General features: G+C 71.9%; 54 protein-coding genes (2 of these 54 running past the window's edge). 28 read left to right on the forward strand and 26 right to left on the reverse strand.

Going from position 1 to position 56182, the window contains the following annotated elements:
* The 6 genes from hflX to miaA all read right to left on the reverse strand — a co-directional run.
* Positions 1 to 1095 carry the 5' portion of a GTPase HflX gene (gene hflX / locus ACTWP8_RS03455; RefSeq protein ID WP_443320652.1) on the reverse strand. The gene continues 402 nt to the left of window position 1, outside the view, so only the first 1095 of its 1497 coding nucleotides appear in the window; the start codon lies at positions 1093 to 1095; its stop codon lies off the left edge, out of view.
* 280 nt (positions 1096 to 1375) lie between these two features.
* Positions 1376 to 2893 carry a M1 family metallopeptidase gene (locus ACTWP8_RS03460; RefSeq protein WP_443320653.1) on the reverse strand — a complete coding sequence of 506 codons (1518 nt, stop codon included), beginning with the start codon at positions 2891 to 2893 and terminating at the stop codon, positions 1376 to 1378.
* Between the two features lie 99 nt (positions 2894 to 2992).
* Positions 2993 to 5299, reverse strand: a complete 2307-nt coding sequence (locus ACTWP8_RS03465; protein WP_443320654.1) for a RelA/SpoT family protein — start codon at positions 5297 to 5299, stop codon at positions 2993 to 2995.
* A 147-nt stretch (positions 5300 to 5446) separates the two neighbouring features.
* Positions 5447 to 6328, reverse strand: a complete 882-nt coding sequence (gene dapF, locus ACTWP8_RS03470; RefSeq protein WP_443320655.1) for a diaminopimelate epimerase — start codon at positions 6326 to 6328, stop codon at positions 5447 to 5449.
* 353 nt (positions 6329 to 6681) lie between these two features.
* A complete protein-coding gene (locus ACTWP8_RS03475; protein WP_443320710.1) occupies positions 6682 to 7110 on the reverse strand; it encodes a hypothetical protein in 429 nt (142 codons plus the stop codon).
* A 107-nt stretch (positions 7111 to 7217) separates the two neighbouring features.
* On the reverse strand, positions 7218 to 8156 hold the full coding sequence (miaA, locus tag ACTWP8_RS03480; protein ID WP_443320656.1) for a tRNA (adenosine(37)-N6)-dimethylallyltransferase MiaA: 939 nt from the start codon (positions 8154 to 8156) through the stop codon (positions 7218 to 7220).
* Between the two features lie 235 nt (positions 8157 to 8391).
* On the opposite strand from miaA, the gene ACTWP8_RS03485 reads away from it, so the two are divergent.
* Together ACTWP8_RS03485 and ACTWP8_RS03490 are read left to right on the forward strand one after the other, a co-directional pair.
* On the forward strand, positions 8392 to 8553 hold the full coding sequence (locus tag ACTWP8_RS03485) for a gliding motility protein (RefSeq protein WP_443320657.1): 162 nt from the start codon (positions 8392 to 8394) through the stop codon (positions 8551 to 8553).
* A 27-nt stretch (positions 8554 to 8580) separates the two neighbouring features.
* Positions 8581 to 8802 (forward strand): antitoxin, encoded by a 222-nt coding sequence (locus tag ACTWP8_RS03490; protein WP_443320658.1) that lies wholly within the window; start codon positions 8581 to 8583, stop codon positions 8800 to 8802.
* 139 nt (positions 8803 to 8941) lie between these two features.
* Here the strand turns inward: ACTWP8_RS03490 and ACTWP8_RS03495 are convergent, their stop codons facing one another.
* Together ACTWP8_RS03495 and miaB are read right to left on the reverse strand one after the other, a co-directional pair.
* Positions 8942 to 9679: a class III extradiol dioxygenase subunit B-like domain-containing protein gene (locus ACTWP8_RS03495; RefSeq protein ID WP_443320659.1), complete on the reverse strand. Its 738-nt coding sequence runs from the start codon at positions 9677 to 9679 to the stop codon at positions 8942 to 8944.
* A 228-nt stretch (positions 9680 to 9907) separates the two neighbouring features.
* Positions 9908 to 11410, reverse strand: a complete 1503-nt coding sequence (miaB, locus tag ACTWP8_RS03500) for a tRNA (N6-isopentenyl adenosine(37)-C2)-methylthiotransferase MiaB (protein ID WP_443320660.1) — start codon at positions 11408 to 11410, stop codon at positions 9908 to 9910.
* 473 nt (positions 11411 to 11883) lie between these two features.
* Between miaB and ACTWP8_RS03505 the strand changes: the two genes are divergently transcribed.
* From ACTWP8_RS03505 to ACTWP8_RS03520, 4 genes are all read left to right on the forward strand, one after another.
* Positions 11884 to 12012 carry a hypothetical protein gene (locus tag ACTWP8_RS03505; RefSeq protein ID WP_443320715.1) on the forward strand — a complete coding sequence of 43 codons (129 nt, stop codon included), beginning with the start codon at positions 11884 to 11886 and terminating at the stop codon, positions 12010 to 12012.
* A gap of 76 nt (positions 12013 to 12088) precedes the next feature.
* Positions 12089 to 12379, forward strand: a complete 291-nt coding sequence (locus ACTWP8_RS03510; protein ID WP_443320711.1) for a DUF485 domain-containing protein — start codon at positions 12089 to 12091, stop codon at positions 12377 to 12379.
* Positions 12376 to 13989 (forward strand): sodium/solute symporter, encoded by a 1614-nt coding sequence (locus tag ACTWP8_RS03515; protein WP_443320661.1) that lies wholly within the window; start codon positions 12376 to 12378, stop codon positions 13987 to 13989. Before ACTWP8_RS03510 ends, ACTWP8_RS03515 begins: the two co-directional genes overlap by 4 nt.
* Positions 13990 to 14514: 525 nt before the next feature.
* Positions 14515 to 15078: a GNAT family N-acetyltransferase gene (locus ACTWP8_RS03520; RefSeq protein WP_443320662.1), complete on the forward strand. Its 564-nt coding sequence runs from the start codon at positions 14515 to 14517 to the stop codon at positions 15076 to 15078.
* 69 nt (positions 15079 to 15147) lie between these two features.
* Here ACTWP8_RS03520 and ACTWP8_RS03525 read toward each other — a convergent pair whose 3' ends face one another.
* Positions 15148 to 15774, reverse strand: a complete 627-nt coding sequence (locus tag ACTWP8_RS03525) for a TetR/AcrR family transcriptional regulator (RefSeq protein ID WP_443320663.1) — start codon at positions 15772 to 15774, stop codon at positions 15148 to 15150.
* Positions 15771 to 17054 carry a PucR family transcriptional regulator gene (locus tag ACTWP8_RS03530; RefSeq protein WP_443320664.1) on the reverse strand — a complete coding sequence of 428 codons (1284 nt, stop codon included), beginning with the start codon at positions 17052 to 17054 and terminating at the stop codon, positions 15771 to 15773. Before ACTWP8_RS03530 ends, ACTWP8_RS03525 begins: the two co-directional genes overlap by 4 nt.
* A 192-nt stretch (positions 17055 to 17246) precedes the next feature.
* Between ACTWP8_RS03530 and ACTWP8_RS03535 the strand changes: the two genes are divergently transcribed.
* From ACTWP8_RS03535 to ACTWP8_RS03570, 8 genes are all read left to right on the forward strand, one after another.
* Positions 17247 to 18005: an ABC transporter ATP-binding protein gene (locus ACTWP8_RS03535; protein WP_443320665.1), complete on the forward strand. Its 759-nt coding sequence runs from the start codon at positions 17247 to 17249 to the stop codon at positions 18003 to 18005.
* The gene (locus ACTWP8_RS03540) at positions 18002 to 18841 is read left to right on the forward strand and encodes an ABC transporter ATP-binding protein (protein ID WP_443320666.1); all 840 of its coding nucleotides are present in this window, start codon (positions 18002 to 18004) and stop codon (positions 18839 to 18841) included. The genes ACTWP8_RS03535 and ACTWP8_RS03540 overlap by 4 nt, the downstream gene beginning before the upstream one ends.
* Before the next feature lie 5 nt (positions 18842 to 18846).
* Positions 18847 to 19728 carry a branched-chain amino acid ABC transporter permease gene (locus tag ACTWP8_RS03545; RefSeq protein ID WP_443320667.1) on the forward strand — a complete coding sequence of 294 codons (882 nt, stop codon included), beginning with the start codon at positions 18847 to 18849 and terminating at the stop codon, positions 19726 to 19728.
* Positions 19725 to 20828, forward strand: coding sequence for a branched-chain amino acid ABC transporter permease (locus tag ACTWP8_RS03550; RefSeq protein ID WP_443320668.1), 1104 nt, complete (start codon positions 19725 to 19727; stop codon positions 20826 to 20828). The genes ACTWP8_RS03545 and ACTWP8_RS03550 overlap by 4 nt, the downstream gene beginning before the upstream one ends.
* A 6-nt stretch (positions 20829 to 20834) precedes the next feature.
* Positions 20835 to 22115 (forward strand): ABC transporter substrate-binding protein, encoded by a 1281-nt coding sequence (locus tag ACTWP8_RS03555; RefSeq protein WP_443320669.1) that lies wholly within the window; start codon positions 20835 to 20837, stop codon positions 22113 to 22115.
* Between the two features lie 111 nt (positions 22116 to 22226).
* Positions 22227 to 22640, forward strand: a complete 414-nt coding sequence (locus ACTWP8_RS03560) for a VOC family protein (protein ID WP_443320670.1) — start codon at positions 22227 to 22229, stop codon at positions 22638 to 22640.
* Between the two features lie 92 nt (positions 22641 to 22732).
* On the forward strand, positions 22733 to 23029 hold the full coding sequence (locus ACTWP8_RS03565) for a DUF1905 domain-containing protein (protein WP_443320671.1): 297 nt from the start codon (positions 22733 to 22735) through the stop codon (positions 23027 to 23029).
* 111 nt (positions 23030 to 23140) lie between these two features.
* Positions 23141 to 24139: a TAXI family TRAP transporter solute-binding subunit gene (locus tag ACTWP8_RS03570; RefSeq protein WP_443320672.1), complete on the forward strand. Its 999-nt coding sequence runs from the start codon at positions 23141 to 23143 to the stop codon at positions 24137 to 24139.
* A 133-nt stretch (positions 24140 to 24272) separates the two neighbouring features.
* Here the strand turns inward: ACTWP8_RS03570 and ACTWP8_RS03575 are convergent, their stop codons facing one another.
* Entirely contained in the window at positions 24273 to 27323 is a 3051-nt protein-coding gene (locus tag ACTWP8_RS03575) for an alpha-mannosidase (RefSeq protein WP_443320673.1), read from the reverse strand.
* Positions 27324 to 27436: 113 nt separating this feature from the next.
* A complete protein-coding gene (locus tag ACTWP8_RS03580) occupies positions 27437 to 27739 on the reverse strand; it encodes a hypothetical protein (RefSeq protein WP_443320674.1) in 303 nt (100 codons plus the stop codon).
* 337 nt (positions 27740 to 28076) lie between these two features.
* Here ACTWP8_RS03580 and ACTWP8_RS03585 point away from each other — a divergent pair, with 337 nt between their 5' ends.
* Both ACTWP8_RS03585 and ACTWP8_RS03590 read left to right on the forward strand, forming a co-directional pair.
* A complete protein-coding gene (locus tag ACTWP8_RS03585) occupies positions 28077 to 28886 on the forward strand; it encodes a neutral zinc metallopeptidase (protein ID WP_443320675.1) in 810 nt (269 codons plus the stop codon).
* Positions 28887 to 29060: 174 nt separating this feature from the next.
* The gene (locus ACTWP8_RS03590; RefSeq protein WP_443320676.1) at positions 29061 to 29741 is read left to right on the forward strand and encodes a hypothetical protein; all 681 of its coding nucleotides are present in this window, start codon (positions 29061 to 29063) and stop codon (positions 29739 to 29741) included.
* On the opposite strand, the gene ACTWP8_RS03595 is transcribed toward ACTWP8_RS03590, so the two are convergent.
* Together ACTWP8_RS03595 and ACTWP8_RS03600 are read right to left on the reverse strand one after the other, a co-directional pair.
* Positions 29710 to 31119 (reverse strand): ATP-binding protein, encoded by a 1410-nt coding sequence (locus ACTWP8_RS03595; protein WP_443320677.1) that lies wholly within the window; start codon positions 31117 to 31119, stop codon positions 29710 to 29712. The two genes, ACTWP8_RS03590 and ACTWP8_RS03595, sit on opposite strands and share 32 nt — an antisense overlap.
* Before the next feature lie 15 nt (positions 31120 to 31134).
* A complete protein-coding gene (locus ACTWP8_RS03600) occupies positions 31135 to 31851 on the reverse strand; it encodes a response regulator transcription factor (RefSeq protein ID WP_443315568.1) in 717 nt (238 codons plus the stop codon).
* Between the two features lie 311 nt (positions 31852 to 32162).
* Here ACTWP8_RS03600 and ACTWP8_RS03605 point away from each other — a divergent pair, with 311 nt between their 5' ends.
* From ACTWP8_RS03605 to ACTWP8_RS03640, 8 genes are all read left to right on the forward strand, one after another.
* Positions 32163 to 32939 (forward strand): amino acid ABC transporter ATP-binding protein, encoded by a 777-nt coding sequence (locus ACTWP8_RS03605; protein WP_443315569.1) that lies wholly within the window; start codon positions 32163 to 32165, stop codon positions 32937 to 32939.
* 47 nt (positions 32940 to 32986) lie between these two features.
* Positions 32987 to 33904 (forward strand): glutamate ABC transporter substrate-binding protein, encoded by a 918-nt coding sequence (locus ACTWP8_RS03610; protein ID WP_443320678.1) that lies wholly within the window; start codon positions 32987 to 32989, stop codon positions 33902 to 33904.
* A 120-nt stretch (positions 33905 to 34024) separates the two neighbouring features.
* Positions 34025 to 34672 carry an amino acid ABC transporter permease gene (locus tag ACTWP8_RS03615; RefSeq protein WP_443315571.1) on the forward strand — a complete coding sequence of 216 codons (648 nt, stop codon included), beginning with the start codon at positions 34025 to 34027 and terminating at the stop codon, positions 34670 to 34672.
* On the forward strand, positions 34669 to 35658 hold the full coding sequence (locus ACTWP8_RS03620; protein ID WP_443320679.1) for an amino acid ABC transporter permease: 990 nt from the start codon (positions 34669 to 34671) through the stop codon (positions 35656 to 35658). The genes ACTWP8_RS03615 and ACTWP8_RS03620 overlap by 4 nt, the downstream gene beginning before the upstream one ends.
* A gap of 252 nt (positions 35659 to 35910) precedes the next feature.
* Positions 35911 to 37797, forward strand: a complete 1887-nt coding sequence (locus ACTWP8_RS03625) for an FAD-dependent monooxygenase (RefSeq protein WP_443320680.1) — start codon at positions 35911 to 35913, stop codon at positions 37795 to 37797.
* 196 nt (positions 37798 to 37993) lie between these two features.
* Complete coding sequence (locus ACTWP8_RS03630; RefSeq protein ID WP_443320712.1) at positions 37994 to 38041, forward strand: hypothetical protein; 48 nt, start codon at positions 37994 to 37996, stop codon at positions 38039 to 38041.
* A 194-nt stretch (positions 38042 to 38235) separates the two neighbouring features.
* Complete coding sequence (locus ACTWP8_RS03635) at positions 38236 to 38709, forward strand: cysteine dioxygenase (RefSeq protein WP_443320713.1); 474 nt, start codon at positions 38236 to 38238, stop codon at positions 38707 to 38709.
* Positions 38706 to 39161 (forward strand): rhodanese-like domain-containing protein, encoded by a 456-nt coding sequence (locus ACTWP8_RS03640; protein WP_443320681.1) that lies wholly within the window; start codon positions 38706 to 38708, stop codon positions 39159 to 39161. Before ACTWP8_RS03635 ends, ACTWP8_RS03640 begins: the two co-directional genes overlap by 4 nt.
* Positions 39162 to 39353: 192 nt before the next feature.
* Here ACTWP8_RS03640 and recX read toward each other — a convergent pair whose 3' ends face one another.
* From recX to ACTWP8_RS03660, 4 genes are all read right to left on the reverse strand, one after another.
* A complete protein-coding gene (recX, locus tag ACTWP8_RS03645; RefSeq protein ID WP_443320682.1) occupies positions 39354 to 40010 on the reverse strand; it encodes a recombination regulator RecX in 657 nt (218 codons plus the stop codon).
* 3 nt (positions 40011 to 40013) lie between these two features.
* Entirely contained in the window at positions 40014 to 41141 is a 1128-nt protein-coding gene (gene recA, locus ACTWP8_RS03650) for a recombinase RecA (RefSeq protein WP_443320683.1), read from the reverse strand.
* Positions 41142 to 41279: 138 nt separating this feature from the next.
* Positions 41280 to 42488, reverse strand: coding sequence for an AI-2E family transporter (locus ACTWP8_RS03655; protein WP_443320684.1), 1209 nt, complete (start codon positions 42486 to 42488; stop codon positions 41280 to 41282).
* Positions 42489 to 42511: 23 nt separating this feature from the next.
* Positions 42512 to 42706, reverse strand: a complete 195-nt coding sequence (locus tag ACTWP8_RS03660) for a DUF3046 domain-containing protein (protein WP_443315579.1) — start codon at positions 42704 to 42706, stop codon at positions 42512 to 42514.
* A gap of 78 nt (positions 42707 to 42784) precedes the next feature.
* Between ACTWP8_RS03660 and ACTWP8_RS03665 the strand changes: the two genes are divergently transcribed.
* Entirely contained in the window at positions 42785 to 43732 is a 948-nt protein-coding gene (locus ACTWP8_RS03665) for a hypothetical protein (protein WP_443320685.1), read from the forward strand.
* A 136-nt stretch (positions 43733 to 43868) separates the two neighbouring features.
* Here the strand turns inward: ACTWP8_RS03665 and ACTWP8_RS03670 are convergent, their stop codons facing one another.
* The 3 genes from ACTWP8_RS03670 to ACTWP8_RS03680 are packed head-to-tail and all read right to left on the reverse strand — an operon-like array spanning position 43869 to position 45914.
* On the reverse strand, positions 43869 to 44180 hold the full coding sequence (locus ACTWP8_RS03670; protein ID WP_443320686.1) for an AzlD domain-containing protein: 312 nt from the start codon (positions 44178 to 44180) through the stop codon (positions 43869 to 43871).
* A complete protein-coding gene (locus ACTWP8_RS03675) occupies positions 44177 to 45004 on the reverse strand; it encodes an AzlC family ABC transporter permease (RefSeq protein ID WP_443320687.1) in 828 nt (275 codons plus the stop codon). The genes ACTWP8_RS03670 and ACTWP8_RS03675 overlap by 4 nt, the downstream gene beginning before the upstream one ends.
* 10 nt (positions 45005 to 45014) lie before the next feature.
* A complete protein-coding gene (locus ACTWP8_RS03680; RefSeq protein ID WP_443320688.1) occupies positions 45015 to 45914 on the reverse strand; it encodes an AraC family transcriptional regulator in 900 nt (299 codons plus the stop codon).
* Between the two features lie 73 nt (positions 45915 to 45987).
* On the opposite strand from ACTWP8_RS03680, the gene ACTWP8_RS03685 reads away from it, so the two are divergent.
* The 3 genes from ACTWP8_RS03685 (at position 45988) to ACTWP8_RS03695 (ending at position 52556) form a co-directional block, all read left to right on the forward strand.
* Positions 45988 to 50715 carry an ATP-dependent helicase gene (locus ACTWP8_RS03685; protein WP_443320689.1) on the forward strand — a complete coding sequence of 1576 codons (4728 nt, stop codon included), beginning with the start codon at positions 45988 to 45990 and terminating at the stop codon, positions 50713 to 50715.
* Between the two features lie 156 nt (positions 50716 to 50871).
* The gene (locus ACTWP8_RS03690; protein WP_443320690.1) at positions 50872 to 51741 is read left to right on the forward strand and encodes a DNA-formamidopyrimidine glycosylase family protein; all 870 of its coding nucleotides are present in this window, start codon (positions 50872 to 50874) and stop codon (positions 51739 to 51741) included.
* A 32-nt stretch (positions 51742 to 51773) separates the two neighbouring features.
* Positions 51774 to 52556, forward strand: a complete 783-nt coding sequence (locus ACTWP8_RS03695; RefSeq protein ID WP_443320691.1) for an SDR family NAD(P)-dependent oxidoreductase — start codon at positions 51774 to 51776, stop codon at positions 52554 to 52556.
* A gap of 715 nt (positions 52557 to 53271) precedes the next feature.
* Here the strand turns inward: ACTWP8_RS03695 and ACTWP8_RS03700 are convergent.
* The 5 genes from ACTWP8_RS03700 to rimO form a co-directional block, all read right to left on the reverse strand.
* Positions 53272 to 53742: a Dps family protein gene (locus tag ACTWP8_RS03700; RefSeq protein WP_443320692.1), complete on the reverse strand. Its 471-nt coding sequence runs from the start codon at positions 53740 to 53742 to the stop codon at positions 53272 to 53274.
* Between the two features lie 223 nt (positions 53743 to 53965).
* Positions 53966 to 54349 (reverse strand): helix-turn-helix domain-containing protein, encoded by a 384-nt coding sequence (locus ACTWP8_RS03705; protein ID WP_443320693.1) that lies wholly within the window; start codon positions 54347 to 54349, stop codon positions 53966 to 53968.
* A 109-nt stretch (positions 54350 to 54458) separates the two neighbouring features.
* The gene (locus tag ACTWP8_RS03710; protein ID WP_443320694.1) at positions 54459 to 54989 is read right to left on the reverse strand and encodes a CinA family protein; all 531 of its coding nucleotides are present in this window, start codon (positions 54987 to 54989) and stop codon (positions 54459 to 54461) included.
* The gene (gene pgsA, locus ACTWP8_RS03715; protein WP_443315590.1) at positions 54986 to 55630 is read right to left on the reverse strand and encodes a CDP-diacylglycerol--glycerol-3-phosphate 3-phosphatidyltransferase; all 645 of its coding nucleotides are present in this window, start codon (positions 55628 to 55630) and stop codon (positions 54986 to 54988) included. Before pgsA ends, ACTWP8_RS03710 begins: the two co-directional genes overlap by 4 nt.
* Positions 55627 to 56182 carry the 3' portion of a 30S ribosomal protein S12 methylthiotransferase RimO gene (gene rimO / locus ACTWP8_RS03720; RefSeq protein ID WP_443320695.1) on the reverse strand. Its footprint extends 971 nt past the window's final position, so 556 of the gene's 1527 nt are visible here — the last part of the coding sequence; its start codon lies off the right edge, out of view; the stop codon is at positions 55627 to 55629. The genes pgsA and rimO overlap by 4 nt, the downstream gene beginning before the upstream one ends.

The following is a 56182-nucleotide window of genomic DNA, read 5'->3' on the forward strand; positions in this document are numbered from 1 at the left end:
CGAGCCATCCACCACATGCAGAATCAGATCGGCGTCACCGACCTCCTCCATGGTGGAGCGGAACGCCTCGACCAGGTGGTGCGGCAGGTGCCGGACGAATCCGACCGTGTCGGCGAGGGTGTAGAGCCGCCCGCTGGGCGTCTCGGCCCGCCGCACCGTCGGGTCGAGGGTGGCGAACAGCGCGTTCTCCACCAGCACGCCCGCGCCCGTCAGGCGGTTGAGCAGCGAGGACTTTCCCGCGTTGGTGTATCCGGCGATGGCGACCGAGGGGACCTTGTTACGCCGGCGCTCCTGCCGCTTGACGTCGCGGCCGGTCTTCATCTCGGCGATCTCCCGGCGCATCTTCGCCATCTTCTCGCGGATCCGCCGCCGGTCCGTCTCGATCTTGGTCTCACCTGGACCACGGGTGGCCATGCCGCCGCCCGAGGAACCGGAGGAGCCACCGCCACCCATCTGCCGGGACAGCGACTGACCCCAGCCGCGCAGCCGCGGCAGCATGTACTGCATCTGCGCCAGCGAGACCTGCGCCTTGCCCTCTCGGGACTTGGCGTGCTGGGCGAAGATGTCGAGGATCAGGGCGGTCCGGTCGACCACCTTGACCTTGACGACATCCTCGAGGTGGATGAGCTGGCCGGGGGTGAGCTCACCGTCGCACACGACGGTGTCGGCCCCGGTCTCGAGCACGATGTCGCGCAGCTCCTGAGCCTTGCCCGAGCCGATGTACGTGGCCGAGTCGGGCTTGTCGCGGCGCTGGATCACGCCCTCCAGGACCAGCGCGCCCGCGGTCTCGGCGAGCGCGGCCAGCTCCGCGAGGGAGTTGTCCGCGTCCTGCGCCGTGCCGGACGTCCAGACGCCGACCAGCACCACGCGCTCCAGGCGCAGCTGCCGGTACTCGACCTCGGTGACGTCCTCGAGCTCGGTGGAAAGGCCGGCGACCCGGCGCAGCGCCGCGCGGTCCGAACGATCGAACTGATCGCCGTCGCGCTCCCCGTCGATCTCGTGGCTCCAGGCGACGTCCTCTTCCATCAGGGCGTCGGCCCGAAGGCTTGCCGAGAAGCGCTGGGCGTCCTGGGAAGGGGAAGAAGAGGAGGTCATTTGATCCTTACGTCGATGGGAACCCTCGTCGGGAACAACGCCGGGAAGGCCCGGACGATTCCCGGGACCGGCTCTGTAGCTGCCGACACGGGAAATGGTCGCACGGCGCGCCGGGGCCGTCACGCGGGTTTCCCCGGCGGACCCGCCGCTCCGGCCTTACGACCCGCCCGCCGCGGGCCTTACGACCCGCTCACCCCGGCTTCACGCCCCGGCCTCATCACACGGCCACCTCACGACCCGCCTCACCGCCCGCCCTGCCGCCCGGCCTCACGACCCCGCCTCACCGCCCGGCCTTGCGGCCCGCGCGGACCGCCCGGCCCGCCTGGTGCGGAGCGGGCGAGGCGTCCCGCGCGACCGCCCGGTCGGCCTTCCAGTCCGGGTGTCCCGGCATCGGCGGCGTTGTGGCCCCGTACAGCCATGACCGCAGGAAAGCCGACTGGTCCTGCCTCGTGACCTGGGAGGCCAGCGCGATGAAGTCCGCCGTCGAGCCGTTCCCGTGGCGGTGCCGCGCGACCCAGGCGCGCTCCAGCCGGTCGAAGGCCGCCGCGCCGATCCGCTGCCGGAGCGCATAGAGGACCAGGGCGCCTCCGTCGTAGACGACGGGACGGAAGATGCTGATCTTCTTGCCGGGGTCGGGCGGCTGTGGAGCGGCCGGCGGGCCGCCCGCGGTCCGCCAGCCGTCGGACTTGCCGTACGCCAGGCGCATCCGCTCGGTCAGCGACACACTGCCCGTCTCGTGCGCGTAGAGGGCCTCGTACCAGGTGGCGTGCCCTTCGCTGAGCCACAGATCGGACCACCGCGCGGGGCTCACGCTGTTGCCGAACCACTGGTGGGCCAGCTCGTGGACCATGACCGACTCGACGTACGGTGCGGGGAAACGCGGATCCGTGAACAGCCCGCGCTCGAAGAGCGAGAGCGTCTGGGTCTCCAGCTCGAAGCCGGTCTGGGCGTCGGCGATCAGCAGCCCGTACGTCTCGAAGGGATACGGTCCGACCTTCCGCTCCATCCAGGAGATCTGCCCGGGCGTCTTGGCCAGCCAGGGCTCCAGGCGCTCGCGGTGCACGGCGGGCACCACGTCCCGTACGGGCAGGCCGTGCGGTCCACTGCGCCGCAGCACCGCGGACCGGCCGATGGAGACCTGCGCCAGCTCGGTGGCCATGGGGTGCGCGGTCCGGTACACCCAGGTCGTGGTCCGCTCGCCTTGCTCCCGGGAGAGCGGCAGCCCGCCCGCGACGACGGTGAGGTCCTTCGGCGCGGCGACGCGGAAGGTGAAGCGGGCCTTGTCGGCGGGGTGGTCGTTGCACGGGAAGACGCGGTGCGCGGCATCCGGCTGGCTCGCCATCGCCAGGCCGTCCCGGGTGCGCACCCAGCCGCCGTCGGCTCCGGTCCCGGGATCGCTGGTGTGCGCGACGTTGACGCGGAGCGGGGCGCCGGCCGATACCGGATCGGCCGGGGTGACGGCCAGGTCCTCTCCGACGCTGCGGAAGCGGGCGGGCTTGCCGTTGACCTCCACGGACCGGACCCTGCCGCGCGCGAAGTCGAGATTGAAGCCGTCGAGCGGGGCCGTGGTGCGGGCGTCGATGGACGTGACGGCCTGCAGCGGCCTGCTGTTGCTGCCGGAGTAGTCGAAGGCGATGTCGTATTCCAGGACGTCGTAGCCGGGGTTCCCCAGGTGCGGGTACAGCCGGTCGCCGATCCCCAGCGGGGCCGGTGCCGGGATCCCGGCCGCGACGAGGGTGGCCATGGTTGCGGCGGCGAAGGCCGCCCTGCGTGCCCTGCGGCGCGGGGGTCGGATCATGCAATACGGCTATCAGCGCGGCGCGGAACTCCGGCGGAGCCGCGCGCCGTACGCACCCGAAAGGGCGCTTCCGGGTTTCCGGGCGGTCCTCGTGCTCAGTCAGGCGTTCGTCCGCGGCACGGCGGTGACGGGACGCTGACCGCGGGTCACGTCGTACACCCCCGGCACCTTCAGCATCGCGCGCATCAGGGCGGGCAGCCGCGCGGCGTCCGGGAGCTGAAGCGTGTACGTGTGGCGGACGCGCTGTTCGCGGGGCGGTTCCACCGCGGCGGCGAGGATCGCGGCCCCTTCGAGCGCGATGGCCTCGGTGAGGTCGGCGAGCAGGTGTGGCCGACCGAAGGCCTCCGCGAGGAGCGTCACGCGGCAGTCGCCGGTGGTGCCGTCACCCCGCCCGCGCCAGTGGACCCCCACTGGGTGGCGCCCGGCCACCTGCATCCGGGCGACCGCGGGGCACTGCGCGCGGTGCACGGTGACGGCGCCGCCGCGAACGGCGAATCCGGTGACCGCGTCGGGGGGTACGGGGGTGCAGCAGCGCGCGAGCCGCACGGTCGCGCCGGGCAGGTCGGCGACGGCGGCGAGCGCCGCCGCGTGGCCCGGCACCCGCCCGGCCGCCACCGCCTCGGTGTCCCCCTGCCCCCGCCCTTGCCCTTGTCGTTGCCCGCGCTCCTGCTCCTGCTGTGCGGGAGACCCGGTGTCGGCGGGGGCTTTGGAGGCCTCCGGGTGGGCGGTCAGCCAGCGCGTGATGGCGATACGGGCCGCGGGCGTACGCGCGTACTCCAGCCACTCGGGGGACGGCCCCGCGGCCGCGTCCTGGGCCATGAGGAGCTGCAGCGTGTCGCCGTCGGCGAGCACGGTGGCCAGAGTGGCGAGCCGGCCGTTGACGCGCGCGCCGATGCACATGTGCGCGGCCTCGCCGTGCAGCGCGTAGGCGGCGTCCACACAACTGGCGCCCGCCGGGAGCCCGAACGTGCCGCCGTCGGCCCGGAAGACCGTGATCTCCCGGTCCTGGGCGAGGTCGTCGCGCAGCGAGGTCCAGAAGGTGTCGGGGTCGGGGGCCGACTGCTGCCAGGCGAGCAGCCGGGACAGCCAGCCGGGGCGCGTGGGGTCGGCGCGCTCGCCCTCGGTGGATGTCTCGCGGCCCGCCCCGCCGCCTGCGGCGGGTTCAGACCCTGGGGCCCCCTCCGGCCCCTCGGTGCCCTCCGCGCCCTCCGCGCCCTCCGTGCCACCCGTGCCGCCTGTGCCCTCGCCGCCCTCCGTGCCGTCCGCAGCCGAGGCGTACGGATTGCCGAGCGCGATCACGCCCGCCTCCGCCACCCGGTGCATCTGGTGCGTACGGATGAGGACTTCGGCGACGTCGCCGCCCGGCCGGGAGGCGACCGCGGTGTGCAGGGACTGGTAGAGGTTGAACTTCGGGACGGCGATGAAGTCCTTGAACTCGGAGATGACCGGGGTGAAGCAGGTGTGCAGTTCGCCGAGCACCGCGTAGCAGTCGGCGTCCTCCGCGACCAGCACCAGGATCCGCCCGAAGTCGGCGCCGCCCAGCGCGCCGCGTTTCAGGCGCACCCGGTGGACGGATACCAAGTGCCGCGGTCTGACCTCGACTTCGGCGCCGATGCCCGCATCGCGCAGTACGGAGCGCACCTCCTCCGCGATCGCGGGCAGCGGATCCGGGCGGCCCGCCCGGTCGAGGACGAGATCGCGGGTGCGCTCGTACTCGTCGGGGTGGAGGACGGCGAAGACCAGGTCCTCGAGCTCGGTCTTGAGCGCCTGTACGCCGAGCCGCTCGGCCAGCGGAATCAGCACATCCAGCGTCACTCTGGCGATCCTGGCCTGCTTCTCCGGGCGCATCACGCCCAGAGTCCGCATGTTGTGCAGCCGGTCGGCCAGCTTGATGGACATCACGCGCACGTCGTTGCCCGTCGCGACGAGCATTTTGCGGAAGGTCTCGGGCTCGGCGGCGGCGCCGTAGTCGACCTTCTCCAGCTTGGTGACGCCGTCGACGAGGTAGCCGACCTCCTCGCCGAACTTCTCCCGTACCTGATCGAGCGTCACATCGGTGTCTTCGACGGTGTCGTGGAGCAGAGAGGCGGTCAGGGTGGTCGTCTCGGCGCCGAGTTCGGCGAGGATCAGCGTGACCGCCAGGGGATGGGTGATGTACGGCTCGCCGCTCTTGCGCAACTGGCCGCGGTGCGAGGACTCAGCGAGGACGTACGCCCGGCGCAGGGGATCGAGGTCGGCACCGGGGTGGTGCGCCCGGTGCACCTTCGCCACATGGTCGATCGCGTCCGGCAGGCGGTCCCGGGGTGCAGACCCGAGCAGCGCTGCGCGCCCGAGTCTGCGCAGTTCGATATGGGGGCGGCCGCGCCTGCGGGCGGGAGGACCTGGATTGGTGGCCTCTGCGCTCATGGGCACCTCCGGCGGCATCGGCCGGCGGGGCTCGGTCACCCGGGCCGGTGCCCGACACCCGGCCGGTGCTTGATGCTACCGACCCCATCACGCACGGCCGACCGGCTCTCGCTCAGAGTGAACCGGATCACCCATTCGAGCGAGGATTCAGGCAGAAGCGATTGCGATCCCGTCGAGGTCGATCAGGCCCTCGGCCACGATCACGGCGGGGCCTGTCATCTCGATGCGGCCGTCGGGGTGTTCGGAGATCACCAGGCGCCCGCCGGGGACGTCGACGGTGTACATGGCCGGGCGGCCGGTCACGGCCGGGTCGGCCCCGTCGCGGCGTGCGGCGGCGACCATGACGGCGCATGCTCCCGTTCCGCAGGAACGGGTCTCGCCCGAGCCGCGCTCGTGAACACGCATCGCCACGTGGGCCGGACCGCGGTCGACGACGAACTCGACGTTCGTGCCCTCCGGGTATGCGGAGGCGGGCTGTACGGGCGGCGGGCTCAGCAGGTCGCCCGCCTCGGCCAGGTCCTCGACGAAGGCGACGGCGTGCGGGTTGCCCATGTTGACGTTACGGGCGGGCCAGCTGCGGTCCCCCACGGAGACGGTGACCTGGCCCTCCGGGAGGAACGCCTTGCCCATGCCGACCGTGATGTCGCCGCCCGCGCTGTCCTTGGCGATGTGCACCTGCCGCACCCCGGCGCGGGTGGCGATCGCCAGGTCGCCCTCGCCGACCAGGCCCGCGCGCTGCAGATAGCGCGCGAAGACGCGGACCCCGTTGCCGCACATCTCGGCGATGCTGCCGTCGCTGTTGCGGTAGTCCATGAACCACTCGGCTTCCGCGGCCATCCCGGCGGCCTCGGAGTGCGCGGCGGACCGTACGACGTGCAGCAGCCCGTCCCCGCCGATCCCGGCCCGCCGGTCGCAGAGCCGCGCCACGGCGGCCGCCGGGAGGTCCAGGGCGTTGTCGGGGTCGGGAATGATCACGAAGTCGTTCTCGGTGCCGTGACCCTTGAGGAAGGGGATCTGCGCGGTGCTCACACCCCGATCCTACGGGTCCGCTCGCCACGGCGGCCGCTCCGCGTCGAGGGAGCCGGTGCCGCGAACGGCGGCGCACGCTCCCCATCGAGGCAGCGGGCACCGCTCAATGGCGAATGCGCCCGACGGCAACAAGCACGAGCCCGCCCGCCCCAACGGCCACCCGCGTCGAGCGAGCGGACGTCGCTGAACGGCGGCGGCGCCCCACCGCAAGAAGAACGGAGCCGCCCGCCACAACGGCCACCCGGCGTCCAGGCCGCAGGCATCCCTGGACGGCGAATGCGCTCGACGACAAGAAACACGGATGCGCTCGCCGCGACGGCCGCTCCCCGTCGAGAGAGTGGGGCGGTCCGCTGTCAGCGGAGGCGGGCCACTCGCCAGATGGCGAGGGCGGCGATCGTCAGGACCACCAGGACGTAGAGGGCGACGACTCGCCAGTCCGGGCGCGTACCGGAGCCGCGGGGCGGCAGGCCCGGCCAGGTGAGGCCGACGCGGCGGCCGGCCATCATGCCCCAGCCCGCGGCGCAGCTGCTGATCAGCAGGCCGAGCATCGCCACGACCGCGCCGCCGTCGCCGAATTCGAAGGCGAGCGGGAAGGCGAACATCAACGATCCCGCGGCCGCGAGGCCGACGATCGGAGCGATCTGCCAGATCCGCAGCCGCCGCGGCGGGCGCAGCTCCCGGAAGGACTCGCCGCCGGTCTCACTCTCCGGACCGTCCGGTGTCAACTCGTCCGAATCCTCCTCCTGCGGCGGATACGGCTTGTCACGAGGGCCGGCCTCCATCGCCACACGCCCTCCCAGCTCAGACATCACGGCTCGATCGAAGGTCGATGATGGCACGCCGTTCGAGGCCTGGACGGCGGCCGGAGCGTCCCGATGCCATCACGTGATCAGGCTGTGACCGCCCGTTCGACCAACGTCAACGCCCGTCCCAGAAGTTCCGGTCGCCGGTCCGTGGCGCCGCTGAGCCAGTGCACCCGGGGATCCCTGCGGAACCACGAGTCCTGGCGGCGCGCGAAGCGCTTGGTGGCGCGTACGGTCTCGGCTCGCGCTTCCTCCTCGCCGCACTCCCCGGCCAGGAAGGCGAGCACCTGCTGGTAGCCGAGCGCGCGCGAGGCCGTACGCCCCTCCCGCAGGCCGACGGTCTCCAGGGACCGCACCTCGTCGACGAGGCCCGCCTCCCACATGCGGTCCACCCGCAGCGCGATCCGCTCGTCGAGTTCGGGCCGTTCGACGTCCACGCCGATCTGCACGGTGTCGTAGACAGCGTGGTGCCCGGGGAGGTTGGCGGTGAAGGGGCGGCCGGTGATCTCGATGACCTCCAGCGCGCGTACGATGCGCCGCCCGTTGCTGGGCAGGATGGCGCGGCCCGCCTCCGGGTCCTCGGCCGCGAGCCGGGCGTGCAGGACCCCGGAGCCGTGCGACGCCAACTCGGCCTCCAGGCGCGCGCGTACGTCCGGGTCGGTACCCGGGAACTCCAGCGCGTCGATGGCCCCGCGCACGTAGAGACCCGAGCCGCCCACCAGGACCGGGGTGCGCCCCGCGGCCAGCAGGCGGTCGATCTCCGCCCGGGCGACCCGCTGGTACTCGGCGACGCTCGCGGTCTCCGTCACATCCCAGATGTCCAGGAGATGGTGCGGCACGCCCTGGCGTTCCGCGGGCGTGAGTTTGGCGGTGCCGATATCCATGCCCCGGTACAGCTGCATCGAGTCGGCGTTGACGACCTCTCCGTCCAGGTGCTGGGCGAGAGCCACACCGAGATCGGACTTTCCGGCTGCGGTGGGCCCGACGACGGCGATGACCCGGGACACGGGCGCGGTGCTTCTCACTGGCACAGTCTCGCAAACCTCGAGGCGTCTCCTCGAACGAGTGACGTGACGGCCCCGGCCGGGAGTCGTTGCCTGTTGCGAGGTCCTGCACGCCGGTTTACGAGCCGGTCCGCCGAGCGCCGCAACGGGACGCTCCGGGAGACGCGGGATTTCGCTCGCACGAGTAATCTATGGAGTGGATATGGGCGTGTTTGCAAGGTTTCGCCGTCGTTCGTCCGCCGGGTCAACGCAGGAGGTGGCACAGGCCACTCCGACGGCGGAAACCGCCGAGGCTGCGGTGGAGGAGCCGGCAGGGGACGCGAAGCCGCCCGAGGCTGCAGAGGCTGTCGAGATCCCCAAGCAGCAGTCCGCGGACAAGGCCGCCGACAGCGAGACCGGCGAGGGCGCCAGGAACTAGTCCTTCGACAGGGAAGGTGGCCGGCTCATGGGGATGATGGACAAGGTCAAGGCCAAGCTCAACCGGGGCAAGGCCGAAGAGGGCGCACGCAAGCACCGTGGCAAGATCGACAAGGGGGTGGACACGGCGGCGTCCACGAGCGACGAGAAGACCCAAGGCAAGTACAGCAGCCAGACCGACACCGGCAGGGACAAGGCCAAGGAGTCCCTTGACCGCCAGCAGCAGAAGGACGAGGGCACCGGCACCTGACCATCGAGAGGCTCGATACCGAGTACGGAGTACGGCCGCGAAGTGCATCGCTTCGCGGCCGTCCGCGCGTACGGGCCCAGGACGCGCGTCAGGGCGTCCGCGGCCGGTGCGGCAGCGGTCTCTATGACTCCTACGACTTCTACGACCAGGTCGCGACGAAGTAGCCGACCCCGTACGGGGCGTCGTCGTAGAGGAGCCTGCCCTCGAGACCGGCGCCCTGCCCCGCGCCCGCGAGCACCTGCCAGACGGCACGGCCCGCGGCCTGCACCTCGTACGCCAGCTCCTCGTCGAGCGCCAGCAGGGCCGCGGTGTCCGCCGCGCCCAGCGCTCGTGCGGCCTCGGCGTCGAAACCGGCGGCACGCTCGTCGAGGTAGCCGGGCGCCTTGAGGGTCCGGCAGGCGCTGCCGTCCCCCATCACCAGCAGGGCGAGCCGCTCGGCGCCGGCCGCCACTTCCCGGCCCGCTTCGGCGCAGCGGTCGGCGGTGAGCTGCTCGCCGACTCCAAGGCCCTCGACGGGGGCGGCGGCCCACTGCGTACGCTCCAGCAGCCAGGCGGCCACGGCGAGGGAGGGCGGCAGCTCGCGCTCGCCGTGGGGTGCGCCCGAGGGCGCGCCGGATGAATCCTCGCCTGCGCCGAGGCGGACCTCCAGGTCGACTCCGAAGCCACGGAACGAGCCGCTCGCGGCCTGGGGGTACGGGCCGCGCCCGGGCTCGTCGGCGGGACCGACGACGAGGAGGCGGTCGGGGCGGGCGGCTGCGAGCACAGCGAGGGCGCCCGAGCAGGCGGTGCGGAGGGCGTCGAGCTCGGGGGCGGCGCCTGCGGCCACCTCGGGGACGAGCAGGGGCGGCGAGGGACATACGGCGGCTGCGGCAAGCATGTCCCGCACCCTAACGCTCGCCGCTCGGGCCGCTCCGACGCGTCGGGCCGCTGACCGACGCCGCGGTGGCGGCCCGGCCTCCCACCGGGTACGAACGGCCACGCGCCCAGGCGGCCGTTGATTCCTCCTGAACCAACGGCTGCCTCTACGGGCGCCGCTCGCGCAGCACGCGCGCGTGAGGTGTCAGCAGAAGGCCCTGCCGCGCAGCCCGCCGCCCGGGGCGTGCCCTCAGTCGCAGCCGCAGGCCGAGGCGGGGGCCGGCTCGGGCGCCGGAGCGCCGATCGTGGGCAGGCCGAGCATGACGCCCCTCGGGGCAGGCGGGGCAGCGTTGCGGCGCTCCCAGGCGTCGCCCGCGCTCGTACGGCGCACGCCCTTCGCGGGGCCCTCCGCCAGAAGGTGGTGGGGCGCCGCGTAGGTGATCTCGACCTCGACCACATCGCCCGGGCGCACCGGCTCTTCGGGGCGGGTGAAGTGAACGAGGCGGTTGTCGGGAGCGCGGCCGGAGAGACGGTGGGTGGCGTCGTCCTTGCGGCCCTCGCCCTCGGCGACCAGGACCTCGACCGTGCGGCCGACCTGCTTCTTGTTCTCGGCCCAGGAGATCTCCTCCTGGAGGGCGACGAGACGCTCGTAGCGCGCCTGCACGACCTCCTTCGGGATCTGCCCGTCCATCTCCGCCGCGGGGGTCCCCGGGCGCTTGGAGTACTGGAAGGTGAAGGCCTGCGCGAAGCGCGCCGACCGAACCACGTGCATGGTCTCCTCGAAGTCCTCCTCGGTCTCGCCGGGGAAGCCCACGATGATGTCCGTCGAGATGGCGGCGTCCGGCATCGCGGCCCGTACCTTCTCGATGATGCCGAGGTAGCGGTCCTGGCGGTACGAGCGGCGCATGGCCTTCAGGACGGCGTTCGAGCCGGACTGCAGGGGCATGTGCAGCTGCGGCATGACGTTCGGCGTCTCGGCCATCGCCGCGATCACGTCGTCCGTGAAGTCGCGCGGATGCGGCGAGGTGAAGCGGACCCGCTCGAGCCCGTCGACGCGGCCGCAGGCGCGCAGCAGTTTCGAGAACGCCTCGCGGTCGCCGATGTCCGAGCCGTACGCGTTGACGTTCTGGCCGAGCAGCGTGATCTCGGTGACGCCCTCGCCGACCAGGGCCTCCACCTCGGCGAGGATGTCGCCGGGCCGCCGGTCCTTCTCCTTGCCGCGGAGCGCCGGGACGATGCAGAAGGTGCAGGTGTTGTTGCAGCCGACCGAGATGGAGACCCAGGCGGCGTACGCGGACTCGCGCCGGGTCGGCAGCGTGGACGGAAAGGCCTCGAGGGACTCGGCGATCTCGACCTGCGCCTCCTGCTGGACGCGGGCGCGCTCGAGCAGCACGGGCAGCTTGCCGATGTTGTGAGTGCCGAAGACGACGTCGACCCAGGGGGCCTTCTTGACGATGGTGTCGCGGTCCTTCTGCGCGAGGCAGCCGCCGACGGCGATCTGCATGCCGGGCCGCCTCGCCTTGATCGGGGCGAGCCGGCCGAGGTTGCCGTAGAGCCGGTTGTCCGCGTTCTCCCGCACCGCGCAGGTGTTGAAGACGACGATGTCGGCCTCGCCTTCGCCGGTGCCCTCGGGCGCCCGGACGTAACCGGCGTCCTCCAGCAGGCCGGAGAGCCGCTCGGAGTCGTGGACGTTCATCTGGCACCCGTAGGTGCGGATTTCGTAGCTTCGGGTGAGGGCGTCCTGCGCGGTCATGCAACCAGGGTAGGCGGTGCCGGAGGTACCTCCCGACCCCGGAGCCTCGCCACAGGGCCGGGCCCGGAGCCATCGCTCTCCGGATCTCGCTCCGGCCGGAGGCTCCGCCCCCTGTCCGCGCCGATCGGTCTGCCTCGTGAGCGACTCGTTGCGGAACTCTCTGCGGAACTTCCTGCAGCCCCTTTGCGGATCTTCCTGAGCGACTCGGCGAAAAAGCTATCTTACATTCCAACCAGTCGGTATTGTGCGCGGGCCGGGCCACTCCTGGAACGGGAGGGACCCGCAGCGCGACGTTCGCCGGCCGACCCCGGCCGGAACAACCCGACCGCGCACACGCGGCACTCCCGGACCACCGCCTCCGGCCCCCCCCACGCACCGCACTTTCACGCATGCACGCAGGAGCCGAGCCGTACGGAGGGCCGGGCGATGACGCACTACGGGGACAACTGGTACCCCCAGGAACCACCACGACGGTGGCCGACCGAACCACCACCACCCTGGCCGGGCGAAACACCACCCTGGCCGACCCAACCACCACCACACTGGCCGGCCGAACCACCACCACCCTGGCCGACCCAACCACCACCACCGTGGCCGGCTGAACCACCACCACCGTGGCAGGCCGAGCCGCCGCTGCAGGCCCGCTCGTACCCACCCCCACCGCCGCGCGGCGACGAACTGAGGTCTCTCCGCTCGGCCTACCGTCTGCTCCGCCGGGTCTCGACCCTCACCGCACTCGGCTACTTCGTCATCTACGTGATCCTTTCCTGCTACGCGGAGGACCTGATGAGCACCCGGGTCGCCGGAGAGCTGCCGGTGGGGATCGCCCTGGGGCTGCTCCAGCTCGGGGTGACGTTCGCGGCGGTCCGCTGGTACGAGCACAGCGCACGCCGCTCGGTGGATCCCCGGGCGCTGCGCGCCAGGCAGCTGCGCGGCAGGCAGGGCGGGAACGCGGGGGCGGGCAGATGAACAGCGACTTCGGCTCCGAGACGCAGACCACGGTCCTGCTCATCTTCACGGTGCTGGTCACCGTCACGCTGCTGCTCTGCGTGATGGCGGGACCCGACCGCGACGACCTGGCGAACTTCTACACCGGCTATCGCAGGCTCACTCCGTTCAAGAACGGGCTGGCCATCGCCGGCGACTACATCTCCGCGGCCACCGTGCTGAGCACCACCGGCATCATCGCGCTCGCCGGCTACGACGGCTTCGTCCTGGCGACGAGCACCGGGCTGTCGCTGGTGCTGCTGATGTTCCTGCTCGCCGAACCGCTGCGCAACGCGGGGCAGTACACCATGGGTGACGTCCTGGCCCGCAATATGCCGGGCCCGGCCGTACGCATCGCCGCCGCCGTCATCACTCTCGCCGCGTCCCTGCCGTTCCTGGTCGTCCAGTTGTCCGGGGCCGGGTCGCTGCTCATCTTCATCCTCGACATCCCGCTCGACGGCGCCAAAACGGCCTGCATCGTCATCGTCGGCACCCTGATGATCGTTTACGCGGGCCTCGGCGGCATGAGGGGAACCGCTCTCGTCCAGATCATCAAGATCGTGCTGCTGCTCGCCGTCAGTGTCTTCGTCGCCGTCCTGGTGCTGAACCGCTTCGACTGGAGCACGGACGCCCTGCTCCAGGCCGCACAGCGGGGCAGCGGGGCAGGCTCCGCATACCTCGAACAGGGCCTGCAACTGGGCCGGTCGACCAGTGCCCAGCTGGACTTCATCAGTCTGCAGTTCACCGTCGTGCTCGGCGTTGGCTGCCTGCCGCACGTCACGATGCGCCTGTACTCCGCGAAGGACGCGCCGGCCGTGCGCCGCTCGATGTCCTGGGCGGTCGGTGCGGTCACCACCTTCTGCCTGCTGGTGATCATCATGGGGGCCGGCGCGGCGGCGCTGGTCGGATCGCGCCTGATCACTCGTGCCGACCCCCATGGCAAGACATCCGTACTGATGCTCTCCCGGGCGCTCGGGCAGGAGACGTCGGTCAGCGAGACGCTGCTCTACTCGGCTGTGGCCGGGATGGTCTTCATCACCCTGCTGTCGTCCGTGGCGGGGATGACCCTGGCCGCCGCCTCGTCACTCGCCCATGACCTGTATGCCCACGCGATACGGCGCGGGCGGGCGCACCCGCGCACCGAGATGACGGTGGCGGGATGGACCGTCGCCGCCGTGGGCACGACCGCCATCGTGCTCGCCGTGCTGGTGCAGAACTGGAACGTCGCGGTGCTGACCACGCTGGCCGTCTGCATCGGAGCTTCGGCCGTGGCCCCCGCGCTGACGTACTCCCTGTTCTGGAGGGGATTCACGCGCACCGGGCTGCTCGCCACGCTCTACGGCGGGGCGGCGTGCGCACTGGTGCTGATGATCTTCTCCAAGGCTGTTTCGGGCACGCCGGACGCGGTCTTCCCCGACACCGACTTCCACTGGTTTCCTTTGCAGTCGACGGGGCTGATCTCCGTTCCCGTCGGCTACCTGGCGGGCTGGCTGGGCAGCCGTCTCGACCGCCGCCGCCGACCCGCCGTCGGCTGGGAGAGCCGGCAGCGCTACGAGGAGAGCGAAGCCCGGCTGCTCGCCGCCGCCGACTGAAAAGCCCGTCGGCGACATCATCCATATTCCCGAACGGTGATGGATGGTTGAATCTCGCGACGTAATCGAGGCTGCACGCGGCAGGTTATCGGTTACGCAATGGACTACTCCACTCCGACAATTGCATTGGCCAGTCAACACGCCCCTGTCCGGGGCCTGGAAGATTCCGGCCACATTATGTGGACCGGTCAGGGCAGGATCGGGTTGCCGAAACCCCCCAGCGACTGCAGATCGGATACATCAGCCCTGGTGAGCGACTGTCTGATACATCAACCATCATCAAGTACCCGGTTGCCACTCTGTCTTGAACATTCGGGGAGAGACCAGGCGGGCTTTGGCTTTTACCTCGGCGCGGTACTCTCTCAACTCCCGCACCGCTCACCGGATGACCGACCGTCCGACGGAGGGCAGCGGGTAGAAAGCGATTTCACGTGAGAAGTTTTCTCCACAAGGCCCACGAAATTCCTTGCGGTCACCGCTCAGTTCACCGGAGCAAGCTCCGATCCAGAGAAGGAGACCACCATCGTGCCGACTCCCCTATCCGCTACCGTCCCCCTGCACGCCTTGGTCGCCGGTCCCCGCGGCGCATGGCGACCGGGCCGCGTCCTCACCACACGGACCGGCCACGCCACAGTCACCCGTCCGGCGACCGTCGAGGATCACGCCGCCGTCAACCCCCTTCACGCCCGCTGCTCGTTGGCGTCCCTCTGCGCGCGCTACCAGAATCCGCGCCGCGTCCTGAGCGCGGCCGAGTGGCGTCACATGACGCACCCCGACCGCGGCCTGAGTTGGGTCACCCACCCCGAGGGTGACCCGCACACCGTCATCGCGGTGCTGAATCTGATGCGCACCCAGGAGGAGCGCACAGCCGAGCTGGGACTGCTGGTCGAGGACGGCTGGCAGAGCAGGGGCCTGGGCACCGCACTCGCCCGTCACGCCTTCGAGGCCGCTCCCATGCTGGGCTACCGCACAGTGACCGTGCTGACCGGAGCGGACAACGTCCGCATGCTGCGCATACTGAAGGGCGTCGGCGCCACGCTGCCCCCTCCCTCCGGAACGATCGTCAACGCGACGCTCCTCGTGGAGTAGGACGGCAGGGCGCCCTCCCCGGAGCGTGGCTGAGGGCCATGACGGAGCCGGCCCGCGCTGACCGGCGGGTCACCCGGGCGGTTCCGACAGATGCGCCAGGATGCCGCAGACCTCTTCCACGATCTCCCGCGCCTCCGCCGTGTCCGCGCAGTCGGCAAGCTCGCGGGCCGCACCGCCGATCACCGACGTCAGCAGGGTCACCCGGACCCGGCCCGCGCGGCGGGTCTCGTCCACCCTGAGGAGCTTGGCGTTGCGCCGTACCCAGCAGCGGTCCCACTGCCGCCGCACGGCGTCGAAGCCGGTGGGGCCGTCGTTCTCCAGCAGCAGTCTGCCGATGCGCCGCTGCTCCCAGGCGCCCTCGAGATACGCGCGGGCTCCCGCCACGAACAGGGCGATGGGGTCCTCGACGCCCTTGCCGCGCGCTTCGGCCACGACCGCCGCGGTCCGCCGCTCCTGCTCCTCCTGGAACTCCTCCCACAGCGCGAGGTACAGCCCTCTCTTGCCTCCGTAGTGGTGGAGGAGGTTCCCGACGGCGGTCCCGGAGCGCGCGGCGATCTCGGTCACGCTCGCGTTGCTGTAGCCGCGCTCGGCGAACACGTCGAGTACGACGTCCAGCAGCGCGCGCCGTGCCGGGAAGTCCGCCGCGGCCGCTGTGGAGGCCGGACTCGCGTCCCGGTCCGAATAGGTCTGGCTCACTGTCCGTCCTCGCCTTCCCCGGCCGCGTCGCGGATGGCGAGGGCGACCAGCAGCTCCAGCAGGTCCGCGATCCGGCGCGGGTTGCGCCCGGTGCGTTCCTCGATACGGCGCAACCGGTAGTGCGCCGTGTTGTGGTGCACCCGCAGCCGGTCCGCCGCGAGCCGCAGGTTCAAGTCCGCCTCGGCGAACGCCCGTACCGTCGACGCGAGTATGGCCCCGCGCTTGCGGTCCTCGTCCAGCAGGGCGGTCACCCGGGGGTCCACCAGCTGGCGGGCGATGTCGTCGGCGCGCAGCGCCAGGTACTCGAACGGGGACAGCCTCGGCAGCGCCGCCACCCCACCCCCGCTCGGTACGAAGTCCAGGGCGGCCCTCGCCTCCTGGTAGGCGCGTGGCAGCTCGGAAGCGCCCCTGGCCACCGTGCTGATGCCCATGGCCAGCACGGTCCCGTCCCGGGCGAGGCGCTGCTGCAGGGCCTCGAAGCGCGCGCACAGGTCCTCCGGCTCCATGCCCGTGCGCAGCACCGGCACGGCCACGATCTCGCCGTGGCGTACGACGACCAGGGTTCTGGCGGCCCGTATGCCGGCGGCGGAGAGTGCCGCACTGGTGGCGTAGCCGCTCTCGGCAGCCGCATCGGGCCCAGTGACACAGACCGCCACGACGGCCATCATCGACGCGTGCGGGCCGATGCCGTACGCCTGTGCCGCGGCCATGAGCGGGCCCCGGCTCGGCGAACTGCCCGCCAGCAGCTGTTCGAGCACGTCCCTGCGCTCGCGGTCCGCGTCCGCCACCACGTGCTGCTGGAACTCGACGTAGGCCTGGGCCGCGTGCGTACTGGCGTATTCCATGTACCGCATCAGCGGGTCGACCAGGGCCAGCGCGGCCTCCTGCGCGGCGGCCGACGTGCCCGCGCACGCGAGCACCGCATCCCAGAAGACCTGCCGGCCGACCCGGAAGGCGCTGATCCAGTCCTCGAGTGGGAATCCGGCGCGGGCCCTCCTCATCGCCGCGGTCCTGCTGAAGACCAGGTCCTCGGGGGCGATGCTCCGCTCGCCCGCCAGCAGCGCCAGCGTGATCCGGTAGTGCGAAAGCACCTGGTGGCGCACGTCCTCGAAGAACCGCCGGTCCTGCACCGCGTACGACGGGATCTCCGTACGCATCACCGCGACGGCGGTCTCCGCGACCTCCTCCACCCGCTCCTTCACGGCGCACAGGATCCGCAGCCGCTCATTGCGCAGCGGCTCGGAAAGGTGGGGCGTACCCAGGACCAGTGCGCGAGGCATGGGCGGATCCTCGCCGCCGAACCGTGAGCCGTCAACAAGGTGCGCACCGACTTTTTCCGCAGGACTGTTCGCGGCGCACAGGGCTCCGGCAGTGAAGTTGGGTGTTCGCACCCAATGCCCACGAAGAGGGCGCCCACTTACTGTGACGCTCGCCTACCCCCCAAGGCCCCGTACCTTTCGAAAGGGCGCACCATGCTCGCGGTCGACGGTATCACCGTGCGCTTCGGCGGGATCACGGCTCTGGACGGCGTCGGTTTCGCCGTCGAACAGGGCACCGCCGTGGGCCTTATCGGGCCCAATGGAGCCGGTAAGACCACTCTGTTCAACTGCCTCACCCGGCGCTTCACGCCCAACGCGGGCACGGTGCGCTACGACGGCGAGGACCTGCTCGCGCTGGCACCGCACGCCGTGGCGCGGCGCGGCATCGCCCGCACCTTCCAGAACCTGGGCCTGTTCCAGCGGCTCACGGTACGGGAGAACGTCATGGTGGGCGCCCACCACCGGGGCCGCGCGGGGTACGCCACCGCCGCGCTCCGGCTGCCCCTGGTCCGGCGCGAGGAGGCGGAGCTGCGCTCCCGGGCGGACGAACTGCTGCACCGGCTCGGCCTGGCCGACGTGGCCGACCACCCCGCCTCCGGGCTGCCCTTCGGCACCCTCAAGCGCGTGGAGCTGGCCAGGGCGCTGGCGGTGCAGCCCCGGCTCCTGCTCCTCGACGAACCGGTCAACGGGCTGAGCCACGGAGAGGTCGAGGAGTTCGCGGAACTGGTCGGTGCGGTGCGCCGGGACTTCGACCTCACCCTGGTCGTGGTGGAGCACCACATGGGCTTCGTGATGGGGCTGTGCGACCGGGTGGTGTGCCTGGACTTCGGGCGCAAGATCGCCGAGGGCCCGCCGGAGCAGGTGCAGCGCGACCCCGCCGTCATCGAGGCGTACCTGGGGGCGGCGGCATGAGCGATCCGACGAAGGACTCCCCGGCTGAGGGCACTCCGGCGGAGGGCACTCCTGCGGCGGAGTCCGCGGCCCCGGACTTTCTCCAGGTGTCGGACCTGCACGCCGGATACGGGCAGGCCCGGGTGCTCCACGGCATCGGCTTCTCGGTCGGGCAGGGCGAGGTGTGCGCGATCCTCGGGCCCAACGGCGCGGGGAAGACCACGACACTGCGGGCGCTCAGCGGCATGGTCAAGGGCAGCGGGTCGGTGACCCTGAACGGCACCGAGCTGCTGGGCCGCTCTCCCGAACAGGCCGCCAGGCTCGGCGTGGCGCACGTGCCCGAGGGCCGCGGCACGTTCAACGAGCTCACCGTCGAGGAGAACCTGCGCGTCGGCGCGTATCTGCGCACCGGGCGCGGCCCGGGCAGCCGGGGCAGGGGCGAGCGTGCCGCCGTCGCGGCGGACCTGGACCGGATCTACGGCTACTTCCCCAAGCTGCGCCAGCGCTCCCGGCAGGCCGCGGGCAGCCTCAGCGGCGGCGAACAGCAGATGCTCGCGATCGGCAGGGCGCTGATGCTCCGCCCCGCGCTGCTGCTCCTCGACGAGCCCTCACTGGGCCTCGCACCGCTGGTCACCCGCGAGCTGTTCCGGATCGTCCGTAATGTCAACGAGGAGGAGCGCACGACCGTGGTCGTCGTCGAGCAGAACGCCAGGCTGGCGCTGGACATCGCGCACCGGGCCCACGTATTGGAGTCGGGCCGCCTCATGCTGTCGGGCCCGGCCGAACAGATCCGCCAGGACGAGCAGGTCGCCGAGGTCTACCTCGGCGTCCCCGTCCGGGCCGGCGAGGGCGGGTGAACGACGTGGCCGAATTCCTCCAGCAGATCGTGGAAGGGCTCGGCTCGGGCTCGGTCTACGCGAGCCTCGCCCTGGCCCTCGTCCTGATCCACCGGTTCACGGGGATCGTCAACTTCGCCCAGGGCGAGCTCGCGATGATCTCCACCTATGTGGCGTGGCAGCTGATCGCGTCCGGGATGTCGTTCTGGCTGGCGCTGCCGGTCACGCTCGCGGTCTCGTTCGCGGGCGGCATGCTCATCGAACGGGTTCTCATCCGGCCCGTCGAGGGCGCACCGGAGCTCACCATCGTCATCGTCACCGTGGGCCTGTTCATCTTCGTCAACGCGGTCGCGGGCCTGATCTGGTCGTTCACCGTGAAGGACTTCCCGCAGCCGTTCCCCGACGGCGGCATCGACCTCGGCGGGGTGAGCGTCGGCTGGTCCACGCTCGGCGTCATCGGAGTCGTGGCCGTGGTGATGGGGCTGCTGTACCTGCTGTTCCAACACACCGGGATCGGCCTGGTGATGCGAGCGGTCGCCTGCAACCCCGCCTCGGCCAAGCTCTCGGGTATCCGGGTGGGCCGGGTGCTGATGCTGGGCTGGGGGCTCGCCGCGACGGTCGGCGCGCTGTCGGGCGTGCTGGTCGCCCCGCTGTTGTTCCTGGAGCCGAACATGATGGGCGGGGTTCTCATCTACGCCTTCGCCGCGGCCACCCTCGGCGGCTTCGACAGCCCGGTGGGCGCGGTGGCGGGCGGCCTGGTCGTGGGTATCGCCGAGACCCTGGCGGGGGCCTACGCGGAGTTCGTCGGCGCGGATCTCAAGATCGGCGTACCACTGCTGATCATCCTCGTGGTGCTGCTGGTGCGCCCGCAGGGTCTCTTCGGCCGGGCGGCGGTGGAGCGGGCATGAGCAACGGGAGACTCACCACCATGGATGCGCGTGCCGCACGCCTGCTGCGCCCACTCGCGGCGCTGGTCCTCGCCGCCGCCCTCCTCGGGGCTCCGTACTACTTCGCCCCGTTCCGGGTCTTCCAGCTGACCATGGTGCTGCTGTACGCGGTGGCGCTCGCGGGCCTCAACCTGCTGGTCGGGTTCGGCGGGCAGATCTCGCTCGGGCACGGCGCGTTCTTCGCCGTGGGGGCCTACACGGCGGCGGTCATGCTCGACCGGTTCGATACCGGCCACCCGGCCACGCTCCCGGCCGCCGCCGCAGCGTGCTTCCTGCTCGGGCTGGGCTTCGGGGTGCCGGCACTGCGCCTGCGCGGCCTCTATCTGGCCCTGGTCACCCTCTCGCTCGCGGTGTTCCTCCCGCCGCTGCTCAAGCGGTTCGAGTCGGTGACGGGCGGCTCGATGGGCCTGACCGTGGACAAGCCGCAGCCGCCCTCCTGGACGGGCCTGGCGGAGGACCAGTGGCTGTACTTCCTCGCCCTCGCCGTGGCCGCAGTCGCGCTGCTGGCCGCCCGCAACCTGCTGCGCTCGCGCGTCGGCCGGGCGCTGCTCGCCATCCGCGAGAACGAGGCCGCGGCGGAGGTCATGGGAGTGCGGCTCTCGTTCCACAAGACCCTCGCCTTCGCATGGAGTGCGATGTTCGCGGGTGTCGCCGGCTGCGTCTACACCTGGGTGATCGGGTTCGTCTCACCCGACTCGTTCAGCTTCGTCCTCTCCGTCACGCTGCTGGCCGGCCTCGTCGTCGGCGGCCTGGCCTCGCTGTACGGGCCGCTGCTCGGGGCCGCGTTCGTGATGTACGTGCCGAGCATCGCGCAGGACGTCAGCGAGGCCGCGCCGGGCGTCGTCTTCGGCCTGCTGATCATCGTGGCCATGTACGTGGCCCCGACCGGACTCGCCGGTCTGGTGGGGCGCGTCGCGCGCGCGGACCGGTGGCGCCGCCTCCCCTTCCTCCGTGCGCAGGCGAGTCGCGCGCCGGAGTCCGTTCCCCCCGCTACACCCTCAGGTTCCGAACCACTGGACGCCGTGCCACTCGGCACGCCGTCCACACCGGGAAAGGGATGATTCCGGATGCGTCAGAAAACAGCGATACGCGCAGCAGCGGCGGGAATCGCCGCCCTGCTCACCGCCACCGCCTGCTCCAGCCAGCGCGGAGAGGAGGACGCAGGCACCGCGGCGGACGGCGCCTGCAAGGGACAGCAGACCACCGGCATCACGGACAAGAGCATCAAGCTCGGCGGGGTCTACCCGCTGTCCGGGCCCGCCTCCGCGTACGGCACGATCAGCAAGGGGGTCAGCGCGTACTTCAAGTACATCAATGCCGAGAAGGGCGGCATCGACGGGCGCAAGGTCGAGTTCATCGTCCGTGACGACGGCTACCAGCCGCCGAAGGCCGTGGAGGAGACCAGAAGACTGGTCGAGAAGGAGAAGGTCTTCGCGGTGTTCCAGACCCTGGGCACCCCGTCCACGGCGACCGTGTGGGACTACCTCAACCGGCAGAAGGTGCCCCAGCCGTTCGTCGCCACGGGCGCCTCCATGTGGGGCACGGACACCAAGCACCCGTGGACCACGGGCTGGCAGCCCAACTACGTCGCGGAGTCCCGGATGTACGGCGACTACCTCAAGGACGAGAAGCCCAAGGCCAAGGTGGCGGTGCTCTACCAGAACGACGACTTCGGCAAGGACCTGCTCGGCGGCTTCAAGGAGGCCGTCAAGGGCAGCGGGATCAAGGTCGTCGCCACGGAGAGCTACGAGGTCACCGACCCGTCCGTCTCGGCGCAGATGGCGAACCTCGCCCGTTCCCGGGCGGATGTGCTGCTCAACATCACCACGCCCAAGTTCGGCAGCCAGGCACTCGCCGCCGACGCGAAGAACACCAAGTGGGACCCGCTGCACATCGTCAACAGCGTCTCCTCGTCGACGAGCGTGCTGCAGCCCGTCGGCTTCAAGAACGTGCAGGGCGTGGTCTCGGCCACCTACTTCAAGGACCCCGCCGACCCGCAGTGGGCGGACGACGCCGAGATGAAGGCGTACCGCAAGGCGCTGAAGAAGTACGAGCCGGAGGCCGAGCCCTCGATCCAGCTCAACGCCTACGGCTGGGCCGTGGCCTCCAGCCTGCACAAGGCGCTCGACGCGATGGAGTGCCCGACGAGGGAGGGGCTGCGGGACGCCGTGCGGAACCTCAAGGACGTCAAGGTGGACATGCTGCTGCCCGGCGTCACCCTGGCCACAGGGCCGGACGACGGCTTCCCGATCGAGACGATGCAGATGATGCGGTTCAAGGGCGAGCGCTGGAGGCTGTTCGGCGAACCGCTGGACACGCGCAAGGAGTTCGGCCCCGTCACGGACTGAGCGGCGGTTGACGGAGAAGGGCCTGACCGGCAGGGACCGGTCAGGCCCTTCGCTGTTGTCGGTGCCCCGGCCGTCTGCAAGGATTGACTTTTGTCACGAAAGGAGCATCTCGTGGTATCTCGCCTCAATCCGTACATCAGTTTCGACGGCAACGCGCGGCAGGCCATGGGTTTCTACAAGCTCGTCTTCGGCGGCACCTTGACGCTGAACACCTACGGTGAATTCGGCGCGCAGCACTCCGGCGACGCCGACAAGATCATGCACGGCATGCTCGAGACGGGCAGCGGATTCACGCTCATGGGCGCCGACACCCCGCCGGGGACGGAACACAAACCCGGGAACAACATCGCGGTGAGCCTGAGCGGGGACGACGCCGATGAGCTGCGCGGCTACTGGCGGAAGCTGTCCGAAGGCGGCACCGTGTCGGTCCCCATGGAGAAGCAGATGTGGGGCGATGTGTTCGGCGCGTGCGTGGACCAGTTCGGCATCTCCTGGATGGTCAACATCAGCGAGCCGCAGGCCTGACATGCCCTCGCTGGGTTTACCGCCGCCCCGCGATGAGTTTCGCCGCTTCCCTTCGTCCTATCGGGAGAACGCAGAGAAGTGCGAGGGCATCCATGTTGAACAAACAATTCACCGCGACCCTGCAAAAGAGCCTGGACAAGGGGGGCTGGACCTATGTCGTCTGGCCCGACTCGGTCGAGTTCTTCGGCACCCGGGGCCTGGTAAAGGTCCGCGGCACGATCGACGGTCACCCGTTCCGGAGTTCCTTCATGGCCCTGGGGGACGGTACGCACAAGCTGCCGGTGAAGGCCGACGTGCGCAGGGCGATCGGGAAGGAGGCCGGAGACACGGTGACGGTCCACCTGGATGAGCGGGTGGATGAGCGGGGGGAGAGTGGCAATCCTGGCTGACGATGAGACGCAGATCCGGGCGCTGATCGAGCGCTGGGCGAGGGCAGTGCACGATGGCGATCCGGACGGTAGGCCTGGTCGGCGCGGCGAGCGAGCTGGCAGGATCGCCGCATGGTTACGGCACACCTCCGCATCGGCAGGCGCCGCGCCGTGCAGGCCGCGGTCGCGGCCGCCGTCGCGCTCGCGCTGCTGCTGTGGTGGCTGCTGCCGTTCGGCAAGGCGCCCTCGCCGCAGGGCTCGGTGTCGTTCGCGACGGGCGTGCCCACCGGGGTGTATGCGCGCTACGGCGAGCTGCTGAAGAGATATCTGGCCAAGGACCTCCCCGATGTCGATGTGCGGCTGCAGTCGAGCGAGGGGTCGGTGCAGAACATCAGACGGGTGATCTCCGGCGAGGCCGGGTTCACCATCGCCACGGCCGACGCCGTCGCCACATACCTCGACCGGGGCGGCAGGGGGGCGGACCGGCTCCGGGCGTGCGCGCGGCTCTACGACGACTACATGCAGCTCGTGGTCCCTGCAGGGTCGCCCGTGGAGCGCACCGCCGACCTGCGCGGAAAGCGGGTCGCCATCGGGCAGAAGGGGTCCGGGGTGAGCCTGATAACCGGCCGGCTGCTCACGGCGGCGGGGCTCGATCCTGAGAAGGACATCGAGCCGGTCGAGGTGGGCATCGACAAGATGCCCGACCTGCTGCGCCAGGGGAAGATCGACGCCTTCTTCTGGTCCGGCGGGCTGCCGACCCAGGCGGTCTCCGATCTCGCCGACGACTTCGGCATACGGTTGGTGCAGCTCGGTGACCTCGTGGACGAGCTCCATACCCAGGGCGCCGCGACGCGCTACTACCGGGCCGCGGTGATGCCGGCCGACGCATATCCCGAGGTGCAGAACGGCAAAGCGGTGAGGACGATAGCTGTGGCGAATCTGTTGGTGACCACCGAGCGTGCGGACCCGGGGCTCACCGAGGGCATCACCCGTACCGTGATCGACAGCCGGGACCGAATAGGCAGCCGGGTGCACGCGGCGCAGCTGGTGGATCTGCGGACGGCGATCTTCACGGACCCGCTGGAGCTGCACGAGGGCGCTCGCCACTACTACGGCTCGGTCAAACCCTGACCGCGTACGACCCGTCGCCGGTGGGGCGGGCCGTACGGATCTCGGACGGGGTCGTGATGCTCGGTGTCGGGCCGTGGGTCGGGGCCATGGGCCGAGGGCCGGGGGGCGGGGCCCCGGGGATCGGGGGTCGAGGTCAGGCCGGGACGCGGGAGATCCGCAGCGTGACGATCTCGAACGGGCGCAGCGACAGCGCCACCGCGCCACCCTCGAGCCGCGGCTGTGTCTCGCCCACCGGGCCGTCGGCCAGCGGGCGCTCCAGGAGGTCGCAGGCCGCGACACCGGTTGCCTCGAACCCGGTGGTCAGGCGGGCGGATGCCCGGCCGCCGCGTGATTCGTAGGCGCGGATGACCACGTCGCCGCTCGCGTCGTCGGCGAGCTTGACCGCGGTGACCACGACGGCGTCGTTGTCGGCGGTCACGAGCGGGCTGACCTCGGCATCGCCGGGTACGCGGCGCTCGGGCAGGTTCACCCGGTAGCCCTCGCGGACCGCGTCGCCGATGCCGGCGCCCGGGACCAGGGCGTGGCGGAAGCGGTGCACGCCCTGGTCGGTCTCCGGGTCGGGGAAGCGCGGGGCTCGGAGCAGTGACAGCCGCACCGTGGTGGTCGTGCCCCGGTCTTCGCGGACCGTGCGCGTGACGTCGTGCCCGTACGTCGAGTCGTTGACGAGCGCGACGCCCCAGCCGGGCTCCTCCAGGTGTACGAAGCGGTGGTTGCAGGCCTCGAACTTGGCAGCTTCCCAGCTGGTGTTGGTGTGGGTCGGCCGGAAGAGGTGGCCGAACTGGGTCTCGGCCGCGTAGCGGTCTGCGTGGATGTCCACCGGGAAGGCCGCCTTGAGGAACTTCTCGGTCTCGTGCCAGTCGACCTCGGTGTCGATGTCCAGCCGACCGGTGCCCGCCGCGAGGGTCAGCACCTGGGTGGCCTTCGACTCGCCGAACGAGCGGACCACGCGCACGGACACCGAATCCGGGCTCTCGGCGGCGACCGCGACCTCGTCGGCGTCCACCAGGTCGGTGACGGTGTTGCGGTAGAAGGCGTCCACGTCCCAGGCGTCCCACATGTTGGGGAAGTCGGGGTGGAGCTGCAGCAGGTTGGCCGCCTGGCCGGGGGCGACGGTCTCCCGGCCGGACGCCAGGTCGTAGGCGGAGACGACCAGGCCGCGCTCGTCGACCTCGACCCGCAGCAGGCCGTTGTCCAGGACGTACCCGCCGCCCGGCCTGGGCTCGAGCGCGGCCCGTTCCTCGGCCGGCGCGGTGCGCCCCGCGCCACCCGCGGGGACCCCGCCGCGGGCGTGCGGCGCCGCGTTGAAGACGAGCTCACTGCCCGAGGCGGCGTCACCGGCGAGCGCCCGCTGGGTCCCGGCGATGATCCCGTTCAGCTCCTCGGCCACGGCGGCGTACGTCTTCTCCGCTTCGCGGTGCACCCAGGCGATCGACGACCCCGGGAGGATGTCGTGGAACTGATGGAGCAGGACGGTCTTCCAGATCCGGTCCAGCTGCTCGTACGGGTAGGCGTAGCCGGTCCGTACGGCGGCGGTGGCGGCCCACAGCTCGGCTTCGCGCAGCAGGTGCTCGCTGCGCCGGTTGCCCTGCTTGGTCCTGGCCTGGCTGGTGAGCGTGGCGCGGTGCAGCTCCAGGTACAGCTCCCCCACCCACACCGGCGGGTTGTCGTACTCGGCCTCGGCCTTGGTGAAGAACGCGGCGGGCGCCTCCCAGGCGACCTGCGCCGAGCCCTCGAGGTTCCGCAGGCGGGCGGCCTTGGCGATCATCTCGCGGGTGGTGCCGCCGCCTCCGTCGCCCCAGCCGGTCGGGGCCAGCGAGCGGCTCGCCACGCCCTTGTCCTTGAAGTTGCGGACGGCGTGGGCGATTTCGCGGCCGTGCATGGAGCAGTTGTACGTGTCCACGGGCGGGAAGTGGGTGAAGATCCGGGTGCCGTCGATGCCCTCCCACAGGAAGGTGTGGTGCGGGAACGTGTTGACCTGGCTCCAGGAGATCTTCTGGGTGAGCAGCCACTTCGCCCCGGCGGCCCTGATGATCTGCGGGAGGCCCGCGGCGAAGCCGAAGGTGTCGGGCAGCCACGCCTCGTCGTTCTCGACGCCGAACTCGTCGATGAAGAACCGTTTGCCGTGTACGAACTGCCGGGCCATCGCCTCGGAGCCCGGCATGTTGGTGTCGGACTCCACCCACATGCCGCCGGCCGGCACGAACCGGCCCTCGGCCACGGCCTTCTTCACCCTCGCGTAGACCTCGGGCCTGTGCTCCTTGATCCAGGCGAACTGCTGGGCCTGCGACATGGCGAAGACGAAGTCCGGTTCGTCCTCGATCAGCGCGGTCATGTTGGAGGCGGTGCGGGCGACCTTCCGTACGGTCTCGCGCAGCGGCCACAGCCAGGCGGAGTCGATGTGCGCGTGGCCCACCGCGCTGATCCGGTGCGCGGACGGCTGGGCGGGCGTGGCAAGCACGCCGGCGAGCTGCTTCCGGGCCGCCGCCGCCGTGCCGTTCACGTCCTGCGGGGCGATCGCGTCGAGCGCGCGGCCGATGGCGCGCAGCAGCTCCCAGCGCCGGGCCCCGTCCACCGGCAGTTCGTGCATCAGCTCGCCCAGTACTTCCAGGTCCTGGATCAGCGCCCAGACGGTCTCGTCGAAGACGGCGAGGTCCATCCGCTCGATCCGGTACAGCGGGTCGGTGCCGGCCGTCTCCTTCTCGCCGAGGTGGGTGGGGCGGAACGGGGTGTCGCCCAGGATCACGGGGTTGGACGCGGACTCCAGGTGCCACAGCACCTCCTCGCCGCCTGCCACGGGCGAGCCGACCCTGACCCACTGATTGCGCGGGTTGAGACCCTTCACCGGCGTGCCGTCCGCGGTGTAGACGAGCGCCTCGCACTGGAAGCCCGGCATACGCTCGTCGAAGCCCAGGTCGAGGACGGCCTCGACGGTCCTCCCTGCCCACTCCTCCGGCACCCTGCCGGACACCCGGAACCAGGTGGTGCCCCAGGGCGCGCCCCACAGCTCGCCCACGGAGACGGGCGTGTGCTCGGCGGCAAGCCCCTCGGCGACCGGCACCGGCTCGCCCGGTGCCACCCAGGCTGCCACCTCCAGCGGGACGGACTCGGGGTAGAGGGCGGGGCGGATGCGCTCCTCGAGTACGCGCCCCAGCCGGGCCTCGATCAGACTGCGGTCATCGTGCATGGGGGGATGCTCCGTAACTGCTCGTCGCTGTGCGGGTTCTGCTGAGGTTCGGTCCAGTGCTTCAGTCCAAGGCTTCGGTCCACAGGTTCATGCCACGGCTTCGGTCCACGGGTTCAGGCCACCTGGTCCGGGGTGATGACCTCCGTGGTCCCCCGGGCTGCGAGGTGTTCACTGTCCCGCGCGTGCCCGGCGAGCACAACGGCCGGGCGTACGCCCTGAGCCGCCGGCTTCATCCAGGCCTCGAAGAACTGCCCGCCCGGAGCGCAGGTGGAACGCAGCGGCGCGGAATCGCTCTCCCCCGCGTCCATCACCAGCGCGCTGGAGCGCACCTCCGCGACCACCTTCCCCGTGTATGCGCTCGGCGTCCGGCTCACCGCGACCGGCGGCTCCGCCCGCTGGCGGCCCCGCGCGCTCACGGCGGGCGGCGGACGGGGACCTCCCGGTCCGCCACTACGAGCTCCACCAGCTGCTGCCCGAGGGCAAGCGCCGCTTCCTCAGCGGGACAGCGGCACCGCGTACTACGTCCCGGCACTGCGCCGCACGGCCGGGGAGGCGGAGACGCGCCTCGAGGTGCGGGCGGTGGGCGTCGTTCGCCGCCTCCGCCGCGGCCGCGTACCGGTGGTGACGCACCGGAGGTGAGCGGGCCGGGACTCCGGACCGGGCTGCGGGAGGGGGCAGGGTTGCGGTCGACAGCTCCCGGGGGTTCCGTGGGAGACAGCCGCTCTGGATGCCCTGGAACGGACGGAGGCCCGCATGGACGCTCCGTGGCACGCCCGAGTCGCCCGACTCCCCCGAGTCCCGGCGACCCGCGTCGCTGCGCTGCTGTTCGCCCTGGTCCTCGCCGTCCTCGCCGTTCTCGCCACCGGATGCGGCAGTGGGGCAGGCACCGGGCCGGACGGGCGTACGACCACCACCTCCGCACCGCCGCACAGCGATCCGCCGCCTCCGTCCCCCTCCCCGGTCTTCTCCTCGCCTGCCGCGACCGCGCAGGACACCATCGAGGAGGACATCGAGTCGGCGGTCGAGGTCGTCAACCGGTACTGGTCCGATCACTGGAGCGAGCTGTTCACCGGCACGTACCGGCCGCCCACGGTCCTCGGCGGGTACGACGGGTCCGCCGCCCGCGTGCCCACGTGCGGCGGCGAGCCGCTGACCGACGACAACGCCGTCTACTGCTCCCCCGCCGACTACCTCGCCTGGGACGTCGACCTGATGAACGCCGGGCACCAGGCCGGGGACGCCTGGGTCTATCTGGTGATCGCCCACGAGTGGGGCCATGCCATCCAGAACCGGCTCGACACCGACCTGGTGGCCCTGCAGCTCGAGCTGCAGGCCGACTGCCTGGCGGGGGCCGTGCTGTTCGGGGCCGCCGAGGACGGCGCGCTCCGGTTCGAGGAGGGCGACACGGACGAGCTGACCCAGGCGCTGACGGTGCTCGCCGACGACACTCCCTGGACGAAGTCCTCGGACCACGGTGACGCCTCCGAACGCATCGGGGCGTTCAACAAGGGCGCGGACAGCGGCGTGAAGGGCTGCATCCCGGGTGAGGTCGTACCGGACTGACGCCGTACCGGACTGACGCCGCACGGCACCGGCCGCACAGCACGGCGCCCGGCCGCACAGCCGTAGGCCATGCGGACCCGGACCGGCGGGTCGGCCCGCGAAGGTCAGGATGATCCCCAACAATTCAGCTCATCAAATGACTTTTCGCTTGGACTCGACTCGCTGGGAGACCAGATGCGCTCTCGCCCCGCTCGTATCGCCGCCCTCGCCGCTCTCCTCGGCGGGTTCCTGATCGCCGCCCCGGCCGAGGCCGCCCCCACGGTCGACGCCCCGGCCGACCCCCCGGCCGAGGCCGCCCCCACGGCCGATGCCCAGACCGATGCGACCGATGCCCCGGCCGACGACCCGGCCGACGACCGGAACGACGCTCCCGACTGCACGGTGCGCAGCAAGCGCCTCGCGGTGACCGTCGACCGCGAGGCAGGGACCGCGACGGCCACCGGCCGCTGGCACATCTCCTGCCGCTCGGCCACCGTCACCACCGCCGAGCTGAAGGTGCTCGCCCCGCGCCGCGCCCAGAAGCCGCTGAAGGGCAGCTACGGCACCCGGTTCCAGGGCTACACGTCGGTCACGGGCCCGGTCGACCCCGAGAACCCCGAGCTGACCGCGGTTCTCACCCTCAAGGCGGGCGACGAGGTCCTCGGCAAGCCGATCCGCGAGTGCGCCACGCGGCCGGACGGCAGTCCGTCCTGCTATCCGGGCCGGGACGACTCCCCGGACATGGCAGCGGACGTCCTCCACTTCCTGGGCGTCATCGGCGAGCGGTCCGGCCCTGACGCCGCCGGCCGCGGCTTGATGAGCCTGATGGACGCGGGCGCGGCGGTCAGCTCCGCGGCGCCGTTCGCGGCACGGTGATCGTCACCCGGAGGCCCTTCGGCTCGTTCCGGTCGTACGCGATCGAGGCCCCGCCCGTGGCCAGCAGCGCGCGGGAGATCGACAGCCCGAGCCCCGAGCCGGAGACGTTCTGGTGGCGGCTGCTGCGCCAGAATCGGTCGCCGATCCGGGACAGCTCCTCCTCGGCGAGCCCGGGACCCCCGTCCGCGACCGTGATCCGTACAGTGTCGCCCTCGTGCTCCACGCCGACGCCGACCTCCTCGCCCTCCGGCGTGAACTTGAGGGCGTTGTCGACGACGGCATCCAGCGCGCTGGACAGGGCCACCGGGTCGGCCCACGCGGTGGCTCCCGCTGGGCCGTCGTAGGAGAGACCGACGCCCTTGCTGTCGGCCACGGGACGCCAGGCGCCGACCCGCTCCTCCGACAGTTCCGCGACGTCCGTCAGCTGCAGGTCGGCCGGGGCGTGCTCGGCGAGAGCCAGGTCGAGGAGGTCGTCGAGCACGCGCGCCAGCCGCTTGCCCTCCGTGCGGACCGAGCCGATCTCCTCGTTGCCTTCGGGGAGTTCGAGCGCGAGCAGCTCGATCCGCAGCAGCAGCGCGGAGAGCGGGTTGCGCAGTTGGTGGGAGGCGTCCGCGACGAATGCGCGCTGCTGCTCCAGCACGTCCTCGACGTTATCGGCCATCTCGTTGAAGGAGCGGGCGAGACGGCGCAGCTCGGGCGGCCCGCCCGAGGCCGCCACCCTGGACTTCATCCTGCCGGTCGCGATGTCGTGGGTGGCCGCGTCGAGGATCCGTACGGGCCGCAGCACCCAGCCCGTGAGGCGGAAGGCGGCCCCGACGGCGAGGAGCATCGCGGCGGCCTCGCCCGCGCCGATGAGCAGCCAGCCGCGCAGGATGCCGGAGCGCATCTGGCCGGTGGGCGAATCGGTGACGACGACCGCGACCACGTCCCCGTCCCTGACCACGGGCGAGGCGACGGCGAGCCGGCCCCGCTGCCAGGGCCAGACCTGCTCCGGGTCGTGGCTGCGGCGGCCGGCCAGGGCCTCGCGGAAGGCCTCGTCGCCCTCGCCCTCAGCGGGCACCGCCCAGCCGTCCGGGGCCTCGGCCATGGTCGTGCGGTCCCGGTAGAAGACACCGGCCCGTATCCCGTACACCTCGTGGTACTGGTCGAGCTCCGCGCGCAGCGTGACCAGCCGGCCGCCCTCGTCCTCGGGCACGCGGGCCTCGGGGCGGGCCGTGACGAACTGCGCAAGAGCGGCGAAACGGGCCATGTCGTCGATCCGGTCGACCACCACCCGCTGCTGCTGGGCGGCGGCCAGGCTCACCGCGAGGGGGAAGCCCAGGGCAAGCAGCACGCCCGCCATGAGGACGATGAGGAGCGGAAGGAGTCGGGTGCGCACCGGGCCTCGGGGTCCTCAGGCCACCGGGGCGACGAGGCGGTAGCCGACCCCGCGGACCGTCTCGATCAGGGCCGGCATCCGCAGCTTGGAGCGGAGCGAGGCGATGTGCACCTCGAGGGTACGGCCCGTCCCCTCCCAACTGGTCCGCCAGACCTCGCTGATGATCTGCTCCCGGCGGAAGACGACACCGGGGCGCTGCGCGAGCAGGGCCAGCAGGTCGAACTCCTTGCGGGTGAGCTGGACGGCGGCGCCGTCCACCGTGACCTGGCGGGTGGGCAGTTCGATGAGGACCACGCCGAGGCGGACGGGCTCGACCGGGCCGCCGCCGTCGCCACCGCCGGAGTCCTCGGCGGCGTTGTCGCCCGGTCCGGTGCGGCGGCTGACCGCGTGGATACGGGCCAGCAACTCGCCCGTGTCGTACGGCTTCACGACGTAGTCGTCCGCGCCGAGGTTCAGCCCGTGTATCCGGGAGCGCACATCGGCCCGGGCCGTCACCATGATCACGGGGGTGCTGGTGCGCTTGCGGATCCGTCCGCACACCTCGAAGCCGTCCTGGTCGGGCAGGCCGAGGTCGAGGAGCACCACGCCGTAGGGCGCGCCCTCGTCCGGCAGGAGGGCCTGGAGCGCCTCCTCGCCGCTGCGGGCGTGGGTGACGTCGAAGCCGTGCCGGGCGAGGACCGCGGACAGGGCGGCGGCGACGTGATCGTCGTCCTCGACGAGCAGCAGCCTCATGCGTCCCCCTCCCTGTCCTGGCTGTTCCGGCTGTCCGGGGTGTCCGGGCTTTTCGTGGCCACAGGGCATCCAGCCCGATGCGCGCGGGGCCCGTCAAGTGGTGTCGGCGGCCCGCGGCGATCCGTTATGGAGCCGGTAAGGAAACCGCAACCACCGGGGCCTCTGAGGACCGGAGGGAAAAGCGTTCGCCATAACCCAGCGTCGCCGCTGGTGGCCGTATCGTTATGCTCAATTTCCGCTCAGATGTAATGACGCTGGTCGGCCCTGCTCATTAAGGTCCTCCCAACCGAGGAGGACGGAGCAAGAAGCCGATGACCGAAGTATCGGTGACCAAGGACGCCGCGCCCGCGGCGGAACCCCTGGTCGTCCTGAACAACGTCAACAAGCACTTCGGCGCGCTGCATGTGCTCCAGGACATCGACCTGACCATCGCGCGCGGCGAGGTCGTCGTGGTCATCGGGCCTTCCGGGTCCGGCAAGTCGACGCTGTGCCGCACGATCAACCGGCTGGAGAGCATCGACTCCGGCTCCATAGCGATCGACGGCAAGCCGCTCCCGCAGGAGGGCCGCGAACTGGCCCGGCTGCGTGCGGACGTCGGCATGGTCTTCCAGAGCTTCAATCTCTTCGCGCACAAGACGGTGCTGGAGAACGTGATGCTGGGCCAGGTCAAGGTCCGGCGTACGGACAAGAAGGCGGCCGGGGAGAAGGCCCGCGCCCTGCTCGACCGGGTCGGCGTCGGCACCCAGGCCGACAAGTACCCGGCCCAGCTCTCCGGCGGCCAGCAGCAACGCGTGGCCATCGCCCGCGCGCTGGCCATGGATCCGAAGGTCATGCTCTTCGACGAGCCGACCTCGGCGCTCGACCCGGAGATGATCAACGAGGTGCTGGAGGTCATGCAGCAGCTCGCCCGGGACGGCATGACGATGGTCGTCGTCACCCATGAGATGGGCTTCGCGCGCTCGGCCGCGAACCGCGTCGTCTTCATGGCGGACGGCCGGATCGTCGAAGAGGCCCGGCCTGACCAGTTCTTCAGCAATCCGCGCAGCGACCGTGCCAAGGACTTCCTGTCGAAGATCCTTCACCACTGACGGCTCCCGCCGACGATCAACGTCTCACGACACAAAGGATGTTCACCATGAAGCTCCGCAAGACGGCCGCCGCCGCGGCGATCGCTGTGCTCGCACTGACCGCCACCGCGTGTGGCGGCGAGTCCGGTTCGGCCGGTGACCAGCCCAAGGGCGGGTCCGGCGGCAAGGACCAGCCGAAGCTGCCCACGTACACCGTGGCCAAGGACGTGAAGGTCGACTCGCCGACCCTGAAGAAGGCCCAGAAGGCCGGCAAGATCGTCTTCGGCGCCAAGAACGACCAGCCGTTCCTCGGCTTCGAGGACACCGACGGCAAGCGCTCCGGCTTCGACATCGAGATCGCCAAGATGGTCGCCGCCGACCTCGGTTTCTCCGCCGACCAGATCGAGTTCAAGACCGTCGACTCCGGCGTCCGCGAGACCACCATCTCCAAGGGCGACGTCGACCTGTACGTCGGCACGTACACGATCAACGACGAGCGCAAGAAGCAGGTCGGCTTCGCTGGCCCGTACTTCATGGCCGGTGCCGACCTCCTCGTGCGCAAGGACGACAAGAGCATCACGGGCCCGGACTCCCTGAAGGGCAAGAAGGTCTGCTCGATCGTCGGCTCCACCCCGCTCGCGGAGATCAAGAAGCCGAAGTACGGCGCGGAGACCGTCGAGCTGGCCAAGTACTCCGAGTGCGTCCAGCAACTGCTGAACAGCGAGGTCGACGCCGTCACCACCGACGACGCGATCCTCAAGGGGTACGCGGCGCAGCGCCCGGAGAAGCTCGAGGTCGTCGGCAAGCCGTTCACCAAGGAGCCGTACGGCGTCGGCATGAGCAAGGACGACAAGGCGCTGCGCGACGCGGTGAGCGACGCCCTCGAGGCGCACATCAAGAACGGCGACTACAAGAAGGCGTACGACGCGACGCTCGGCCTGTCGGGCTCCCCGTACTCCGAGCCGCCGGCCCTCGAGCGCTACTGAGGCTCGCTACGAGTCCGCTGATCAGCCGGCAGTGAGCTGCCCGCCCCCGTACGCACCCGCGCGGTGCGTACGGGGCGCGGCGCCCCCTGCCTGACCGCCGCCGCCCACGAGGACTTCCCCGTGAACGTATTGCTCGACCACCTGTCGCTGTTCCGCGAGGGGTTCATAGGCACGATCCTGCTGACCCTGTCCAGCGGGCTGCTCGCGATGGTGCTGGGTGTCGTCATCGCCGGCTTCCGGGTCTCGCCCGTCCCGCCGCTGCGGTTCTTCGGCACCGCCTGGGTCACGCTCTTCCGGAACACGCCGCTGACGCTGCTGTTCCTGGTCGCGTGGTTCGTCGTGCCGGTGATCTTCGCCCCCGGCCTCAATCCGTGGACCAAGGCGCTGCTGGCGCTCGGCTTCTACACCTCGGCCTTCGTCTGCGAAGCCGTCAGGTCCGGTATCAACACCGTGCCGCTCGGCCAGGCCGAGGCAGCGCGCAGCATCGGCATGACGTTCTTCCAGACGCTGCGGCTGATCGTCCTGCCGCAGGCCACGCGCACCGTCGTCCCGCCGCTCAGCAGCATCTTCATCGCGCTGACCAAGAACTCGGCCATCGCGGGCGCGTTCAGCGTCACCGAACTGTTCGGTGTGCAGAAGCGCCTGAGCGACCTGGGCTACGACATCGCCTGGATCTTCCTCTGGGTCGCCCTCGCGTACCTGGTCATCACCTTCTCCATCAGCGGTCTCTTCCGGCTGCTCGAGCGGCGCCTGGAGGTCGCACGATGAGTTCGAGCGTCCTGTTCGACACACCGGGCCCCAAGGCCCGGGTACGCAACCGCATCTACACGGTTGCCGGATCTCTGCTGGTGCTCGGGCTGATCGCCTTCTCGGTCTTCCGCCTCTCCGAGAAGGGCCAGCTCGAGCCCGAGGTCTGGAACATCTTCAACAACGCCGGCGTGCGGGCGAACATCCGCGACGGCGTGCTCACCACTCTCCAGGTCTTCGCGGTCGCCGGGCTGCTGTCGCTCGTGCTCGGAGTCCTGCTCGCCATCGCCCGGCTCTCCGACCACCGGATCGTGAGCTGGCTGGCCACCGGGTTCATCGAACTCTTCCGGGCCGTCCCGCTGCTGATCACCATCTACGCCCTGTGGGTGCTCTTCCTCTCCTACAAGGCGGACCTGGGCTTCATCGGCGACAGCACCGCGTTCTGGGCGCTGGTCCTCGGACTCACCATCTACAACGGGTCCGTGCAGGCGGAGGTGCTCAGGGCCGGGATCAACGCGGTGCCGCGCGGGCAGGTGGAGGCGGCGTACGCGCTGGGCCTGCGCAAGTCCCAGGTGATGACCACGCTGCTGCTGCCGCAGGCCGTCCGGTCGATGCTGCCGACGATCATCAGCCAGCTCGTCGTCACGCTCAAGGACACCTCGCTCGGCTACATCATCACGTACGCGGAGCTGCTGTACGCGGCGCGGACGATGGCCAACAACATCATCGTCAACGGGGAGAACCCGATCACGCCGGTCGTCATCGTCGTCGGCGCGATCTACGTCGCAATGTGTCTGGCCCTGTCGTCGCTCGCCACCTGGATCGAGAAGCGCGGGCGCCGCGCCAAGACCGGGATCGCGGTGGCCGCGGCGGCGGAACCGGCCGAGGCGCCGGACGTGCTCAGCGTGGACGCCGCGGCGGGACTGGCCGGCCGCGGGACGGGCGCCGGAGAGCCGGGGGCCACCGAGCCGGGGGCCACCGACGAACCACCGGGGCCCAAGGCCTGACCCGGGGTCTGACCCAAGGCTTGATCCTGTTTCCGGCCGGGGCCTGACCTGGTTCTGGCCCGAGGTCTGATCCGGGGCCGGCCCCGGGCCGGACTTCACGTCTGACGAACTGTCGGCAGCGGCGCGAGAGGCGCCGCTGCCGATGTCGTTTGATGCACGCACCCGCGAGTGGCTGCATACTTTTGCTGTGATCGCGCACCGGGCTCCCCTTGCCACGTTCTGTACGTCCCATACGGCCCAGGGAGCCGCGCCGTGGACCCGGTGATCGTCGTCGGGGCGGGTCCTGTCGGGCTCTGCACCGCCCTGGCGCTCACGCGACTCGGGGTGCCCGTCGTCGTACTCGACGAGGGCCCCGGGTACGACGAACCGCGGCCCGCGCGCACCGCCGTACTCCGCCAGGACACCGCCGCCTTCCTGCGGCGGCTCGGCTGCGCGCCCGCGCCCGATGAGGCGTGCGGCTGGAGCGCGTGGCGGACGATGCGGCGCCGACAGGTGGCGCGCCGACTGGAGTTGGGGGGCAGCGGCTCGGCCGCGGCCGACGCGGAGAAGGGCCACGCGGAGGCGGGCATCGGCGCCGGCATGGGCGCGGGCGCGGCTGGCGCGGGCGGGCCCGGTGTCGGCGGGCCGGGCGTCGGCGGACCAGGCGTCGGCCTGCCGAGCGTCGGCCTGCCGAGCGTCGGTCTGCCGGGCGTCGGTCTGCCGGACGAGGGCGGGTCCCCGGAGTCCCCACTGCATGTGCCGCAGCACGTGCTGACCCGCCGGCTGCGGGCCGCGCTCGCCGAGGAACGGCTCGCCCAGATCGCCACCCACAGCAAGCTCGACGCCCTCGAACAGGACGACCGGGGCGTCACCGCCCACGCCCGCCGCCCCCGCGTCTCCCATGAGTCATCCCCTCCAGAACCGGGGACGCAGGGCGCAGGGGCGACGCCGAGCACCGGGACGTGGTGGCGCGGCAGTTACCTGATCGGCTGCGACGGCCAGCGCTCCGCCGTCCGCAAGCTGCTGGACGTGCGCTTCCCGGGCCGTACGGCGGTCGAGCGGCACGCTGTCGCCGCGCTGCGCGCCGAGCTGCCCTGGCCCGGCGAAGCCGTGCTGCACCGGTTCCCGCCGAACGGCGCGGAAGTGACGGCCCGTCCGCTGCCCGGCGATGTCTGGCGGCTGGACTGGCTGCTGCCACCGCGCGGCGAACTGGTCACCCCCGAAGCGCTCGTGACCCGGATCCGCGACACGCTGGCCCTGTGGTGCGGCAGCACCCCGCCGTACGAACTGCTGGACACCGGCGTGCACACCGTCCACCACCGGCTCGCCAGGCGCTGGCGCGTGGGCCGGGCCTTCCTCGCCGGGGGCGCGGCCCATCTGCTCGGTGCGCTGGGCACGCAGGATCTCGACGAAGGGCTGCGGGACGCCGGCAACCTCGCCTGGAAGCTCGCCCTGGTCTGGCACCGCCACGCCTCCGACGCGCTCCTCGACAGCTACCAGGCCGAGCGCCGCGCCGCCGTCGCGGCGCGGCTGCGCGCCGCCGACCAGGCGCTGTCTCTGGTGCGCGGCAGCGGCAGCTGGCCCGCGGTACGCCGGACGCTGCTGCCCGGAGGGGCGCGCGGGCACGATGCGCTCCTCGCGGAGGGGCATTTGGGGCACGGGCCACTGGGCGCGCCCCCCGTGTACGCGCGCTCTCCCCTCACGCCTCAAGCGCCGGACGACTCGGCACAGGCCCAGGTCGCCACGCCGCCCGGTGCCCCGGTCGCGGACGTGCCGGTCACGGCGCCGGACGGCTCGGCGGCGCGACTGCGGGACCGGCTCGGCCGCGACCTGCTGGTGGTGCTGGTGGCGCCCGGCACGGCCGTGTGGGAGCGCCGTCACTGGGTGAGCGCGGGGCTGATGCCGCAGCTCGCGGCCGCCGTTGCTGCGCTCCCGGTAAGGGCCGAGCTCCTGGTCACCGAGGGTTACCCGGGTGCGCCTGCGCACACCGTGCTCCTCGTACGGCCCGACGGGCACCTGGTCGCCGCCATGGCGGGGGTACGGCCCGCCGACCTGTACGCGTGCGCCGAAGCGGCGCGCGGCGGCACCGCCGTACCGCCGCAGGCCACGGCGCGGGGTGCTGCTGCCGGGTCCGCGGGCAAGGCGTCGGCGCACCGCTGACCGAGGGGAGAGTCGCGGTGAACGCGCCAGGTGCCGGTTGCCGGTTGCCGGTTGCCGGTTGCCGGTTGCCGGTTGCACGATGCGGCCGCCCTGGTGTGTTTCGTCCCACGTGTCCCCCCTGTTGACCCCAGCACAGGTGCATGGTTGACTCCGGAACGTGACTGACACCCGGCTGCGCTTCTGGCGGAGGGTCCATGTGGACCTCGTCCGCTATGCGGGCTGCGTGTGTTGTCCGTCCTGTTGATCCGATTCCTTCCTTCGCGCGGGCTGATGCCGCGCTCCTCGACGATCACCCAGGACGGACTTGTGTCACCCACTTCTCCCGTCGCCTCCGGCGACCTCTCCGCGACCACGCGCGCTCCGGCCGCTGACGCGTCCACGCGCACACCCACGACGCCTACGACTCCCCCGACGGGCTCGGGCCCCACGGCGCAGGAACTGCTCGACTTCGCCCGCCGCACGGTCGCCGACCGGGAACTCGTCGACTCGCTCCCCCTCGACCCCGAGGGCCGCACCTGGATTCGGCTCGACGGGCCCGGCGGCAGCGAGGCCTGGCTCATCGGCTGGCCGCCCAGCACCGGCACCGGATGGCACGACCACGGCGGCTCGCGGGGCGCCTTCGCCACCGCGGGCGGCCGGCTGACCGAGCAGTCCCTCGCCGCCCAGCTGCCCACGGAGGGCCGACGCACGCTCGAACTGGCCGAGGGCGTCGACCGCGAGCGGCAACTGCCCGCCGGAAAGGGCCGGGCCTTCGGCCCGCACCATGTACACCAGGTACTGAACCTCTCCACCGAAGAGCACGCCGTATCGGTTCACGCGTACTACCCGCCGCTGCCGCTGATGCGGCGCTACAGCCGTACGGGTCCCGTGCTGCGGCTGGAGGCGGTCGAGCAACCGGAGGAGTGGGAGTGAGCGGCACCACGGCGGACGCGAGGCAGACGCGGCCGAAGAGCATCGACACACTGCTCGAGGAAACCCGCGCGGAGCTGGACCGGCTCGGCCCGGAGCAGGCCGCCGAGGCGGTGGCGGCCGGTGCACTGCTGGTCGACACCCGCTACGCGGCGCTGCGCGAGCGCGACGGCACCATCCCGGGCGCGCTCATCGTGGAGCGCAACGAGCTGGAGTGGCGGCTCGACCCGCTCGGCGACCACCGCGCCCCCGAGGCGACGAGCCACGACCTGCGGGTCATCGTGGTCTGCAACGAGGGGTACGCGTCGAGTCTCGCGGCAGCCTCCCTGCGGCAGTTGGGCCTGCACCGGGCCACGGACCTGGAAGGCGGCTTCCAGGCGTGGCGCACGGCCGGCCTGCCGGTGGACCCACCGAAGTCGGCGGCGGAGCAGGTGGATCGGGCCGGATCCGACTAGTCGGCCGGTCCTGCTGCGGTCGAGTGACGGGCGATCAGCCAGCTGGAGTCGGAAACGACCGACAACGCCGGGTACTCGGCGGGCAGTGTGGGCGGGCGGTGCGGTCGGCCTCGACGCGCGGCCGGGCCGTCGAGTCGCCGGTACGGACTGCCGGACGCTGACCCGCTGCCCCCGCCGGAAGGCGGCTACCGGCTACGCGTCCGGCAGGTGGTACTCCAGCAACTCCGGGTCCTCGCCCTCCTCCTCGAGCGCACGCCGCACCACCCTCAGAGCCACGCCCTCGGCGTAGCCCTTGCGCGCCAGCATTCCGGCGAGGCGGCGGATGCGCTTCTCCCGGTCGAGGCCGCGCGTCGCCCGGAGCTTGCGCTCGACCAGCTCCCGGGCGGTCTGCTCCTCCTGCTCGGAGTCGAGCTGCCCGACGGCGCCGTCGATGAGCGCCGATTCGATGCCCTTGGTGCGCAGTTCGCGCGCGAGTGCGCGGCGGGCGAGGCCGCGGCCGTGGTGCCGGGACTCCACCCATGCCTCGGCGAACGCCGCGTCGTCGATCAGCCCGACGTCCTCGAACCGGGAGAGCACCTCCTCGGCCGCGTCGTCCGGGATGCCGCGCCTGCGCAGCGCATCCGCGAGCTGCTTGCGGGTGCGCGGAGTCCCGGTGAGCAGACGCAGGCAGATGGCCCGCGCCTGCTCCTCCGGGCTGCGCGGCGCCCCCTGTTCGGCCCTCGACGAAGAGGGGACGCCGCTGTCCGTGCGTACTTCACCGCCGACATCGCCGACATCGTTGACGCTGCCACCACTGCTGTCGCCACTGCTGCCGCCCCCGACGTCCCCCCAGTCGGTCCGACGCGTCATGGATCAGCTCTTGGCCGCGGCGGCCTTGGTCGCCTTGGCGGCCTTGGCCGCGGGTGCGGTCGCGGCAGCCGGAGCGGCCACGGAACCCGCAACACCCGCCGCGTCCGTGCCCGGCTCCCCCGCCGGATCCTCCGGCTTCACACCGATGCCCAGCTTCTCCTTGATCTTCTTCTCGATCTCGTTGGCCAGGTCGGGGTTGTCCTTCAGGAAGTTGCGGGCGTTCTCCTTGCCCTGGCCGAGCTGGTCGCCCTCGTACGTGTACCAGGCGCCGGACTTGCGGATGAAGCCGTGATCGACGCCCATGTCGATCAGGCCGCCCTCACGGCTGATGCCCTGCCCGTAGAGGATGTCGAACTCGGCCTGCTTGAAGGGCGGTGCGACCTTGTTCTTGACGACCTTGACGCGGGTGCGGTTGCCGACCGCGTCGGTGCCGTCCTTGAGGGTCTCGATCCTGCGGATGTCGAGCCGCACCGAGGCGTAGAACTTCAGTGCCCGGCCACCGGTCGTGGTCTCCGGCGAGCCGAACATCACGCCGACCTTCTCGCGGAGCTGGTTGATGAAGATCGCGGTGGTCTTCGACTGGTTCAGCGCACCCGTGATCTTACGGAGGGCCTGGCTCATCAGCCGGGCCTGGAGGCCGACATGGGAGTCGCCCATCTCGCCCTCGATCTCCGCACGCGGCACCAGCGCGGCCACCGAGTCGATGACGATGAGGTCGAGAGCTCCGGAGCGGATCAGCATGTCCGTGATCTCCAGCGCCTGCTCGCCGTTGTCCGGCTGCGAGAGGATCAGCGAGTCGATGTCCACGCCGAGCTTCTTCGCGTACTCGGGGTCGAGGGCGTGCTCGGCGTCCACGAAGGCGACCGTGCCACCCAGCCGCTGGGCGTTCGCCACCGCGTGCAGGGTCAGGGTCGTCTTGCCGGAGGACTCCGGGCCGTACACCTCGACCACGCGGCCGCGCGGCAGACCGCCGACGCCCAGCGCGACATCGAGAGCGGTCGACCCGGTGGGGATGACCTCGATGGGCTCGTTCGGCCGCTCCCCCAGGCGCATCACGGCGCCCTTGCCGAATTGCCGTTCAATCTGCGCGAGCGCGGCGTCGAGCGCCTTCTCGCGGTCGGTTCCTGCCATGGGTTCCACCCGGTTTGCTTGAGTCGATCGCTTCACGTCCACGACGCTAACGCCTGCCACTGACAACGTGCCCGGGCGCCGTCCGGCCTGTGGAAAACCGGGCCGGAACACCATGAGAATGGATGTTCGATTTTGGTGTCAACTGCGCCACGCCCGGCGGATTCTCGCCACCGCCGAGGCGCCCGGGCGCCGCCGCGGACGGCCCTGCACCCGTGGGTCGTCGGTGACGTCGTACCGCTTCACGTACACACCCAGGAAGGCCTGCAGCGTCGCGGTCGCCGGGATGGCGATCAACGTACCGACCGCACCCAGCAGCGCCGTCCCCGCGATCACCGAACCGAATGCCACGGCCGGATGGATGTCCACGGTCCTGGCGGTGATGCGCGGCTGCAGCAGATAGTTCTCGAACTGCTGGTAGACCACGACGAAGAGCAGCACCCACAGCGCGTACCAGGGGTTGACCGTGAAGGCCAGCAGCATCGGCAGGGCACCGGCCAGATACGTGCCGATGGTCGGGATGAACTGGGAGACCACACCCACCCACAGCGCCAGCGCCGGCGCGTACGGCACGACGAGGAATTCGAGCAGCACGTAGTGCGCGACACCGGAGATCAGCGCCATCAGCCCGCGCGAGTACAGGTACCCGCCGGTCTTGGCCACCGCGATCTCCCAGGCGCGCAGCACCTCCGCCTGCCGGACGGGCGGCAGCACCGAGCACAGGGCCCGGCGCAGCCGCGGCCCGTCGGCCGCGAAGTAGAACGAGAACAGCACCACGGTCAGGACCTTGAAGAGCCCGCCGAGCACGGTCGCGGAGACGTCCAGCACGCCGGTGGCGCTGTTCTGCACGTACTTCTTCAGCCAGTCCGACCTGAGCAGGCTGTCCTGCATCTCGACCCGCGACAGGCTCGTGTGGAAGGACTCGTTGATCCACCGGATCACCGAGTCCAGGTACTGGGGGAAGTGCTCGACCATGGTCACGATCTGGCCGGCCAGCATCGAGCCGAGCAGGACGAAGAACCCGGCGAAGGCGCCGAGCACCCCGAGGAAGACCAGCATCGTGGCCAGCCCGCGCCGCATCCCGCGCGCCGCCATCCGGTCCACCGCCGGCTCCACCGCGAGCGCCAGGAAGAACGCGATCAGGATGTTGATCAGCAGCCCGATCAGCTGGTGGAAGGCCCAGTTCGCGAGCTGGAAACAGGCGAAGAGCGCGAGCGCGAGCACCATGGCGCGGGGCAGCCAGCGCGGCATGCGGTCGCGGCGCTCCGCCCCCGGTGCCCCGCCGGGTCGCGCGCCGTCCGGCGCACCGTCGCGTGCGCCGTCCTGAGCTGCTTCGTCTGTCGCTGCCATCCGGCCAGTGTGGCCTACGGCGGTCAGCGCCTGTCCGCGGGGATGTCCATGGCCGCGCACACCCCGCGCCAGACGTCCTTCGCGTCCCACCCGGCGGCCAGCGCCTCGTGCACGGTCCGGCCCCCCAGCTCCGCCATCACATGATCGCGCGCGAAGGAGTCCGCGTACGCATCGCCGAAGTAATCCGCCATCCGCTGCCAGAAGACCGTCAACCGCATGCGCCCAGTATCCCGCGCAGGGATTGCAGCCTCGCACTTGCCGCCAACCGGGCGCGCTTCCGGCCTACGGTCGGATGTATGGCCCGATCCGGAGCAACCCCGCTCGCCCGCGCGGAGCAGTTCATCTGGCTCACCGCGCGCGTGCTCGAGCAGCGCACCTTCGCGTACCACTTCCTGTCCGGCGCCCCCGGTGACCCCGGGCAGGCGGACCGGACCCGCGCCGCCGACGCCGTCGAGACGGCGCTGGACGCGTACCGCAACCACGACGACGGCTACGGCCACGCCCTCGAACCCGACCTGCGCGGCCCGGTCAGCCAGCCGCTGCACACCGCACACGCGCTGCGCGTGCTCGACTCCATCGGCCGCTGCGGCGGACGGCGGGTCGAGCGAGTGTGCCGCTATCTGACGGAGGTCTCCACCGAGGACGGGGCGCTGCCCGCGCTCCACCCCTCACTGCGCGGCTACCCGGCCGCGCCCTGGATCCCGATCGTGGACAACCCGCCGAGCGATCTGCTGGCCACCGGCCCCGTGGTGGGGCTGCTGCACCGCAACGAGGTGTGGCATGCCTGGCTGTTCCGGGCCACCGACTTCTGCTGGTCGGCGGTCGAATCCCTGGAGAAGACCCACCCGTACGAGGTGAAGGCCGCGGTCGCCTTCCTCGACGGGGCCCCGGACCGGGAACGCGCGGAGACCGCGGCGCAGCGGCTCGGGCGGCTCGTACGGGAGCAGGAGCTGGCGGTCCTGGACCCGGACCGGTCCGCGGACTACCCGCTGCCCGAGGGCTACGCGCCGGGCGAGTACCACTACGCGCACGACTTCGCGCGGACGCCGGAATCACTGGCCCGCCGCTGGTTCAGCGACGAGGAGGTCGAGCGGTCGCTGGACTTCCTGGCGGCCGAGCAGCAGGACGACGGCGGGTGGCCGATCCACTGGCGGTCCTGGGCGCCCGGCATCACCCTCGAGTGCCGGCCCATGGTGACCGTCGACGCCCTGCTGACTCTCCGCGCGTACGGCCGCCCGGTCTGAGCCGGGGCCGCCCCGGCCCGGTCCGACCCCGGTCTGAGCCGGGTCCGACCCCGGTCTGAACCGGGGCCACCCCCAAGTCTGGGCCCGGACTGAGCCCGGTCTGACCCTGGTCCCGTGGCAACGGACAGTCGCCCGGCTAGCCGCCGAGCGCCCGTACGCCCGCGGTGACCAGCACGGCGACCGCGACGACCACCAGGAATGGGGCGCGCAGCACCAGCGCGAGCGCTGCGCCCGCGAGCCCCGCCGCGCGGGCGTCCAGCGCCAGCGCGCGCCCCTCCTCGCCGAACGTCTGGATGGCGATCAGCGCGGCAAGCAGGGCGACGGGGAGAAGGGCCGCGAGCTGCTTGACGCGCGGCCGATCCAGAACGCCCGCGGGCACCGAGAGGCCCAGCAGCTTGACCAGGTAGCAGCCGGCAGCGGTGACGCCGATGGCGATCCAGGTGCTCATCGGCCCTCCTCGTCGCGAGTCGTCCTGTCCGTCTTGCCTGTCCTGTCCGTCCTGTCGCGAGTCGTCCTGTCGCGGGCCGTGCGGGCCGTGCGGCGGCCGCCCGTCCCGCGTAGCCCGGGGAGAGCGAGGACGGCTGGCGCGGCGAGCGCCGCCATCAGGACCGGCACTCCCGCGGGCAGCAGCGGGTGGCACACGAGCGCGAGCACGACGGAGAGGCCCGCCACCGCCCGCTCCAGCGTCGTCCGCAGCATGGGCGCAAGCAGCGCGAGGAAGACCGCGGGCCCCGCGGCGTCCAGTCCCCAGGCATCGGGGTCACCGAGGGCGGAGGCGCCGAGCGCGCCGAGCAGCGTGGTGAGGTTCCACAGCGCGTAGAGGCTCAGCCCGGTGACCGTGAAGCCGATCCGCGCGCTGCGCCGGTCCGGCTGGGCGAGAGCGACGACGGAGGTCTCGTCGATGACCCAGTGGGCGGCGAAGGGGCGTACCGCGCGCGGGAGGCGGAGCAGCTGGGAGAGGCGCAGCCCGTAGAAGGCGTTGCGCACGCCGAGGAAGAACGCTCCGGCGGCCGCGGTGAGCGGGTTGCCGCCCGCCGCGAGCGCGCCCACCAGCGCGAACTGGGACGCGCCGGTGAACACCAGCACGCTGAGCGCGCAGGTCTGGAGGAGCGTGAGCCCCGCCCCTGCCGAGGTCACGCCGAAGGCGAAGCCGGAGAGCCCGACGGCGACGCCGACGCCGAGCGCGTCCCGCACCACCGCGGCGTCGGAGCGCCCCTCCGCCTGCGCCCGCGCCGGTGTCTCCGTACGCGGGGGTGTCTGTTCCCCTGTCACGCCCGGAACGCTACGAGCCGGTGCCGGGCCCGGTCTTGTACGTTCTTGCGGCCCCGTACGTCGTGGCGGCCGCGCCAGCCGGCGTGGAGCCGCGGGCCCGTTCCCGCTGGTACGCCCCGGGTGGCACACCGACGATCCGGCTGAAGTGCCGGTTCAGGTGCGGCTGGTCGGTGAAACCGACGGCGACCGCGGCCTCCGCGGGCGCGGTCCCGGCGTCCAGCAGGCCGCGCGCCCGGCGCACGCGCGCGTCCGTGAGCCAGGTGTGCGGCGGCATGCCGTAGGTGTCGCGGAAGGCCCGCAGCAGCGCGAACGGGCTCGTGCCCAGCTCGGCCGCGAGCTTCTCCAGGGACGGCGGCCGCGCCATCCGCTGCTCCAGGATCGCCCGGGCGCGTGCGGCGTTGCGCGCCCCCGCGGTACGCGCCTCGCGTTCCGGCATCGGGGCGCCGTGCAGCCGCAGCAGCCGCGCGACGACGACCCGCAGCAGGGTGTCGGCCGCGAGCGCGTTGCCCTCCTCGGCGGCCCGGTGCACCTCGGTGACCAGCCGGGAGGAGTACGGGTCGTGGACCACGGCCGACGCGAACCCGGGCGTTCCGCGGATGGCGGTGGTCTCGGCGGCTATCCCGGCGACCGTGTCCGGGCTCGGGTAGAGCACGGAGTACGTCCAGCCCTCGGGGACCCCGGCCTCGCCGGTGTGCGAGGTGTCGGGGTTGACGAGCGCGAGCCCGCCGACCCCGGCGCGCTCCACGGTGCCGCGGTGCAGGAACGCCTCGACGCCCTCGGTGATCGCGGCGATGACGAAAGCCTCGTGGGTGTGCCGGACGAACGTCTTGTGCACGTACCGCGCCCTCAGCAGATCCACGCCCGGCAGCTCCGGGTACTGCCAGTACCGCGCGCTCTCCTGCCTCCCCATACCGCCATTGTGCAGCCGCCCGCGAACGCCGCTGACCTGCGGGTCCGGCCGGTTGTCAGTGGCCGGGTGCACGATGGGGAGCATGTCGGAAGAACCGGCCCAGGCCCTCGGCTCCTTCTCCCCCGCGACCCGCGCGTGGTTCACGGGGGCCTTCACCGCGCCCACCGCCGCCCAGGCCGGCGCCTGGCGGGCCATCGACGAGGGCTCGGACGTGCTGGTCGTCGCCCCGACCGGCTCCGGCAAGACCCTGGCGGCGTTCCTCGCCGCCCTGGACCGGCTGGCGAGCACGCCCCCGCCCGCGGAGGCGAAGAAGCGCTGCCGGGTGCTGTACGTGTCGCCGCTCAAAGCCCTCGCTGTGGACGTGGAGCGCAATCTGCGCAGCCCGCTGACCGGGATCAAGCACGAGGCCGTGCGGCTCGGGCTGCCGGAGCCGGAGGTGCGCGTCGGCATCCGCTCCGGCGACACCCCGGCCGCCGAGCGCCGCGCCCTGTCCAACCGGCCGCCGGACATCCTGATCACGACCCCCGAGTCGCTGTTCCTGATGCTCACCTCCGCCACCCGTGACGCGCTGGCGGGCGTGGAGACGGTGATCGTGGACGAAGTGCACGCCGTGGCGGGCACGAAGCGGGGAGCTCACCTGGCGCTGTCCCTGGAGCGCCTCGACGAGCTCCTGGAGCGCCCGGCCCGGCGGATCGGCCTGTCGGCGACCGTTCGGCCCGTCGACGAGGTGGCCCGCTATCTTTCGCCCCAGCGCCCGGCCACGGTCGTACAACCCCCCTCCGGCAAGGAGTTCGACCTCTCCGTCGTGGTGCCGGTCGAGGATCTGGGCGAGTTGGGGGGCTCCCCCGCCACTGATCCCGAGAGCGGCGCGGCCGGCGACAAGCCCTCGATCTGGCCGCATGTGGAGGAGCGGATCGCGGACCTGGTGCAGGCCCACCGTTCCACCATCGTCTTCGCCAACTCCCGCCGCCTGGCAGAGCGCCTGTGCAACAGGCTCAACGAGATCGCGTACGAGCGCGCCACCGGCGAGCCCGCCCCGGAGCACCACTCCCCCGCCGAGCTGATGGGCGGCTCGGGCGCCGCCAGGGGCGCCCCGGGCGTCATGGCCCGGGCGCACCACGGCTCGGTGTCCAAGGAGCAGCGGGCCCTGGTCGAGGAGGACCTCAAGGCCGGCCGGCTGCCGGCCGTCGTCGCCACGTCCAGCCTGGAGCTGGGCATCGACATGGGCGCTGTCGACCTGGTCGTCCAGGTCGAGTCGCCCCCGTCCGTCGCCTCCGGGCTGCAGCGCGTCGGCCGGGCGGGGCACCAGGTGGGCGCGGTCTCCACCGGCGTCGTCTTCCCCAAGTACCGCGGGGACCTGGTGCAGTCGGCCGTGGTCACCGAGCGGATGCGAAGCGGCGCCATCGAGGCGCTGCGCGTTCCGGCCAACCCGCTGGACGTGCTGGCCCAGCAGATCGTCGCGATGACGGCGATGGACACCTGGGACGTGGACGAGCTGCTGGCCGTGATCCGCCGGGCCGCCCCCTTCGCCTCGCTGCCCGAGTCCGCGTACACCGCCGTGCTGGACATGCTCGCGGGCCGCTACCCGTCGGACGCCTTCGCCGAGCTGCGCCCCCGCCTCGTATGGGACCGGGTGGCCGGGGCGCTCACCGGACGGCCGGGCGCCCAGCGGCTCGCGGTGACCTCGGGCGGCACGATCCCGGACCGTGGTCTGTTCGGGGTCTTCCTGGCCGGGGCCGACCCCAAGAAAGGCGGAGGCCGGGTCGGGGAGCTCGATGAGGAGATGGTCTACGAGTCCCGGGTCGGCGACGTGTTCACGCTGGGCACGACGTCGTGGCGGATCGAGGACATCACCCGCGACCGGGTTCTGGTCTCGCCCGCGCCCGGGGTGCCGGGGCGGCTGCCGTTCTGGAAGGGCGACCAGCTGGGCCGGCCCCTGGAACTGGGCCGCGCCCTGGGGGCGTTCCTGCGCGAGGTCGGCGGTCTCACCGCCGAGGACGCCCGGCTGCGGCTGGTCGCGGCGGGCCTGGACGCCTGGGCCGCCGACAACGTCCTGGCGTATCTGAAGGAGCAGCGCGAGGCCTGCGGGCACGTGCCGGACGACCGGACCATCGTCGTCGAGCGGTTCCGGGACGAGATGGGCGACTGGCGGGTCGTCGTCCACTCCCCCTTCGGGGCACAGGTGCACGCTCCGTGGGCGCTGGCGCTCGGCGCCCGCCTCGCCGAGCGCTATGGCATGGACGCCCAGGTGATGCACGCCGACGACGGCATCGTGCTGCGGCTGCCCGACGCCGATCTGATGGGCCTCGACCTGCTCGACCTGGAGACGGACCCGGCCCAGCGGGGGCGGGAGTACGAGTCGGAGCAGTCCCCGGTCGGTGCCGCGGACGTCGCCTTCGACAAGGGCGAGGTCGACCAGATCGTCACCGACCAGGTCGGCGGCTCCGCGCTGTTCGCCTCCCGGTTCCGCGAGTGCGCGGCCCGCGCCTTGCTGCTGCCGCGCCGCAATCCCGGCAAGCGCACCCCGCTCTGGCAGCAGCGCCAGCGCGCCGCCCAGCTCCTCCAAGTCGCCTCGGAGTTCGGCTCGTTCCCGATCGTCCTGGAGGCGGTGCGCGAGTGCCTGCAGGACGTCTTCGACGTCCCGGGCCTCACCGAGCTGATGGGCGACATCGAAGCCCGCAGGGTCCGCCTGGTCGAGGTCACCACCCCCGAGCCCTCGCCGTTCGCCCGCTCGCTGCTCTTCGGATACGTCGCCCAGTACCTGTACGAGGGCGACTCCCCGCTCGCCGAGCGGCGGGCTGCCGCGCTCTCCCTCGACTCCCGGCTGCTCGCCGAGCTGCTGGGCCAGGCCGAGCTGCGCGAACTGCTCGACGCCGAGGTGCTGACCGAGCTGGAGGGCGAGCTGCAGTGGCTGACCGAGGAACGCCGGGTCAAGGACGTGGAGAGCCTGGCCGACGTGCTGCGCCTGCTCGGCCCGCTCACCGACGCCGAGTTGGCCGAGCGCGGCGCCGAGCAGGAGTGGGTGCGGGAGCTGGCCGCCGCCCGCCGCTCCATCAGAGTGCGGGTCGCGGGCGCGGACCACTGGGCGGCCGTCGAGGACGCCGGGCGGCTCCGGGACGCGCTGGGCACGGCGCTTCCGGTGGGCGTGCCCGAGGCGTTCACCGAGCCGGTCAAGGACCCGCTGGGCGACCTCCTCGCCCGCTACGCCCGCACCCACGGCCCCTTCACTTCCGCCGAAGCGGCTGCCCGCTTCGGCATCGGCACCGCCGTCACGGACGGCGCGCTGCACCGGCTGGCCGCCGCGGGCCGCATCGTCCAGGGCGAGTTCCACCCCGCCGGGATCGGGCAGGAGTGGTGCGACAGCGCGGTGCTGCGCCGGCTGCGCCGCCGCTCCCTGGCCGCCCTCCGGCAGGAGATGGAGCCCGTACCGCCCCCGGCGCTCGCCACCTTCCTCCCCCAGTGGCAGCACGTCGGCACCCACGGCCTCCGCGGCATCGACGGCCTGGTGCGCGCGATCGAGCAGCTCCAGGGCGCCCCCGTGCCCGCCTCCGCCCTCGAGAAGCTGGTCCTGCCGTCCCGCGTCTCCGGCTACGCCCCGGCGATGCTCGACGAGTTGACCGCTTCCGGCGAAGTCGTCTGGGCCGGGGCCGGAGCGCTGCCCGGCAAGGACGGCTGGGTGTCCCTGTATCTCGCCGAGTCCGGTCCGCTGCTGCTCCCGCCGCCCCATCCGCTCGAGATCGGACCGCTGCACCAGTCGGTGCTCGACGCGCTGTCCGGCGGCTACGGACTGTTCTTCCGGCAGATCGCCGACCAGGTGCGGGCCGAGCACCCCGAGTGCACCGACCCGCAGCTGGCGGACACCGTCTGGGACCTGGCCTGGTCCGGCAGGCTCACCAACGACACCCTGGCGCCGCTTCGGTCCCTGCTCGGCTCCGGCCGCACCGCGGGCGCCACCGCTCACCGGGCGAAACGCTCGGTGCCCCGCGGGCGGTACGGCACGTTCACGGCCGGCCTCAGTCCCCGTACGGTCCGCGGCACCGCATCGCGCAGCGGGCCTCCGACCGTCGCGGGCCGCTGGTCGCTGCTGCCCGGGCGGGAAACGGATCCGACCCGGCGCGCCCACGCCCTGGCCCACACGCTGCTGGACCGGCACGGCGTGGTCACCCGCGGCGCGGTCCAGGCCGAGGGTGTGGAGGGCGGCTTCTCGGCCGCGTACCGCGTGCTGTCCGCCTTCGAGGAGACCGGGCAGGCCCGGCGTGGCTACGTGGTCGAGGGGCTCGGCGCGGCGCAGTTCGCGATGGACGGCGCCGTCGACCGCCTCCGTGCGGTGGCGACGGCCCGCGACCGCGAGGCGGCGGAGGGGCCGCACCCCAGGTTCCTCGACAGTGGCGGCCGGGACGCGCGCGAGGGCAGGCCGGTGGTCCTCGCGGCGGCCGACCCGGCCAACGCGTACGGCGCCGCGCTTCCCTGGCCCGACCCGCCCTCGGGCGCCGGCCACAAGCCGGGCCGCAAGGCGGGCGCCCTGGTGGTGCTCGTCGGCGGCGAACTCGTCCTGTACGTCGAGCGCGGCGGCAAGACCCTGCTCGCCTGGCCAGGGCAGGACGCGGACGGCCCGGAGGCCGACGCCCGGCTGCACGCGGCCGCCGAGGCGCTGGCGCAGGCCGCCCGCGGGGGCGCGCTCGGCACGGTCACGGTCGAGCGCGCCAACGGCACACCGGCTCTCTCCTCCCCCATAGGCCGCGCCCTGGAAGCCGCAGGCTTCCACCCCACCCCCCGCGGCCTCCGCCTCCGCCCGTCCTGACCCCCCGCCCCGGCGCCAACCCGCGCGAGAATCCGCGCACCTCAGACCGCCGGCGGGCCCTACGCGCCCGCCCCCGCGTACCGCACCTGCGGCGCAGCCCGGCGGTGTCGCCGGTCAGCATCCCGGCCAGTCCCCACCCGGCGGCATCATGGCTGCATGCCCGAAGGAGACACCGTCTGGCAGACGGCCCGCAGGCTGCACGATGCGCTCGCGGGCGAGCGCATCGTGCGGTCCGACCTGCGCGTGCCCAGACTCGCCACCGTCGACCTGTCCGGGCGGGACGTCACCGAGGTGGTCGCCCGCGGCAAGCACCTGCTGACCCGCATCGAGGGCGGACTGACCCTCCACTCCCATCTGCGGATGGACGGCGCGTGGCACCTCTACACCCCCGACGAGCGCTGGCGCGGCGGACCCGAGCACCAGATCCGCGCCATCCTGGTCACCGCCGAAAGGACCGCCGTCGGCTACCGCCTCCCCGTCCTCGGCCTCCTCCGCACCGCGGACGAGGACAGCGTCGTCGGCCACCTCGGCCCCGACCTGCTCGGCCCCGACTGGGACCCGTACGAGGCCCTGCGCAGACTGCTCGCCGACCCCGCCCGCCCCCTCGGCGAGGCCCTGCTCGACCAGCGCAACCTCGCCGGTATCGGCAATGTCTACAAATCCGAGCTGTGCTTCATGGCCGGCTGCACCCCCTGGCTCCCCGTCTCCGAGGTCCCTGCCCCCGACCGCCTGGTAGCCCTGGCCAAACGGCTCCTCGAGGCCAACAAGACCCGGCTCGCCCGCGCCACCACCGCCGACCACCGCCGCGACCACCGGCTGTGGGTCTACGGCAGAGCGGGCCGCCCCTGCCGCCGCTGCGGAACGTCCGTGCTCGCCGCCGACCAGGGCGCCGCGGGCCAGGAGCGCAGCACCTACTGGTGCCCGTCGTGCCAGTCCGGCCCCTCGCCATCCAGCCCCTCCCGACCCGGGTCCGCCTCCCCCACCCCCCATCAATCCCCTCGGAGGTCGTCGGCAGCAAGCAATTGACGGACCGTCAGGTTCACTCGTACCGTCACGCCATGACCGTCCTCCAGGCCTACGACCTCACCGGGCGCACAGTCTTCGTCACCGGCGCCGCGAGCGGCATAGGCCGGGCTACCGCCGCCCTCCTCGCCCGTGCCGGAGCGGCCGTTCACTGCGCCGATGTCGACGAGAAGGGCCTGCGGGGAACCGCGGAGCGGATCGCGGCCGCCGGTGGCACGGCCAGGACCCACCCCCTCGACGTGACCGACCGCGCCCAAGTCGCGGCCGCCGTGGCCGAGGCCGCACGAACCGGGAGCGGCCGACTGCACGTCATGGCCGCGATCGCGGGCATCATGCACCGCAGCCCCGTCCTGGAGACGACAGACGCCGACATCGACCGCGTCCTGGCGGTCAACTTCAAAGGTGTGCTCCACGTCTGCCAGGAAGCGGCCCGCTCCATGATCGCCACGCAGACCCCCGGCTCCATCGTGACGATGGCCTCCGGAGCCGTCGACACCGGCGCCCCAGGACTCCTCTGCTACGGCGCCGCGAAGGCCGCCGTCGTCCAGCTCACGAAGACCCTGGCCACGGAGGTGGGGCAGCATGGCATCCGGGTCAACGCGGTGGCCCCCGGCTGGATCCGCACCCCCATGACCGACAGACACGACGCCCGGGCCCAGAACCAGGCCGAGCAGACCATGGCCCGAGCCTCTCCCCTGAGCCGGGTCGGCGAACCGGAGGACGTCGCCCACGCCGTGCTCCATCTCGCCTCGGACGCCTCGTCGTTCACGACGGGTCAGATCCTGCGCCCGAACGGCGGCGTCGCCATGCCCTGGTAGCTCGGGACCTCCAGGGAGCTCCGGACTCCCCGGCGGCTCGGGATGCTCTCGCCGCTCTGGCCGATGCCCTGGCCTCCTTCGCCGAGCGCGCCTCGGACGCCGGGACGCAGTGGACGGGCAGCAGGCTGAGCCCCCAGCCCCCCGCAATCACGGCCGCCTCCAGAGGCCCGGACTCGCCGGGCGCCACGGTCAGACGCACCACGGCCCAGCACCACGCCCCCGTAAGGACCGGCGCGGCCACCCATCGCACGGCAGTGGCACCGACCGGCAACACGACCGCCACCCGGTCCGCCCGCACGGCCCCCACGGTCCGGACCGGGCCCGTCCGCACGACCTCGGCAATACGCGCCGGTCCCACTCGCACCGCCCCCGCGATACGTGCCGGTCCCACTCGCACGACCCCCGCAATACGCGCCGGGCCCGCCCGCACAGCCACCGCCGCACGGACCAGGCCCGCCCGTATTCGTACCGGCGGCTCTCCGTCCCCGAGCTCCAACCCTGCCATGGCTGCCTCCTACGGACCCTCCTCCGGCCGGACGCTAGTCGGCCGGGTCCCTCCGCACGAGGGCGCACGACCGCCGGGACGGCGCGCCCAGCAGCTGCCCGCCGACACCCGCGCCCCGGGCGCCCCCAACACCCCCAGCGACACCCCCGGCGACAGCGCCAGCGCCCCTGGCACCCTGACCCGCGGCTCCCGGCCCGCCTGCCCGCCGCCTCAGGCGCTCTCCGCCTGGAACATCCACCGGTGCTTCTCGAGATCGGCCGTCAGCCCGATGAGCAAGTCCTGGCTCACCCGGTCCGACTGGTCGGTGGCCTCGATCCGCTCCCGCATCCGGACGATCACGGAGCCCAGTGCGCCGGTGAGCATCCGCACCGCGTCGTCGTCCTTGATCCAGCCGTCGTTGACATGGTCGATGCCACTGCTCTTGGCGACCGTTTCGGCCCGCCCGTCCGGGGACACCCCGAGGGCCGCGGCCCGCTCGGCCACGGTGTCGGCGTGCTTGCGGGCGCTGGCGACGACCTCGTCGAGCTGCAGGTGCACGGAGCGGAACCGCAGCCCCGTGACGTTCCAGTGGACCTGCTTGGCCACCAGGGCGAGGTCCACGAGGTCGACCAGCGCTCCCTGGAGGGCATCACCGACGATCTTGAGATCTTCGTCACGCAACGGGCTTTTGACGACAGACATCAGGTTCCTCCTGATTTCTTCCCATTTGCCGCAATGTTCCTCTCAACGATCGCACACCTGTCCCGGGCGAGACATTCCGAAGGGAGGACCGGCAAGAGAGAACAACGCGTCGAGCCCCGGGCGCCACATACGGCCCGGGGCTCGACGAAGCTTGTGGCAGAGACGTCTCTGCAGGAGAAACGCGCTGCAGGCGCAGCGACGGAACGAGAAAGCTGCCGGGCCGTCAGGCCGCCACGACGTCCACCGCCTCCGCAGGCGGCTTGATCGTCACGCGCTCCTCCGGTACGCCCGTCACGGACGTCACGGAGACCGAGTTGAGCATCGGACGCATCGGCGCAGGCACCGGCTCGCTCGCAGCCGCGGACTCCGCCAGCTCGGCGAGCGACAGCTCGTCACTCACCTCGCGCATGACTTCGGACATCCGCAAGTCCAGCGCGTCGCAGATCGCGGAGAGCAGCTCGGAGGAAGCCTCCTTCTGCCCCCGCTCGACCTCCGAGAGGTAGCCGAGGGAGACCCGCGCCGACGAGGACACCTCGCGCAGGGTTCGGCCCTGGCGCTGGCGCTGCCGACGCAGCACGTCACCCAGCAGGCGACGGAGCAAAATCATCGGTGGCTCCCTCCTCGGACCTCGGATTCGGATCCTTCTCGCCCCACCGTACCGCCTCGGGCCGCGGCCGTGCGGGGAGCGATGACGTGTTCACTCAGGGCTGCAAACATCAATTCCCCCCGCTCTGTTCCGTATCCTGTGCCCGCACATTTTCGATCAGTTCCCCCAGAAGCAGTCCGAGCGCCGCCTGGACGCTCTCGGAGCGGATACCCGCTCGGTCGCCGCTCAGTCTCAGTTCCCGCCCGCGAGCAGCGCCTCCGGGGCCCGCCACGGCGACGTACACCGTGCCGACCGGCTGCCCGTCCTGCACGTCGGGACCGGCGACCCCCGTGGCCCCCACTCCCCAGTCCGCGCCCAGCAGCCGCCGCACGCCCGCCGCCATCTGCCCGGCGACTCCGGGATCGACGGCCCCGCGCTCGGCCAGCAGCGCACCGTCCACGCCGAGCAGCCCCTGCTTCACCTCCGTCGCGTACGCGGTGACCGAGCCGCGGAACGCCTTCGAGGCGCCGGGCACACCGGTCAGCTCCGCTGCGACCATGCCGCCGGTCAGCGACTCGGCGACGGCGAGCGTCTCACCGCGGCGCACGAGCAGCCCGAGCACGTCGGCGGCGAGCGCACCGGCGGCCCGCGGGCCGGTCATCGAGTCGCGTCCCCGGCCCGCCGGAGCACCACGGCCTGCCGTACGTAGTCCAGGCCGGTCGCCACGGTCAGCACCACGGCCACCGCCATCACCCAGAAACGCAGCGAGGCGAGCGGCCCGGTCAGCGCGAGGACGTACATGCCCACGGCCGTGCCCTGAGCGAGGGTTTTCATCTTTCCGCCGCGGCTCGCGGGGATGACGCCGTACCTGATCACCCAGAACCGCATCAGCGTGATCCCGATCTCCCGGAAGAGGATCACACCCGTGACCCACCAGGGCAGGTCCCCCAGGGCAGAGAGACAGATCAGCGCCGCACCCATGATCGCCTTGTCGGCTATCGGGTCGGCGATCTTGCCGAAGTCGGTGACGAGGTTGTACCGCCGGGCCAGGTGACCGTCGAACAGGTCCGTGATCATGGCGACGGCGAAGGCCGCCCAGGCGAAGGACCGCCAGGCCGGGTCGTAGCCGCCGTTGTGGAGCATCAACAAGACAAACCCGGGCACAAGGAGCAACCGCGCCATCGTGAGGATGTTGGCGATGTTCCAAAGCCCGGGCTGCGGGACCGCGGGCGCACCCACCGGGCCGCCGCGCACCGGCGCACGCCCGGGACCGCCCGCCGCGGACGCGGGAACTCCGCTCATGTGCCCGCCTCCTCGCCCGTACAGGACCCGCCGGCCAGTGGTTCGGCCACCAGGTCTACGCCCTCGGTCGCCACCACCTTGGCCTCGACAATACGGCCGGGGGTGAGCCCCCGGGACTCCGTGAGGATCACCTGGCCGTCGGTCTCGGGCGCCTGGTGGGCGCCGCGCCCCACCGCGCCCGCCCACTCGCTCTCGCCCTCGCCGAAGCCTTCATCCCCGTCCACCGCCTCGACGAGGACCTCGACCGTCTCTCCGAGACGCTCCTCCGCACGCTGCGCGGTCAGCTCCTCCGCGAGCCGCGAGATGCGCTCGAGCCGCTCCGCGACGACGTCCTCATGGAGTTTGTTCTCGTACGCGGCGGCCTCGGTGCCGTCCTCGTCCGAGTACCCGAAGACCCCGATCGCATCCAGCCGCGCATGGGTCAGGAAACGCTCCAGCTCGGCCAGGTCCTGCTCGGTCTCGCCGGGGAAGCCGACGATGAAGTTCGACCGGGCACCGGCCTGCGGAGCTTTGGACCGAATGGTGCCCAGCAGCTCCAGGAAGCGGTCGGTG

The sequence above is a fragment of the Streptomyces sp. 7N604 genome (genome assembly GCF_052245475.1).
Lineage (GTDB): Bacteria > Actinomycetota > Actinomycetes > Streptomycetales > Streptomycetaceae > Streptomyces.

Bases quoted from the DNA above. Each gene is read 5' to 3' on its own strand.
- ACTWP8_RS03610 (WP_443320678.1), top strand. From the start codon at position 32,987: ATGAAGCTCCGCAAGACGGCCGCCGCCGCGGCGATCGCTGTGCTCGCA.
- ACTWP8_RS03600 (WP_443315568.1), bottom strand. From the start codon at position 31,851: ATGAGGCTGCTGCTCGTCGAGGACGACGATCACGTCGCCGCCGCCCTG.
- ACTWP8_RS03690 (WP_443320690.1), top strand. From the start codon at position 50,872: ATGCCCGAAGGAGACACCGTCTGGCAGACGGCCCGCAGGCTGCACGAT.
- ACTWP8_RS03705 (WP_443320693.1), bottom strand. From the start codon at position 54,349: ATGATTTTGCTCCGTCGCCTGCTGGGTGACGTGCTGCGTCGGCAGCGC.
- ACTWP8_RS03710 (WP_443320694.1), bottom strand. From the start codon at position 54,989: ATGACCGGCCCGCGGGCCGCCGGTGCGCTCGCCGCCGACGTGCTCGGG.
- ACTWP8_RS03460 (WP_443320653.1), bottom strand. From the start codon at position 2,893: ATGATCCGACCCCCGCGCCGCAGGGCACGCAGGGCGGCCTTCGCCGCC.
- pgsA (WP_443315590.1), bottom strand. From the start codon at position 55,630: ATGAGCGGAGTTCCCGCGTCCGCGGCGGGCGGTCCCGGGCGTGCGCCG.
- recA (WP_443320683.1), bottom strand. From the start codon at position 41,141: ATGGCAGGAACCGACCGCGAGAAGGCGCTCGACGCCGCGCTCGCGCAG.
- ACTWP8_RS03565 (WP_443320671.1), top strand. From the start codon at position 22,733: ATGTTGAACAAACAATTCACCGCGACCCTGCAAAAGAGCCTGGACAAG.
- ACTWP8_RS03605 (WP_443315569.1), top strand. From the start codon at position 32,163: ATGACCGAAGTATCGGTGACCAAGGACGCCGCGCCCGCGGCGGAACCC.
- ACTWP8_RS03665 (WP_443320685.1), top strand. From the start codon at position 42,785: ATGGCCCGATCCGGAGCAACCCCGCTCGCCCGCGCGGAGCAGTTCATC.
- ACTWP8_RS03550 (WP_443320668.1), top strand. From the start codon at position 19,725: ATGAGCAACGGGAGACTCACCACCATGGATGCGCGTGCCGCACGCCTG.
- ACTWP8_RS03475 (WP_443320710.1), bottom strand. From the start codon at position 7,110: ATGGAGGCCGGCCCTCGTGACAAGCCGTATCCGCCGCAGGAGGAGGAT.
- ACTWP8_RS03495 (WP_443320659.1), bottom strand. From the start codon at position 9,679: ATGCTTGCCGCAGCCGCCGTATGTCCCTCGCCGCCCCTGCTCGTCCCC.
- ACTWP8_RS03670 (WP_443320686.1), bottom strand. From the start codon at position 44,180: ATGAGCACCTGGATCGCCATCGGCGTCACCGCTGCCGGCTGCTACCTG.
- ACTWP8_RS03535 (WP_443320665.1), top strand. From the start codon at position 17,247: ATGCTCGCGGTCGACGGTATCACCGTGCGCTTCGGCGGGATCACGGCT.
- ACTWP8_RS03680 (WP_443320688.1), bottom strand. From the start codon at position 45,914: ATGGGGAGGCAGGAGAGCGCGCGGTACTGGCAGTACCCGGAGCTGCCG.
- ACTWP8_RS03555 (WP_443320669.1), top strand. From the start codon at position 20,835: ATGCGTCAGAAAACAGCGATACGCGCAGCAGCGGCGGGAATCGCCGCC.
- ACTWP8_RS03655 (WP_443320684.1), bottom strand. From the start codon at position 42,488: ATGGCAGCGACAGACGAAGCAGCTCAGGACGGCGCACGCGACGGTGCG.
- ACTWP8_RS03530 (WP_443320664.1), bottom strand. From the start codon at position 17,054: ATGCCTCGCGCACTGGTCCTGGGTACGCCCCACCTTTCCGAGCCGCTG.
- ACTWP8_RS03585 (WP_443320675.1), top strand. From the start codon at position 28,077: ATGGACGCTCCGTGGCACGCCCGAGTCGCCCGACTCCCCCGAGTCCCG.
- ACTWP8_RS03570 (WP_443320672.1), top strand. From the start codon at position 23,141: ATGGTTACGGCACACCTCCGCATCGGCAGGCGCCGCGCCGTGCAGGCC.
- recX (WP_443320682.1), bottom strand. From the start codon at position 40,010: ATGACGCGTCGGACCGACTGGGGGGACGTCGGGGGCGGCAGCAGTGGC.
- ACTWP8_RS03620 (WP_443320679.1), top strand. From the start codon at position 34,669: ATGAGTTCGAGCGTCCTGTTCGACACACCGGGCCCCAAGGCCCGGGTA.
- ACTWP8_RS03575 (WP_443320673.1), bottom strand. From the start codon at position 27,323: ATGCACGATGACCGCAGTCTGATCGAGGCCCGGCTGGGGCGCGTACTC.
- miaB (WP_443320660.1), bottom strand. From the start codon at position 11,410: ATGACCGCGCAGGACGCCCTCACCCGAAGCTACGAAATCCGCACCTAC.
- ACTWP8_RS03700 (WP_443320692.1), bottom strand. From the start codon at position 53,742: ATGTCTGTCGTCAAAAGCCCGTTGCGTGACGAAGATCTCAAGATCGTC.
- ACTWP8_RS03695 (WP_443320691.1), top strand. From the start codon at position 51,774: ATGACCGTCCTCCAGGCCTACGACCTCACCGGGCGCACAGTCTTCGTC.
- ACTWP8_RS03685 (WP_443320689.1), top strand. From the start codon at position 45,988: ATGGGGAGCATGTCGGAAGAACCGGCCCAGGCCCTCGGCTCCTTCTCC.
- ACTWP8_RS03540 (WP_443320666.1), top strand. From the start codon at position 18,002: ATGAGCGATCCGACGAAGGACTCCCCGGCTGAGGGCACTCCGGCGGAG.
- ACTWP8_RS03490 (WP_443320658.1), top strand. From the start codon at position 8,581: ATGGGGATGATGGACAAGGTCAAGGCCAAGCTCAACCGGGGCAAGGCC.
- ACTWP8_RS03590 (WP_443320676.1), top strand. From the start codon at position 29,061: ATGCGCTCTCGCCCCGCTCGTATCGCCGCCCTCGCCGCTCTCCTCGGC.
- ACTWP8_RS03660 (WP_443315579.1), bottom strand. From the start codon at position 42,706: ATGCGGTTGACGGTCTTCTGGCAGCGGATGGCGGATTACTTCGGCGAT.
- ACTWP8_RS03465 (WP_443320654.1), bottom strand. From the start codon at position 5,299: ATGAGCGCAGAGGCCACCAATCCAGGTCCTCCCGCCCGCAGGCGCGGC.
- ACTWP8_RS03515 (WP_443320661.1), top strand. From the start codon at position 12,376: ATGAACAGCGACTTCGGCTCCGAGACGCAGACCACGGTCCTGCTCATC.